A 57,671-nucleotide genomic window follows, 5' to 3' on the forward strand; every position below is an offset into this window, starting at 1 on the left:
GTTGTTAGCAGCTCCTTAGAAAGGAGGTGATCCAGCCGCACCTTCCGGTACGGCTACCTTGTTACGACTTAGTCCCAATCGCCGGTCCCACCTTCGACGGCTCCCCCCACAAGGGTTAGGCCACCGGCTTCGGGTGTTACCAACTTTCGTGACTTGACGGGCGGTGTGTACAAGGCCCGGGAACGTATTCACCGCAGCGTTGCTGATCTGCGATTACTAGCGACTCCGACTTCATGGGGTCGAGTTGCAGACCCCAATCCGAACTGAGACCGGCTTTTTGGGATTAGCTCCACCTCACAGTATCGCAACCCTTTGTACCGGCCATTGTAGCATGCGTGAAGCCCAAGACATAAGGGGCATGATGATTTGACGTCGTCCCCACCTTCCTCCGAGTTGACCCCGGCAGTCTCCTATGAGTCCCCGCCATCACGCGCTGGCAACATAGAACGAGGGTTGCGCTCGTTGCGGGACTTAACCCAACATCTCACGACACGAGCTGACGACAACCATGCACCACCTGTAAACCGACCGCAAGCGGGGCACCTGTTTCCAGGCATTACCGGTTCATGTCAAGCCTTGGTAAGGTTCTTCGCGTTGCATCGAATTAATCCGCATGCTCCGCCGCTTGTGCGGGCCCCCGTCAATTCCTTTGAGTTTTAGCCTTGCGGCCGTACTCCCCAGGCGGGGCACTTAATGCGTTAGCTACGGCGCGGAAAACGTGGAATGTCCCCCACACCTAGTGCCCAACGTTTACGGCATGGACTACCAGGGTATCTAATCCTGTTCGCTCCCCATGCTTTCGCTCCTCAGCGTCAGTTACAGCCCAGAGACCTGCCTTCGCCATCGGTGTTCCTCCTGATATCTGCGCATTTCACCGCTACACCAGGAATTCCAGTCTCCCCTACTGCACTCTAGTCTGCCCGTACCCACTGCAGAACCGGAGTTGAGCCCCGGTCTTTCACAGCAGACGCGACAAACCGCCTACGAGCTCTTTACGCCCAATAATTCCGGATAACGCTTGCGCCCTACGTATTACCGCGGCTGCTGGCACGTAGTTAGCCGGCGCTTCTTCTGCAGGTACCGTCACTTACGCTTCTTCCCTACTGAAAGAGGTTTACAACCCGAAGGCCGTCATCCCTCACGCGGCGTCGCTGCATCAGGCTTGCGCCCATTGTGCAATATTCCCCACTGCTGCCTCCCGTAGGAGTCTGGGCCGTGTCTCAGTCCCAGTGTGGCCGGTCACCCTCTCAGGCCGGCTACCCGTCGTCGCCTTGGTAGGCCATTACCCCACCAACAAGCTGATAGGCCGCGAGTCCATCCAAAACCACAAAAGCTTTCCACCCCCCACCATGCGATGAGGAGTCATATCCGGTATTAGACCCAGTTTCCCAGGCTTATCCCAGAGTCAAGGGCAGGTTACTCACGTGTTACTCACCCGTTCGCCACTAATCCCCCAGCAAGCTGGGATCATCGTTCGACTTGCATGTGTTAAGCACGCCGCCAGCGTTCATCCTGAGCCAGGATCAAACTCTCCGTTGAAAACAAAAAATCAAACAGACACAACCACACCCACCGGAAATAACGGCAAACACGGCTGCACAAAATTCGAAACCAGCTGAAAACCAGACCACCACACACAGGAGTGCGCAGGGCCCAGCCATAATTTCAACCAATCAAAAAACAATCGGCATCAACAAACTTGGCACACTATTGAGTTCTCAAACAACAGACACTAACCGGCACCACCCACACCCCAACAGGGTCCAGGATCGCTCCGGAGCAACTTTCCAAACTTACCTGATCAACTTGGTCTTGGCAACTCAGCGTTTCCGCGATTCCCAGCCCATCTGATCAGCCCCCACCCGTCACCGGCGCACTGGCAAGCGCGCCAATTTCAGGCTCATATTGAAGGGGGTTGGCCCCCGCGGTTACCAGCCCTAGGCTGCCTCACTCGCGGCGACTCAGAAGACATTACACGCTCCATGACCTCGGCACAAATCCGGCCCCGCACCGCCGTCGAACCGGGCCAAACCACGCGGGACGTTATGGCGGAAACGCCGGGTTAAAGGCGGAGAGGGCCAGCAACCGTAGCGGTTGCCGGCCCTCTCCGTGCAAGGACTTCTCCGGGCAGGGACTTCTCCGTGTTAGGACTCTAGGCCGACACTTCGATCGTGGCGAGGTTCTTCTTGCCACGGCGAAGGAGCAGGTACCGGCCGTGAAGCAAGTCATCCTGCGCAATGACGGCGTCAGGATCGGACACCTTGGTGTTGTTCACGTAGGCACCGCCCTCGCCGACAGTACGGCGGGCTGCAGATTTGCTGTCCGACAGTCCCGAGGCGACCAAGAGATCGATGATTCCCAGGCCGTCAGCGCCGACCTTCGCCGAAGGAAGTTCTGCAGTGGCTGCTTCCAACGTCTGTTCGTCCAGCACAGTCAGGTCTCCGTTGCCGAACAGCGCCGCCGAAGCGGTGATGACTTTCTCGGTCGCGTCGACTCCATGCACGAGTGAGGTGACCTCGAAGGCAAGCTTCTTCTGTCCCTCGCGGGCAAACGGGCGTTCGGCCACCGCTTGTCCGAGTTCCTCGATCTCAGCCCGTGAAAGGAAAGTGAACACCTTAAGGCGGTCCACCACATCGGCATCGGCGGTGTTGAGCCAGAACTGGTAGAACGCGTAGGGGCTGCACATGTCCGGATCAAGCCAGATGGCGTTGCCTTCGCTCTTGCCGAACTTGGTGCCATCGGAGTTGGTGATGAGGGGCGTGCCCAGGGCATGCACGCTCTTGCCTTCGACCTTGCGAATGAGCTCCGTGCCACTGGTGAGGTTGCCCCATTGGTCCGAGCCGCCCGTCTGCAGGGCGCAGCCATAGTCGCGGAAAAGCTGGAGGTAGTCCATTCCCTGCAGAATCTGGTAGCTGAATTCGGTGTAGCTGATGCCCTCGTCCGAGTTCAGTCGGGAGGCAACTGCATCCTTGCGGAGCATGGTGCCCACGCGGAAATGCTTCCCGATTTCACGGAGGAAATCGATGGCGCTCAGTGGCGCGGTCCAGTCAAGGTTGTTGACCATCCGGGCCGGGTTCTCGCCGTCGAAACTCAGGAAGCGGCGTACCTGCCCCTGAAGGTAACCGACCCACTCCGCCACGGTGTCTTTGGTGTTCAAGGTGCGTTCCGCCGTCGGACGCGGATCCCCGATGAGTCCGGTAGAGCCACCCACCAAGCCGAGTGGCTTGTGGCCGGCAAGTTGCAGGCGGCGCATCAAAAGCAACTGCACCAAGTTGCCTAAATGCAGCGAAGGCGCGGTGGGGTCGAAGCCACAGTAATAGGTGATCGGGTCCCCGGCGAGAAGCTTTTCCAGTTCCGTTTCGTCCGTGGAAACGTGCACAAGACCCCGCCATTTAAGCTCCTGCCAGATGTTGGCAAAAGCGGGATCGTTGTGTTGGGACTCAATGTTGTTTACGTGTGGCACGAGATCTAAGTTAGCAGGATTGACGCGCCATTTTCCTAGCGTTCGATGCCGGCAGGAAGCGGGGCGGCGGCGATGAGGCGAAGACGTTGCGTGGCCCGCGTCATGGCAACGTAAAGGTCGCCCACCTTTCCGTGCTCGTGATTCAGCATGGCTGCAGGCTCCAAAACCACCACGCCGTCGAACTCGAGGCCCTTGGCTTCCTTGGGACTCATCACCACGATGTCCTGCTCGTAACTGCCTGCACCACCACCGACACGCCGTCCGTACACCTTCCGGAGCGCGGCGGCGGCCTGCGGCAGCAGCGGTCCGTCGGCAATCACGGCGAGCAATCCGCTGTCGAGCGCTGTGATTTCCTCGGGCAGGACCTCAAGGAGGCGCGGCACGATCCCATCCGCGTCGACACGGTCCACGATTGGCGACCATTTGCCTTCCCGAACAGCCTTGGGGGCCGAGACCACCAAACCCGCGCGGTTGGCCATGCGGACCGCCGCCTCGGCGATTTGCGACGGCGTGCGGTAGTTCACCGTTAGTTCTTCCAACGACCACCGGTCACCGAACGACGGCGCCAGGGCGCTCTTCCACGAATTGGCACCGGCCGCTGCACTGGTCTGCGCGATATCCCCCACGATCGTGAAGGACTTCAGCGGGCAACGACGGACCAAGAGGCGCCACTGCATGGGCGAAAGTTCCTGGGCCTCGTCAACAATAATGTGTCCAAAAGCCCACGAGCGATCGCTGGTGGCTCTTTCGGCCGCGGTCAGGCGGGTTTCGCGTTCCTGATTCTGGTCTGCGAGTTCTTCGGCCGTGACCAGGACGTCGACGCCCATCGATTCCATGTTGGCCAAGGTCTGCTTGGCGTTGGCAAGATCCCGGGCACGGTCCGCTTCCTGCTGGGCCAATCCCCTGCCTGCGGCCGGATCGAGTTCACCGAGCAACTCGGCAGCCTCGTCCAGCAACGGCACATCTGCCTCAGTCCACGGCGCGTCGGCAGGACGCTCCAGCAAGGCGCGTTGCTCCGGCGTCAGGTGTGGCGTGCAGGCCTCGAGGATGGCGGGCTTGCTGAAGAGCTCGGAAATCAGCTTCTCCGGTGTCATCGGCATCCAGCAAAGGTTCAGTGCAATGCGAACATCCCGGGCGGACCGGACGTCCTCTGCCAGGTAGGCGCGATCCGCATTGTTGCCGATATTCGACTCCTCCACCAGATCGGTCAACTGCTCTGTGAGCTCACGCAGGAGGATCTTCACGAACGTCAAGCGCGCCTCATTGTGGGGTTTGCCGGTGGCCCGTGCCTTTTCGCGGGCACGGCGTACCTGCCTGACAGAAAGGGTCAGCTTGCGCGAGTCAACTTCGAGGACCAGGTCCTGGGCAGGGGTCCGTTGGCGGTTGGCGACGGCGTTGGCCACCACCTTCGCCATGTCGAGCTTGCCCTTGAGGGCCGCAACGTTGCTGTCCTCCTCCGGCACGGCATGGATTCCGGGCATAAGGCGGCCGAGGCTCGCCATGACCACGCCGGTCTCGCCGAGCGATGGAAGCACGCGTTCGATGTAGTGCATGAAGGAGGACGACGGTCCCACCAAGAGGACGCCGGCGCTCTTGAGCCGGTCCCGGTGGGTGTACAGCAAGTAGGCCGCCCGGTGCAGTGCCACGGCGGTCTTTCCCGTACCGGGACCACCTTGGACCACCAGGGCGCCGGAGATGGAGGAACGGATGATCCGGTCCTGCTCGGACTGGATGGTGCCCACGATGTCCGACATGCGGCCCGTGCGCTTGGAGTTAAGGGCAGCAAGCAGCGCGCCCTCTCCTTGGAGTGACTCGTTATCGGCCAACAAGCCAGCGTCCAGGACATCGTCCTCGATGGCTTTGACCTCACGTCCTTGGAGGATCAGGTGACGACGACGGCGGACACCTTGCCGGTCGAAGGCAGTCGCTTGGTAAAAGTGGCCGGCTTCGGGCGCCCGCCAGTCAACCATGAGCCGCTGGAGGTCAGCCGTGGTCAAGCCAATGCGGCCGATGTACTGCTCCTCACCGGAGTCGAGGTCCAGACGGCCGAACACCAGACGGTCATCGACGGCGTCGAGCTGGGCAAGGCGGTCCTCGTACAGCGCCGCGAAAGCGTCACGTTCGGACACATTCTGCATGGTTCCCACAGCACCGGCCCTGCGTACCTGCGCCAGCTGGGCACGCTTTTCTTCACGCAGCTCATCGAGCCGGGCATACAGCCCGGCCACATATTCCTGCTCGTGGACCAAATCAGCGTCGTGCATCGAACCGTACCCCTATCGCAAAAGACAGACCGTCCATTCTACAGTGATTTTGGTAAACGCGGTGGGGTGGCGGTCACATGCCGGACGGCGTCAGATCGTGACGGCGCGCTTCCGCGGACGTGCCGCTTTGTAGCGCGAGACGGTGGGATCGTTGTCGACCCAAAAGCGCCATGGGTATTCGCTCGTTCCACCCGGTCCTGCCACCCCGACTCTGGGTCCGCTGGACACCGCCTCCGCCGGCGAGCGCGGCAACCACAAGCTGAAGGGTTCTGCGAGCGCGTCACGGCCTGTGTCCGCCGTCGTAAGTCCCAGCGCGGACGCCAGCCTGGCAGGTCCGCTCGCCAGATCCTTTGGCGTTTTGGCGGCGGGGCGGCGGGCCGCGGCAAGGCCTTCGCCGTCGACGATCTCACCTGCCCGCAGCAAGAGGGCGGACGGTGCGTCCTCCGGACCGCAGACGATGTTGGCGCAGTAATGCATGCCGTAGGTGAAGTAGACGTAGAGGAATCCCGGCGCCCCGAACATCGGGGCGTTCCTGGCTGTGCGTCCGCCAAAGGTGTGGGAGCCGGGGTCGGGGTGCTGGGAATCACGTGGGCCCATGTACGCTTCCACCTCGGTGAGCCTGACGGACACCGGACCCGCGTCGGAGTGGTGGGTCAGCACCGCTCCGAGTATCAACGGGGCGATGACGCGGGGGTCGCCAGCGAGGAATGCACGGACGTCCGCTGGTTCTGTCATGAAGGCTTCCATGGACGGGCTCATGCCCAGACACTAGCAAAAAGACCTGCAAGGGCCATGTCCGATTCCCGCTAGAAGTGTCCCCCCGTGGCTGGCAGGATGGGGAGATGGACTTCTGGCAGCGCTACAGGGCAATCGATGCCCGCGACACCCGGTTCGATGGCCAATTCTTCACCGCTGTCAGCTCCACCGGCATTTACTGCCGCCCGTCATGCCCCGCCCGGACACCGAAGGCGGAGAACGTCACGTTTTACGAAACCTCCGCCGCGGCGCACGAGGCCGGGTACCGCGCTTGCAAACGCTGCCTCCCCGAGGCCGTTCCGGGAACTCCCGCGTGGAACGTCCGCTCCGACGTGGCGGGCCGCGCCATGCGACTCATCAACGACGGCGTCATCACTCGCGAAGGCGTCGAGGGCCTGGCGCAACGTTTGGGCTACTCCCCGCGGCAACTCAACCGGATCCTCAGCCAAGAACTCGGCGCGGGTCCTCTCTCCCTGGCGAGGGCGTGCCGGTCCCAAATAGCGAGGACACTGCTGGCCTCCACGGATATGCTCCTTGCCGATGTTGCGTTTGCATCAGGGTTCAACAGCGTGCGGCAGTTCAACGACACCATCGGTGAGGTCTTCGCGATGACGCCGACGGCGTTGCGGGCCACTGCTGCCAAGCCCCACCATGGCGGAGCTGCTGCAGCTTCCACCGCGGGCCCGGTGCCCTTGACGTTGAATTTGCCGTACCGGGAACCCTTCGATCCCGGCATATTCGACTTCCTGGCCGTCCGCGCTATTCCCGGGATCGAGGTGGCCAGCACCGGGCCGAACGGAACGGCAACGTACGCCCGCACCCTCCGCCTCCCACGCGGCAGCGCCTCCTTCTCCGTGACGTACACGCCGTCGAAGCCCGGCAGTTCGTTACAGCTAACGGCTACTGTGGCGGATCTTCATGACCTCCCCGCACTGTTGAGCCGCGTCCGGAGGTTGTTCGATCTAGACGCTGATCCACAGGCAATCGACGAAGCTTTGGCGGCGGACTCGAGGCTTGCAGACCGGGTCGCGGCCATTCCTGGAATGAGGCTGCCTGGTGCCGTCGATCCCCAGGAACTGTTGATCCGGGCCATGATCGGCCAGCAGATCACCGTGGCGGCTGCCAGAAAAGCCCTGACGCAGCTGTCAGTTGCCGGCTCCCCTGCCGGGCCGGGTGCCCCTGGCCTGGACCGCTTCTTCCCGACGGCGGCGGAACTCGCTGACCAAGGCCGCGCCCTGCTCCGGGGTCCCCAGCGCCGCATTGATTCCATCGTGGCGGCGGCCGAAGCGATGGCGAGCGGGGCGTTGGACTTCGGCTACGGGGATGACGTGCCGAGCCTGGAACGCAAACTGCTCCCGCTGCCCGGTGTTGGACCGTGGACAGTCGGATACGTCGCAATGCGCGTGCTTGGCGCCCCGGATATCTTCCTGGCCAACGATGCCGCCGTCCGCAACGGGTTGAAGTTACTGCCTCCCCGGGAGGGCTTGAGTGCCACATTCCAAGAGGTCAGCCCGTGGCGCTCCTACGCCACCATGCACCTGTGGCGGACGGCGGCAAAGAAGCGGGCGTGAGGGAGCAACTGGCTTAGCGGGTTGCCGGCAGCGCGGCAGGCCATGGAAGGAGCTCGGGTAGCTCGATTCCATCGGCAGCGGCTGTTGCGCGCAGGCTTCCTAAGGTCGGTTCCCGTCCGGCGAGCCACGCAGCGATGTCTGTCAGCATGCCGGTGATGGCAACGGACGTGCCACCGGTGCCGATAGCCAGTTGGGGAAGACCGGTGGGCTGCAGGATGAACTTATACTTCTCAGGCACACGTGCTGCCAGGAAGTCGATGAGATGTTCGCAGAAGGGGCGGCTCCACGTCTCGGGCCCGTAACCCAGGCCGAGGTCCGAGGCATGGATGGTGAGTTCGCGCCAAAGCGCCAAACCGCCGTCGAGCACTGTTCCGTCCCTGTACGCGATGCGGGCGTTCCAGCCGTCCCCCTTCATGTGGTCGAACGCGGCTGTTGCGGCTCCCAGAGCGGCAGAAACAGCTTCTGTGTGCTGCGCGAGGCTATGCCCGGCGGCCAGGTCGATCGCCTTGTTGCGGCCCTCCATGCCGCCGTCGTACAGTTCCACGGTCTCGCCGCGGAGGGCGTAGTCGAGTTGGCGGGCCATAGCCCGGCAAATCCCGCCGATGTGCGCAAGGACGTGTCCGCGTGTCCAGCCTGGAAGCTCCGACGGTTCAGCGACGGAGGAATCGTCCATGGTGGCTAGGAGGCGGGTGACGACGTCGGCGGCTTTGTGAAGCTCTGCGGGCAGCGTCTCAGGGGTGATCGGGGTCATAGCGCCATGCTAACGCACCAGTTAAACAGCTGTGGGACAGCACTTGACGTGCCGTCCCACAGCTTCTTTTGCGTCGTTAGCCCGCGTAGGAGCGGACTGCGCCCAGCTCCGCTTCGAGAGCCGCCAGTTGGCGTTCGACGGCGGCCGGCGCCGTTCCGCCCTGCGAGTTGCGGCTGTTCAGCGAACCCTTGGTGCTGAGGACAGAGCGGACTTCAGGAGTCAGGTGCTCCGAAATCGCCCCGTATTCCGCGTCCGTCAGGTCCCACAGCTCCACGCCACGGCTTTCGGCCTGCTTGACGGCGGCACCGGAGAGCTCGTGGGCCTCCCGGAAGGGTACGCCCTGGCGGACCAACCACTCGGCGATGTCCGTGGCCAACGCGAAGCCCTGCGGTGCAAGCGACTCCATACGCTCTGTGTTGAACGTGAGCGTGGCAATCATGCCCGAGACGGCCGGAAGCAATACTTCCAGTGTGTCGGCGGCGTCGAATACCGGTTCCTTGTCTTCCTGCAGATCGCGGTTGTAAGCGAGCGGCAGGCCCTTGAGAGTCGCCAGGAGACCCGTCAGGTTACCAATGAGGCGCCCTGCCTTGCCGCGGGCGAGCTCGGCAACGTCCGGGTTCTTCTTCTGCGGCATGATGGAAGATCCAGTGGAGTAGGAATCATGCAGCGTCACGAAGGAGAATTCCTTGGTTGCCCACAAGATGACTTCCTCGGAAATGCGGGACAGGTCCACACCGATCATGGAACACACCCAGGCGAACTCGGCGAAGACGTCGCGGGATGCGGTGCCATCGATCGAGTTGTGGACGGCCGAGAAGAAGCCCAAGTCCGCGGCAACAGCCTCAGGATCGAGCCCCAGCGAAGAACCTGCCAACGCACCGGAGCCGTAGGGCGAGACGCCGGCACGCTTATCCCAGTCCTGGAGGCGCTGCACATCACGAAGCAGTGCCCACGCATGGGCAAGCAAGTGATGGCTCAGCAGCACCGGCTGGGCGTGCTGAAGGTGCGTCCGGCCGGGCATAGCTACACCGTGGTGGGCCTTGGCCTGCTCGACCAGCGCATCGACGGTGGCGAGGACACCGCGGGCTATAATCCGGGCGTGGTCACGCAGGAACATCCGGCCAAGGGTTGCCACTTGGTCGTTCCGGGAACGCCCCGCGCGGAGCTTGCCACCCAATTGGGTTCCGGCACGCTCAATCAGCCCACGTTCCAGCGAACCGTGCACGTCCTCGTCACTCTCAGCCGGGACGTAGGCGCCGCTCGCAACGTCCTCGTCCAATTGCTGCAGTGCCGCGAGCATGCCTTCGAGCTCGGCATCGTCCAGCAAACCGGCCTTGGCCAGCACCCGCGCGTGCGCCTTGGAACCGGCGATGTCGTACCGGGCAAGCCGCCAGTCAAAGTGGGTGGACTTGCTCAAAGCGGCCAGCGCATCCGCGGGGCCGCCGGCGAACCGGCCGCCCCACAAGGCACCTTCATTCGTGGACGAGGTCATTACTGGCCTGCAACCCGGAGGTCGCGGCCGGAAGCAACCTTGGAGGACATGCCCCACAGCTCGATGAAGCCACGGGCCATGGACTGGTCAAAGGTGTCGCCGGTGTCGTAGGTGGCCAGATCGAAGTCGTAGAGCGAGGTCTCCGAGCGACGACCGTTGACGATTGCCTGGCCGCCGTGAAGGACCATGCGGATGTCGCCGGAGACGTACTGCTGGGTGTCCTCGATGAATGCGTCCAGGGAGCGCTTCAGCGGGGAGAACCACTGGCCGTCATACACAAGCTCGGACCAGCGCTGGCCAACTGTGGCCTTGAATCGGGCCTGCTCACGCTCGATGGTGATGTCCTCAAGGTGCTTGTGCGCAGTGATCAGAGCCATGGCACCGGGTGCTTCATAGATCTCGCGGGACTTGATACCCACCAAGCGGTCCTCGACGACGTCGATGCGGCCAACGCCTTGGGCGCCGGCACGGCGGTTCAGTTCCTGGATGGCCTGCAGTGGGGTGACCTTGACGCCGTCGATCGCTACCGGCACGCCGGCCTGGAAGGAAATGGTGACCTCATCCGGGGCCGGAGGGAATTCCGGGGTGGCGGTGTAGTCGTAGATGTCCTTGGTGGGAGCGTTCCAAATGTCCTCAAGGTAGCCGGTCTCGACGGCGCGTCCCCAGACGTTCTGGTCGATCGAGTACGGGTTCTTCTTGGTGGTCTCGATCGGGAGGCCCTTTTCCTCGGCGAAGGCAATGGCCTTGTCGCGGGTGAGCGCGAGGTCGCGGACCGGTGCGATGCACTTCAGGTCCGGGCCGAGGGTCTGGATGCCAACTTCGAAGCGGACCTGGTCGTTACCCTTACCGGTGCAACCGTGGGCAACGGTGGTGGCGCCGAACTCGCGGGCGGCCTTCACGAGGTGCTTCACGATGACGGGACGCGAAATGGCCGAAACCAACGGGTAGTGGCCTTGGTAGAGTGCGTTGGCCTTCAGCGTCGGCATGGCGTACTCGTTGGCGAATTCGTCACGGGCGTCAGCGACGTAGGCCTCGACGGCGCCGCAACCGAGTGCGCGCTGGCGGATGGTCTCCAGGGACTCGCCGCCCTGTCCGACGTCGACCGCCACGGCGATGACCTCGGCACCGGTGGCTTCACCGATCCAGCCGATGGCTACGGATGTATCAAGGCCACCGGAGTAGGCCAGAACAATGCGCTCAGTCACGAGAGTGCTCCTTTGTTGTTGCTTGGTTTCATTCATTCGAATCAATGCTGTGTGAAGCTTTTAGTTGCCGGGGCCGGCTTCCTCGGCCATGTGGAGGAAGCGCGCTGCGAGGTCCGCTCCGCCGTCGGGATCCCGGGCCACCAACAGCAACGTGTCATCGCCTGCGATCGTACCCAAAATGGACGGCATCACCGAGTGGTCGATGGCCAATGCCAAGAAGTTTGCAGCCCCCGGAGGTGTACGCAACACCACGATGTTGCCCGAAGCTTCCGCCGTCACCAGCAGTTCGCCGCAAAGCCTGCTCAGCCGGGCATCCAGGATTTCCTGCGTGACACCGCTCTTGGCGTTCCGGTCCCCGCCTTCGCCCGGAACGGCGTAGACCAAGACCCCCTCCTTGCCGCGGACCCTCACCGCGCCCAGTTCCACCAGGTCCCGGGACAGGGTCGCCTGGGTGACCTGGACGCCGTCGTCCGCCAGCAAAGCTGCAAGCTCGGCTTGCGAGCGCACGGACTCACCCGTCAGGATCGCGGTGATACGCGCCTGGCGGGCTGTCTTGGTGGCCGGGCTGACCGGTGGCACGGACGGGTTGGCGGACACTAGAACGTGCTCTCCCCGGTTCCCTCTACCGGAGCAAGCCCCTCGACGAAAGCAAGGCCCGAGCGGTGCATCAGCCAGGCCATGAGCGCCTTCTGGGCGTGGAGCCTGTTCTCTGCCTCATCCCACACAATGGACTGCGGACCGTCAATGACGCTGGCCGAGATCTCATAACCGCGGTAAGCCGGGAGGCAGTGAAGCACGACGGCGTCCGGCGCCGCTTGCGCCATGGCCGCCTCGTCCACGGAGTACTCGCGGAACAACTGCATCCGCGCTTCCTTTTCGGATTCCTGCCCCATGGAAACCCAGGTGTCCGTTGCCACCACGTCGGCACCCTTCAGGGCCTCCGCCGCATCGCTGGTGACCAGCACGGACCCGCCGGTCTGGGCAGCCCGTTCTTCTGCGGCAGCGACGATCTCTGCCGCTGGCAGGTAACCGTCAGGGCCGGAAATGCGGACGTGCATGCCGGCAGTGACCCCGGCCAAGAGGTAAGAGTTCGCCATGTTGTTCGCAGCATCGCCCAGGTAGGCCATGGTCAATCCGGCAAGTTCGCCCTTGTGTTCCTTGACGGTCAGGAGGTCGGCAAGGAGCTGGCAGGGGTGGTAGTCGTCGCACAGGGCGTTAATCACCGGGACCTTGGAGTTTTCCGCCATGGCCACCAAGCCTGCGTGGGCACCGGTCCGCCACACAATGGTGGAGACCATGCGCTCCAGGACCTTCGCTGTGTCCTCCACGGATTCCTTGTGGCCGATCTGCGCCTCGCCGGGGTTGATGATCAGGGCGTTGCCGCCCATGTCCGCGATGCCGGTGGCAAAGGAGACGCGCGTACGGGTTGAGGTCTTATCGAAGATCACCGCAACGGTCTTGCGTCCCTGGCCGTCGGCAGCGAACGGCTGCACGCTGTAGGGAGCCGCCTTCATCCGCGCCGCGAGTTCGAGGACCTCCCGCTGCTCGGCCGGGCTGAGGTCCGTGTCCTTGAGGAAGTGACGTGTGGTGGTGGAAGTAGTCACTGTGAGTCCTTTGCAGTCGTGTCTTTGGCCGTGGCAATCAGGTCCGGCAGTGCCGCCAAGAAGTGGTCGGCCTGCTCGGTGGTGACGATCAGTGGCGGGGCGAGGCGGATGGTTCGCGGGCCGGGGCTGTTGATGATGAACCCGGCGTCCAGGCCTGCGGTCACCATGGCAAGTGCGATGTCCGCATCGAGGTCGAAGCCAATCAGCAGGCCGTCACCGCGGACTTCGGTCACGCCCTCGACGCCGGCAATGCCTTGGCGTAGGTGGGCTCCGACAGCCTGCACCTTCTGCAGGACGCCCTGGCTTTCGATGGCGTGGAGCGTGGCAAGCGATGCCGCCGTAGCCACCGGGTTCCCCCCGAAAGTGGTGCCGTGCTGGCCTGCGGTGAGCAGGGCCGACGTCGTACTTCCGAAAGTGATCAAGGCACCCACCGGGAAGCCGCCGCCCAGTCCTTTGGCGAGCGTCACGGCGTCCGGGACGATGCCGGCGTCCTCGCTGGCGAGCCATTTTCCGGTGCGCCCGATACCCGTCTGGACCTCGTCCAGGATCAAGAGTGCACCGGCCTTGCTGGTGGCTTCGCGGGCCGCCTGCAAGTATTCGTCGCTGAGCGGCCGCACACCCGCTTCGCCCTGGATGGGTTCGAGGAAAACGGCCGCGGTGGCATCGTCGACGGCGGCACGCAAGGCTTCGATGTCACCGAACGGTATGTGGACCACGCCACCGGGCAGTGGCTCGAAGGGCGCCCTGTAGGCTTCCTTGGCCGTGAGCGCGAGGGCACCCATGGTGCGGCCATGGAAGGCGCCTTCGAGGGCGATGATCTTGGTGCGTTTAGCGTCTGGGTTGGTGTTGTTGCGGCGGGCCAGCTTAAAGGCGGCCTCATTCGCTTCAGTCCCGGAGTTGGCAAAAAATACCTTGGAGCCCTCCGGCGCGTTGCTGATGGCCAGCAGTTTTTCGGCGAGCGCGATCTGCGTGGGGCTGGTGAAGAAATTGGAGATGTGTCCCAGCGTGGCGAGCTGGCTGGAGATCACCGAGGTCACGAACGGGTGGGCGTGGCCCAGGGCGTTCACGGCGATGCCGCCGAGGAGGTCAAGGTATTCCTTGCCGTCGGCGTCCCACACCAAGCAGCCTGCACCCCGGACCAGGACGCGCTGCGGAGTGCCGAACACGCCCATCAGTGAGGACGAGTAGCGGGCCAGCCAGTCAGCGCCCGAGCTCTGGGTAACGAGCGTGGTTGCGGCGGCCTCCGCAGCGATGGGGGCGCCATCGCCGGTGGGATTGAGGCCAACAGTTTCGCTCATGCGTTCACTTCCTCGTCCGGTACTACTTGGGTGCCAATACCCGCCGTCGTGAATGTCTCCAACAGCATCGAGTGGGCGAGGCGGCCGTCCACGATGTGTGCCCGTTCCACGCCCTCGTCAATGGCTTTGAGGCATGCGGCCATTTTGGGAATCATGCCGGATTCGAGCGTGGGCAGCATGTCGCGCAGTTCCGATGCGGTCAGAGAAGAAATCAGCGACGACTTGTCCGGCCAGTCGGCGTAAAGACCTTCCACGTCCGTGAGGATGACCAGCTTTGTAGCGCCCAATGCCGAAGCGACAGCCGCAGCAGCGGTATCTGCGTTGACGTTGAGCACTTGGCCAGTGGTCTGGAAGCCGCGGGAGCCGTCAGCCCGGGGCTCGCCGTCGACAACCTCCGGGGCGACCGTCGAGATGACTGGAATGCGGCCGGCGTCAAGGATGTCCTTGATTCCGGCGGGATCAACGCCGACAACCTCGCCCACCAGGCCGAGGTCCACTTCTTCGCCGTCCACAACGGTGCCCGTTCGGACCGCGCGCAGCAGTCCGCCGTCCTCACCGGACATACCCACGGCGTAGGGTCCGTGGGAGTTGATCAATCCGACCAGCTCCCGGCCCACCTGTCCGGTCAGGACCATCCGGACCACGTCCATGGCCTCCGGAGTGGTGACGCGGAGGCCACCCTTGAACTCGGACTCGATACCCAAACGGCTCAGCATCGAGTTGATTTGCGGTCCTCCGCCGTGCACCACCACAGGGTGGATGCCCACATGGTGGAGGAACACGATGTCTTCGGCGAAGGCCCGGCGAAGGTCCTCGTTGACCATGGCGTTGCCGCCGTACTTGATCACCATGGTGGTGCCGGCAAAGCGCTGGATCCACGGCAGGGCTTCGATCAACGTGCCGGCCTTGTCCTGGGCGGTCTTTGCCGAATCCCCGCCGATGGATGCAGTGTCGCGGGTTTGCGCAGTCATTGTCATTCCGCTCAGCTCGAGTACGCGCTGTTCTCATGCACGTAATCGTGCGTGAGGTCATTGGTCCAGATCGTGGCCTCGGCGTCGCCGGCGTTAAGGTCGATTTCCACCAGCACTTCACGGGGTTCGAGGTCCACCAGGTTGCGATCATCTCCGATCGCGCCGTTGCGGCAGATCTGTACGCCGTTCATGGCGACGTTGAGTTGATCGGCTTCAAAGACGGCGTCCGTGGTGCCCACAGCCGAGAGAACGCGACCCCAGTTGGGATCCTTGCCGAAGATGGCTGCCTTGAAGAGGTTTGAACGGGCCACGGCCCGGCTGACGATTTCCGCGTCGCGTTCACTGGCCGCGTTGAAAGTGCGGATAGCGATATCGTGGCTGGCCCCTTCTGCGTCGCCGATGAGCTTGCGAGCCAGTTCGGCGCACACCTGCGTGATTCCTTCGCCCAGCTTTTCCGTGGACGGCAGTGCCTCGGACGCGCCCGAAGACAGGAGCACCACTGTGTCATTGGTGGACATGCAGCCATCGGAGTCAGCGCGATCGAACGTGACGCGCGTGGCGTCGCGGAGCACGACGTCGAGCTCGTCAGCCGGGACCTGCGCATCGGTGGTGAGCACCACCAGCATCGTTGCCAGGCCCGGCGCCAACATGCCGGCACCCTTGGCGATGCCACCAACGGTGAACTGCTTGCCTTCAGCATCGGTTCCCGTGAAGACGGCTTCCTTTGAGACGCTGTCCGTGGTCATGATCGCAGTCGCCGCAGCAGAACCGCCGTCGTCGGACAGCTCACCGAACGCGGCCTCGACGCCCGGAAGAATCTTGTCCATGGGAAGTTGCTCGCCGATCAGGCCGGTGGAGCACACCACGACGTCGGAAGCTGAGACTCCCAGCACCTCCGCCACCTTCTCGGCGGTGGCGTGGGTGTTCTGGAAACCCTGCGGACCGGTGCAGGCGTTGGCGCCGCCGGAGTTCAGGACCACAGCGTCCACCCGGCCATCGCTGACCACTTGCCTCGACCAATGCACGGGGGCGGCGGCTACGCGGTTGGACGTGAAGACCGCGGCAGCGGCCTTGGAGGGTCCGTCGTTGACCACCAGGGCCAGATCGGGGTTGCCGGAGGCTTTGATGCCGGCTTTGATGCCTGCGGCACGGAATCCTTTGGGGGCGGTAATGGTCACGGTGCAACTCCCTGCAGGTTCAGGCCGGCGGTTTCATCCAGGCCGAGGGCAATGTTCATGGACTGCACGGCGCCGCCGGCGGTCCCCTTGGTGAGATTATCGATAGCGCACGTGACGATCACGCGGCCGGTGTGCTGATCGAACGCCAACTGCATGACCGCATGGTTTGACCCCTGCACCGACTTGGTGGTGGGCCACTGACCCTCGGGCAAAAGGTGCACGAACGGCTCGTCATCGTAAGCATCTGCCCACGCTTGGCGAAGTTCGGCTTCGCTGACACTGCGTCCTGCCTGGGACCGCACTTTGGCCGTCGCCGTGGTGAGGATACCCCTGCTCATCGGAGCCAGTGTGGGGGTGAACGAGACAGTGACCTGCTCCCCTGCCGCATTGGAAAGGCCCTGTTCAATCTCCGGAGTGTGCCGGTGTCCCCCGCCCACTCCGTACGGGCTCATGGAACCCATGACTTCGGATCCGATCAGGTTGACTTTCGCGGCCTTGCCGGCACCTGAGGTACCCGAGGCGGAAACAATGACAACATCATCCGGTTGAAGGATCCCCGAGGCGAATCCCGGCGCCAAGGCCAGCAAGGCCGACGTCGGGTAGCAGCCCGGAACAGCGATGCGGTTGGCGCCCTTGAGCGCATCCCGCTGCCCGGGGAGCTCCGGCAAGCCATAGGGCCACGTGCCCGCGTGCGCGGAACCATAGAACTTTTCCCACGCTGCGGGATCCTGCAAGCGGTGGTCCGCGCCGGCGTCGATGACCAGGGTGCCTTCCGGCAACTGGGCCGCGATCTCCGCTGAGGTGCCGTGTGGGAGTGCAAGGAACACCACATCATGACCGGAAAGGTTCTCAACCGTGGTGTCTTCCAGGATCCGGCTCGACAAACCGTGGAGATGCGGCTGCAACTCACCTAGTCTGGAACCAGCGTTGCTGTGCGCTGTAATGGCACCGATGGTGACATCCGGGTGCCCGGCCAGCAGACGAAGCACTTCCCCACCGGCGTAGCCGCTGGCGCCGGAAACGGCAACAGAAATAGTCATGAGTTCACTATACAGCAAACATATTCATGCTGTCCGATATTTATGCATTCGCCTTGGGCTGCCTATATGACGGGATAGCACGTATGCTTAGTGAAGGGTGATCAAGACCGTGCAGTCCGAACGTCGGCTGCAACGTTGCCCGTTAGCGATACGGGGCAACTCTTGCCACCCACCTCCACTTCCGAGCGCACTCCACCCCGCGGCATTCAGCCAAATCCTGTGGTCAAAAGCTATTCCGAACTCCTCAAAAGCGTGAAATCAGCGGGCCTTCTTGAACGGCGAAGCGGATTCTACATCTGGGTATTCGCGGCGCTCGTCCTGCTCATGGCCGGTACCTGGCTTGGTTTCTCCCTCTTGGGGGAATCGTGGTACCAACTCCTCATAGCCGCCGCCGTCGGCATTCTTTGCACCCAACTCAGCTTCCTGGCACACGAGGCGGGGCACAAGCAGATCTTCGCTTCCCGCCGTGCCAACGATTGGTCCGCCAGGCTCCTGGCAACTGCCGTTGCGGGGATCAGCTACTCCTGGTGGGAACAAAAACACGGCGCCCACCATAACAACCCCAACGTGATCTCCAAAGATCCTGACATCAAGAACAACCTCTTGGTCTTCCATGCGGATGCTGCGGCCGAACGCAAAGGTCGGCTGGCGTTCCTCACCAAGAAGCAGGGTTGGTTCTTTTTCCCGCTGCTGACGCTGCTGGGGTTGAGTTTGCAGTTCGACTCCCTCCGCTTCGTCTTTGGAAAGCAAACCATGCGCTATCGCTGGGTGGAGTCTCCCATCTTGATTGCCCGGCTTGTGGCTTTGCCGCTGCTGGCCTTCTCATTCCTGCCCCTCGGCATGGCCTTCGCCTTCCTTGGCGTGCAGATCATGGTTTACGGCTTTTACATGGGCGCCTCGTTCGCGCCCAACCACAAAGGGATGCCGGTCCTGCCGAAGGACAGCCGCGTGGACTTCCTTAGCCGCCAAGTCCTCACCTCCCGCAACATCTCGGGCGGGCGGTTCATGGACTTCCTCCTGGGCGGGCTGAACCGGCAGGTGGAGCACCACCTTTTTCCGGATATGGCCAGGCCCCAACTTCATCGGGCGTCGGGAATCGTCCGCGAATTCTGCGCGGCGCACTCCATTCCGTACACCGAAACCACTTTGGTGAAGTCTTACGGGATCGTAGTCAGCTACCTCAACGAGGTCGGCTTGGCCGCGGGCCGCGGTTTCGACTGTCCGGTGGCCTCGACGCACGGACGCTTCTAGTTTTTCGACGCCGGGGCCGCCAACATCCCTAGGATGGATGGAGGAACCGGGAGGAGAGACCGCCCGGCCGGGAGGAGCCACTATGACGCACGCGATCGTTGCAGGCCAAGCCGGAGGACCTGACGTCCTCACCTACACAGAGGTGGAGCCCCCCGTTCCAGGGCCGGGCCAGCTGCTGATCAAAGTGGCAGCGGTGGGCGTGAACTTTATTGACACCTACCAGCGCAGCGGAATCTACAAGGTGGAGTACCCCTTCACCCCTGGGGCCGAGGCCGCCGGCACTGTGGACGCTGTGGGAGACGGCGTCGAAGAATTCTCCGTAGGTGACCGGGTGGCCACGGCCGAAGGCATCCGGACCTACGCTGAATACGCCCTCGTCGATGCCAGCAAGGCACTGCCTGTACCGGACGGCGTCGATGACCATACAGCGGCGGCGCTCCCCCTCCAGGGAATCACAGCCCATTACCTGATGAATTCCTCTTTCCGCGTGGAACCAGGGCACAACGTCCTTCTGCATGCCGGAGCCGGCGGAGTTGGCTTGCTGCTGACCCAGCTCTTGAAAGCGCGGGGAGCCCGCGTCATCACCACAGTGTCCTCGGATGAGAAGGCCGACCTTTCCAAGCTCGCCGGCGCCGACGACGTACTCCGCTACGAGGGATTCGCCGACAAAGTCCGTGAACTTACCGACGGCGAGGGCGTGCACGTGGTCTATGACGGCGTCGGCAAAGACACGTTCGACGACTCGTTGAAGAGCCTCCGCATCCGCGGAGCCATGGTGCTCTTCGGTGCCGCGTCAGGCCCAGTGCCCCCTGTGGACCCCCAGCGCCTGAACGCAGGCGGTTCCCTGACACTGACCAGGCCCACCATGGCCCACTTCGTGCAGAATTCCCAAGAGCGCCGGTGGCGCTCAGCTGATATTTTCGACGCCGCGGCCCATGGCACCCTCGCCGTGCGGGTTGGTGCAACCTATCCGCTCGCGGAAGCAGCCCAAGCGCATAAGGACTTGGAAGGACGCCTCACCACCGGAAAAGTCCTCTTGCTCCCCTGATGGGCATGGCAGGCGAAAACCTGCACGACACGGTGTGATGACCCATATCCGTCCGACACCTCCCGTTCACCTTCCTGGGGAAAGATGGGGCCGTGAGCACTGACCATCCGGTGGCGGCCGGGCCCGCCGCTGCCCTGACCACGTCACGTCCCCAACTGCCGGGAAGCGGCGCTGCCCCTGACGAACGTACGTTGGTGGACATCCTGGAGGAGACAGCTGCGTCTTTTCCGGAGTCTTCGGCCTTGGACGACGGCCAGGAATCGCTGAGCTATCACGAACTAATGCTGGCAGTGCGCACCTTCGCGGGCACGTTGAACTCCCTGGGCCTTGGCCGGGGAGACAAGATCGGCCTCAGGATCCCCTCCGGGACCAATGAGCTGTACATCGCTATCTTGGGGACTGTCACCGCGGGCGCCGCCTACGTTCCGGTCGACGCCGACGATCCCGAAGAGCGTGCGCGGTTGGTCTTCGGGGAAGCGAAGGTCGCGGCCGTGGTGGGCGCGGGACTTGATGTCCAGCTGCGCGCTGAACCGAGGGAACCCCGGCACGGCGTTCCGGCACCTGGCGCACCCGGGTTGGAGGACGACTCGTGGATCATCTTCACCTCCGGTTCCACCGGAACGCCCAAGGGCGTGGCCGTGAAACACCGCTCCGCGGCGGCGTTCGTCGACGCTGAAGCCCGCATCTTCCTCCAATCCGATCCCATAGGACCACAGGACCGGGTCCTTGCCGGCCTGTCGGTAGCCTTCGATGCTTCGTGCGAAGAAATGTGGCTGGCGTGGCGGCACGGTGCCTGCCTGGTCCCTGCCCCGCGTGCTTTGGTACGTACAGGCATGGATCTGGGGCCGTGGCTCATCAACCACGGCATCACCGTAGTGTCCACTGTTCCCACTCTTGCCGCCCTCTGGCCCATTGAGGCACTCGAGAACGTGCGGCTCCTCATTTTCGGTGGGGAAACGTGCCCTCCCGAACTTGCCCAGCGACTTGCAGTGGACGGCCGCGAAGTGTGGAACACGTACGGGCCCACGGAGGCGACGGTGGTGGCGTGCGCTGCGCCCTTGGGCGGACCGGGCCCCGTTCGGATCGGCCTGCCACTGGACGGATGGGACCTCGCCGTCGTAAATTCCGACGGCTTGCCGGTGGCCGAAGGTGAGGTTGGCGAGCTCATTATCGGCGGTGTCGGGCTGGCCCGGTACCTGGATCCGGCCAAAGACGCGGAAAAGTACGCGCCCATGCCCACCCTCGGTTGGGACCGGGCCTACCGTTCGGGCGACCTCGTGCGCTTCGAGGTTGACGGATTGATCTTCATGGGGCGGGCGGATGAGCAGGTCAAACTGGGCGGCCGGCGTATTGAACTCGGTGAGGTGGATGCAGCATTGCAGTCCCTCCCCGGCGTGGCCGGCGCTGCTGCCGCGGTCCAAACGACGGCGGCGGGGAACCAGATCCTGGTCGGCTACTTGGCTCCGGCCGAGGGAGTCGAGCTTGACTTGGATATTGCGCGGGCGCAGCTGGGCGGCAGCCTACCTGCAGCGCTGGTTCCCCTGCTCACCATCGTGGACTCGCTGCCCACCAAGACCAGCGGCAAAGTGGACCGCCGTGCATTGCCCTGGCCGCTGGCAGGCGCCGGTGCCGCGCAAGCCCGCGAAGCCCCGCTGAACCTTCCCCCCGATGCTGCCTGGGTAGTGGAGCAATGGGAATCCGTCCTAGGGAGTCCCGTGGGATCCTTGGATGCGGACTTCTTCGCCTACGGTGGCGGATCATTGGCCGCCGCCCAGCTGGTTTCTGCGCTCCGGCTCCGCTATCCCACCATCACAGTGGCAGACATTTACGCGACCCCGCGCATTGGGGCACTGATAGACACTGCCCGCCAATCACTTCCCGAGGGCGGCACGGCCGGTCCCGCGCCGGAACGCACCGTCCGGCCCACTGCTCTGAAATCGCAAATCTTCCAAGTCCTCATGGGCGTCCCGCTCCACATCCTGGTCGGGATGCGCTGGCTGACCTTCCTCATGGCCATCAACAAACTGCTGGCGGCCTACGCCGGCTTTACGGCGACGCCAACTGTTTCCTGGTGGTGGATCGCGGCCTCATGGCTCTTGTTTGTGAGTCCCTTGGGACGCATGGGCATCTCCGTCGTCGCTGCCAGGGCGTTGTTGGGCAACAGGGTAAAGCCCGGGACTTATCCGAGATCGGGCAGGATGCACTTGCGGCTATGGCTGGCGGAGCAGATCCAGGATCTCGCTGGTGCCATCGGATTGGCGAGCGCGCCGTTCGTCCCGTACTACGCCCGCGCACTCGGCGCGAAAATCGGCAAGGACGTGCATCTGCACTCCCTCCCACCGGTGACAGGCCTGCTATCCCTGGGAACCGGTGCCAACATCGAGCCGGAGGTGGACCTCTCCGGCTGGTGGGTGGACGGAGACTCTGTCCACATCGGCCAAATACATGTAGGTGCCGGTGCAGTTGTGGGTTCCAGGAGCACGCTGATGCCAGGGGCAACCATCGGCGCAGGTGCCCACGTTGAACCAGGCTCTGCGGTGCTGGGTAAGGTCAAGGCGGGTCACCTGGTGGCCGGCTCTCCTGCTGTCCGGCGCGGGAAAGCGAAACACGATTGGCCTGAGGCCACCTCGCACAGCAGCGCCGTGGACCGCCTTTGGCTAACCGCCTTCGCAGCCGCCTCGGCGCTCCTTGCCCTGATTCCCTACCTCTCAGCATTGCTCGCGGCTCTTTTGGTCTTGGCGTTTATCCGGAACCATGACTCGTTGGAATCAGCGATTCCCCAGATCATCATGTCCGTCCCCCTGGCCGCAGTGGTGTGGTTCTTGGGCAACTTGCTCCTGATCCTCGCCACCGCCAGGCTCCTCGGGCTTGGGCTAACGGAGGGTTACCACCGGGTCAGGAGCCGTATCGGTTGGCAGGTCTGGGCAACCGAACGGCTCTTGGACATGGCCCGGGACCTGCTCTTTCCGATCTACGCCAGCCTGTTCACGCCCTTATGGTTGCGCATGCTGGGCGCGAAGGTCGGAAAGAACGTCGAGGCCTCCACTGTGCTGCTGGTCCCCCGCATGACCACAATCGGCGACGGCGCGTTCCTCGCCGATGACACCATGGTGGCGTCCTATGAACTTGGTGGCGGCTGGATGAAAATCGCACCGGCGAAGATCGGGAAACGCTCATTCCTCGGCAATTCGGGGATGATCGCCGGCGGCCGCAATGTTCCCAAAAACTCCTTGGTGGCAGTGCTGTCCGCGACTCCTGCGAAGGCAAAGTCCGGCACCTCATGGCTGGGCAGCCCGCCGGTCAGGTTGCGCCGCACCGTCGTCGGCGCCGACCAGGCGCGCACCTTCCAACCGTCGCTGAAGCTCAAGTTGGCAAGGGCGCTTTGGGAACTGTGCCGTTTGGTGCCGGTGATCCTCACGGTGGGCATCGCCGTCGGCGTCATGCTCGTCCTCGACTGGATGGCCCGCGAGTGGGGGTACTGGGCGGCAGCGCTCTTGGGCGGGGTAGTGTTGCTCGCCGCCGGCGCCGTGGCGGCCCTGAGTTCCATCGTGGCCAAGTGGGTTTTGGTGGGCACTATCCGCGCCGGTGAACAGCCGCTGTGGAGCTCGTTCATTTGGCGCAACGAAGTCGTGGACACCTTCATCGAGATGGTCAGCGCCCCCTGGTTTGCCCGCTCCGCGGCAGGAACTCCGGCATTGGTGTGGTGGCTGCGTGGTCTCGGGGCCAAGATTGGACGCGGTACCTGGTGCGAGAGCTATTGGCTCCCTGAGGGTGACCTCGTTGAATTGGGTGAAAACTCCACCGTCAACAGGGGGTGCGTCGTCCAGACCCACCTGTTCCACGACCGCGTGATGAGCCTGGACTCCGTCACGCTCGGTAAGGGTGCCACGATGGGCCCGCATGGCGTGATCCTCCCTGCGGCCAGTATCGGCGACGGCGGCACCGTGGGTCCGGCGTCGTTGGTGATGCGAGGCGAAACGGTTCCCGCCGGAACCTACTGGATGGGGAATCCGGTGAGCCCTTGGGTGGGTCCGTCTGCACAGGCTCCCCGTCTCAAGTAGATTGGGCAGACCATGACCCACCCCACCAGCTCTCCCCCGAACCCAGCGGACCCCTACGCCTTGAACCATGGCAGTACCAGTTATCGCGTCGATCGGTACGAACTGGATCTCGATGTGAGGCTGGGCTCCAACAGGCTGATCGGCAAGGCGGTCATGCTGTGCACTGCCCTGGAGCCCCTGCGGCAGGTCGTCTTGGATCTGGTGGGATTGCGGGCCAGCAAAATTCAACTGGACGGCAAGAAGCTCCAGAAGTTCAACCACCGCGCCGAACACCTGGTACTCACCCCCGCCTCCACCTTGAAACCGGGCCAGCAGTTCACGCTCGAGATCCGCTATGAGGGTAACCCGAAACCGCGAAGGGGGCTGTGGGGAGATGTGGGCTGGGAAGAATTGACCGACGGCGTGCTGGTGGCCGGACAGCCCAACGGCGCCGCCTCGTGGTTTCCCTGCAACGACCATCCCCGCAGCAAGTCGAGCTACCTGATTTCGGTTACCACGGATGAGAACTACCGCCCCGTGTGCAATGGGCGGCTTGTGTCCAGGTCCCGCAAGTCCAGCCGCGAGACCTGGGTTTATGAGCACGCCGAGCCCATGGCCACCTACCTGGCAACAGTCCAAATCGGCCGCTATCTCATGGTTTCGCTCAACCGCGACGATCACCATCACCGTGTTCCCCAATTCGCGGCCGTCACGCCTGACCTTGCAGACGCCGCGCGCAGGGGCTTGGGCCGCCAGCCGGACATGATGCGGACGTTTGAGGACTGCTTTGGACCATACCCTTTCGCCGATTACACCTCTGTGGTGACCGAGGATGAGCTCGAAATTCCACTCGAAGCACAGACGCTGTCCATCTTTGGCCGCAACCACCTGAGTGAGGCGTGGGAGGCGCAGCGCCTGATCGCCCACGAACTCTCCCACCAATGGTTTGGAAACTCGCTGACTGTCACCACTTGGAAGGACATCTGGCTCCACGAGGGATTCGCCTGCTACGCGGAATGGTTGTGGTCCGAGGAATCCAGGACCATGACCGTCGCCGACCGCGCGTCGGCGGCGTGGAAGAAGCTCGACGCCGGACCCCAGGACCTTCTGGTCGGCGACCCCGGCCCGGAGCTGATGTTTGACGATCGCGTCTACAAACGCGGAGCCTTGGCTGTCCATGCCCTGCGGGTTGCTGCCGGCGATCTAGCCTTCTTCAGTTTCCTTCAGCACTGGACCGGCGCCAACCGCCATGGCTCGATTTCAAGCGAAATGCTGGTGGAAGCTGCGGATGCTTTTATCCCGGGATTCGATGCTGCTGCGGTGCTGCGGCCATGGCTTTACGAAGCCGCGCTGCCACCCCTGCGCTAAGTGCTCAACCCAGTGCGAATGCCGCCACCAGTCCGCCCGGTAGGTCCACGCCGCCGAGGTCGGACAGGCCTGGCAGGTCGGACAGGCCTGCCAGGTCCTGGACATCCACTTCTGCGGGGTTATGCCGCAGCCCTTCCCCCGTCATTTTCAGCCACGCCTCCTTGCGCGCCCACAAGCGTGCGCGCTCGACGGCCCGTTGCACGTCAGGCACCGTCAGCAGATACCGTTGCTCGTTTTCGGTCAGGGCAACGTTATCGAAGCCGTCGAAGTCAACCCTAGCTACCGTTTCAAGGTCCACTCCCAGGCGGAGGCCCTCGGGCGGATGCACGACGCCGGCGAGTAGCACCCAGCCCGACGCCCGGGAGGCGCTGAGCGCCAGAGGTGCGGGGCCGCCGTCGAGCGTGAAACCAGGGCGGCCGTGGTCTTGACCCGGACCGCACTGCGGACAGTCGTAAGCCGGGACCAGCCTTTCGGGTTCCACGTCGAGGAGCGACCCGGCAAATTGTTGAAGGGAGATCCGGCCGGCGACAAACCCATCCCGGTCCGCAGGGTCGGCGAACCGGGACGCACGCTGGTAAGCCGGCTCCCCCAGCGCCTTGAAGATGTCATCTGGAAGGGGCACGCCACCGAGGCGGCGCAGCGCAAACACCGGCACAACACCCTCCCTCAGATCCCCGGGACCAATGGCCCCGGGGATCTTTGCCCTACTCGAGAAATATCAGCGCTGAACAGCTCCAAAGCGCTCCGCGGCGACAGCCACTGCTGCCCCGCGGGCGTCGGAAGCCTCGTCAGCGGTCAGCGTGCGGTCCTCGGCACGGAAACGCAGCCCGAAAGCGAGCGATTTCTTCCCGTCCTCAATACCCGGTCCAACGTACACGTCGAACAGTGCAACGTCCTCGAGGAGCTCCCCAGCGCCTTCACGCAGCGCGGCCAACACCTCATCCGCGGGCACACCTTCGGCAACCACCAAGGCGACGTCCTGCGTCGCAACGGGGAACCCTGAGATGTGCTTGGCAACGATCACGTCAGCGGCCGCCTCGAACAGAGCCCCTGCATTGACCTCAAAAGCCACGGAGCGAGCCGGCATGTCATGGGATGCAAGGAGCTTCGGGTGAAGCTCGCCCGCGTAACCCACCACGTCACCGTTTCGCAGCGCAAGCTGGGCGGCACGACCCGGGTGGAAGGCTTGGTGACTGCCTTGGCTTACAACCAGCTCGACGCCCAGGACGTCAGCCATGATGCGGGCAACGTCAATGGCATCGGCCCAGTCCCAAGCACGAGGCTTGTGGGTCGCCGCCGCCGGGGAATCATGGCCGGTCAGGAGGGCGCCGATGTGAAGCGGCTGGGGGGGGACGCCGTCGTACAGTTCATCAAGAACCTCATCCGTGGGCTTGACGCCCAGCGGCGGGATGGACCCGGTACCGAGCTTCTCGCCGGGGAGAAAGACCGAACCGGCCTCATACAGCGCGAGGTCCCGGAATCCGCGCGAGTGGTTTCGGCGGGCAACCTCGATGAGCCCGGGCAGGATGGAGGTCCGAAGGTATCCGTGCTCCTCGCTGATCGGGTTGGCCAGCTTCAGGGCCGGACGGGCCTGGCCCTCCACGGCAACACCGAAGGTGTCGTTTGCCGCCTTCGTAACGAAGGGGTAGGACAGCACCTCGGTCAGGCCGGCGTCCGCGAGCGCCTGGACGACCCGCCGCTTTTGCTGCTGGGTGCGGCTGAGACCGCGCCCGGGAGGGGCCACCGGCAAGGTGGCCGGGATCATGTCGTAACCGACCAGGCGGGCGATCTCCTCGGAGAGGTCGTCCTTGGTCTCGAGGTCATTGCGCCAGCTCGGAGCCGTGACCAGGTAGCCGGGGCCGCCCTTCTCAACCACTGCACCCAAGTCCTGGAGCGAGGTGGTGATCTGCTCCTCGCTGAAGTCGATGCCGATCCGCGCGGACGGGTAACCAGCCGGCAGCTCAATGGTGACGGCATCCGGCGCGGTCCCGACGTCGGTCCCGTTCTCGTCTGCGGTGCCACCAGCGAGCTCCACCAAAAGGTCGACGACGCGCTGGGCCGCGATCCCGGCGATGTGCCAGTCCACGCCACGTTCGAAGCGCTTGGAGGCCTCTGAGGGGAGCTTGTGGCGCCGGCGGGAACGGGCAATGGATACCTCGTCGAAGTGTGCCGCTTCCACCAGGATGTTCGTGGTGGAGTCCGAGACTTCAGTGTGCGCGCCGCCCATGACGCCAGCGATGCCGATGGCTCCGGAGTCGTCCGTGATCAGCAGGTCCTCGGCGTCGAGCTTGCGTTCCTTGTCATCGAGTGTGGTGATCTTCTCACCCGCGACGGCGCGGCGGACCACGATGTCGCCGGTCAGCTTGTCGAGGTCGTAGCAGTGGTTCGGTTGTCCGAGCTCAAGCATGACGTAGTTGGAGATGTCCACGGGCAGCGAAATCGACCGCACGCCGGCAAGACGCAGCCGCGCGGCCATCCATGGCGGGGTGGGCCGTGAAGGGTCCACTCCACGGACGGTTCGCGCCACGAAGCGGTCACAACCTTGCTTGCCGTAGATCGGGGCGTCGTCGTTGAGCTTCACTCCGTAACCACCGTGCAGTGAAGCAGGTGCGGTGACCCGCGATGCGGGATCCACGAACGACGTTCCGGTGGCGTGGGCGTACTCACGCGCGACGCCGCGGATGGAGAACGCGTATCCCCGGTCAGGGGTGACGTTGATCTCTGCGGCTTGGTCATACAAGCCCAGGAGTTCCATCGCGTCGGTGCCCACCTCGGGATCGAGACCAATGCGGGAAAGCACCAAAATGCCATCATGGTCATCGCCGATACCGAGTTCACGGACGGAGGCGATCATGCCGGCGGACAGGTGCCCGTACGTCTTCCGAGCCGAGATCTGGAAGTTTCCAGGCAGGACTGCTCCGGGAAGGGTGACCACAACTTTGTCACCTTCAACGAAGTTGTGCGCACCGCAGATGATGCCCTGCACGCCGGAAGGATCGATGCCCTTACCGCTGAGCGTCTGCTCCTGTCCTTCAGGCACGACGCGGACTTGGCACCAGTTGATGGTCTTGCCATTGGACTGGGGTTCCTTAACCAAGCTCAACACCTGGCCGACGACGATCGGACCGCTGAGTTCGTTCGTGGGACGGTGGACGTCCTCCTCTTCGAAACCGACCCTTACCAGGTCCGCCATGACGTCTTCGGCCGTTGCATCTGCCGGAACCTGCGCGAATTCACGCAACCAGGAAAGTGGGATACGCACTGTTAGATCTCCATCCCGAAGTGCTCGCTGAAACGTACATCGCCTTCGATCATGTCGCGCATGTCGCCGACCTCATTGCGGAACATAAGCGTCCGCTCAATGCCCATGCCGAAGGCAAAACCTGAATAGATATCCGGATCAATACCTGCCGCCCGCAGGACGTTGGAGTTGACCATGCCGCAGCCACCCCACTCGATCCAGCGCGGCCCGCCCTTGGCGCCCGGGTGCCAGATGTCCAGCTCGGCGGAGGGTTCCGTGAACGGGAAGTAGTTGGGGCGAAGCCGAATAGAAGCTTCGTCACCGAACATCTGGCGTGCGAAGTGCTCCAGCGTGCCGCGTAGATCAGCCATGCTGAGGTTCTTGTCGATAGCGAGTCCCTCGAACTGGTGGAACACCGGCGTGTGGGTTGCATCGAGTTCATCGGTGCGGAACACCTTGCCTGGGCACAGCACGTAAATGGGCACGTCCCGCTCCAACATGGAGCGAACCTGCACCGGGGAGGTGTGCGTGCGCATCACCAGATGCGCCTCAGGCGGCTCCACGAAGAATGTGTCCTGCATTTCACGCGCCGGGTGATCAGGCTTGAAGTTCAGCGCGTCGAAGTTGAACCACTCGGATTCCACCTCGGGACCTTCGGCAATTTCCCAACCCATCCCGACGAAGATGTCCGAGACACGGTCCTGCAAGGTCGACAACGGGTGCCGGGCACCGGCACGACGACGACGAGGCGCTGCCGTGACGTCGACGGTTTCCTCCACCAGGATGCGGGCGTCATTCTCCGCTTCGAGCACCTGGGTCCGGGCTGCGAGCGCTTGGTTGACACGCCCACGGGAGGAGCCCATGAGCTTGCCTGCGGCTGCCTTGTGCTCCTTGGCCAGCGAGCCAATTTCACGGTTGGCCAGGCTGAGGGGCGACTTCTCACCCGTGTGCGCGAGGCGGACGGCCTTGAGTTCTTCAAGGGAGGACGCGGCGGCAATTGCTGCGACGGCATCCTCGACGGCGGCGGTGATGGCGGCTTCGTCCAGCGGATTGGGGCTGGCAGCGCCTGGCAAAGTGTCAGTCATCTACTGTTCTTAGCTACGAGTAGGGAGCGGCCGGCAAGCCAGCCTGCAAAACGAAAAGGTAGCGCTCACCGGGTACGGCGGGCACTACCCCACAGTCTAGTAGAACGCCACAGTGGTGATTCGCCCGGGACGCGACAGCGCCGCGGAGGCTGCTTGCCGGGCGCGGCGACGACAGGTGAATGCCTTGACATTCATTCGAACATACATTCGAATAGGGGTTATGAGATGGGACGCGCAAGCACTTTCACCCGCACGTGGAACGGCACGTGAAAACGGCGGCGGGCTTCCGGGCCCTGCCCCGGCTTTGGACGCCCTGCTACCGCTGTCCGGGCTTGTGCGTTCCATCTCAACACCTGAATTCTCCGGAGTCACCTTCCATGAGGTCACCGCAAAGTCAGTGCTCAACAAGGTGCCGCCCGGTTCCAACATGCCGTTTGAATGGACGGTGAACCCTTACCGCGGCTGCAGCCACGCCTGCGTCTACTGCTTCGCACGCAAGACCCATACCTATCTGGAGTTCGACGCCGGGCGTGATTTCGATTCCCAGGTGGTGGTCAAGATCAACGCCGCGGAGGTGCTGACCCGGGAACTCGCCAAGGCTTCCTGGGCCCGGCATCAGGTAGCGCTTGGAACCAACACTGATCCGTACCAGCGCGCCGAAGGCCGGTACGCGTTGATGCCCGGAATCATCAGGGCACTCGCGGATTCGGGCACACCGTTCTCCATCTTGACCAAAGGCACCCTCCTGGCTCGCGATATTCCGCTGCTCAAGCACGCGGCAACGCAGGTTCCAGTTGACCTTGGCATCTCCTTGGCCATGACCAACGAGGACCTCGCGGAACTCATCGAGCCCGGCACCCCCTCCCCCAGGGCGCGCCTCAAACTCATCGCCCGCCTTCGCGATGCCGGTTTGGGATGCGGAGTCATGGCAATGCCCATATTGCCGTGGCTCACCGATTCGGACGCGGCCCTTGAGTCCTTATTCAGCGAATTGGCCAAGGCCGGCGCTACGGGGGTCACTGCAGGAGCCCTGTACCTCAAGCCTGGAACACGCGATTGGTACATGAAATGGCTCGCGGAGCAGCACCCGGAGTTGGTGGGGAAATATCGTCGCCTCTACGGCCAAGGCTCATACGCGTCCAAGGAATACCGCACCTGGCTGTCCCACAGAGTCAATCACTTCAAGGCAAAGTACGGCTTCACGGCCACCCACGGCTTCAGCCATCGGAACGCCCGGGCTGCCGGTGGAACCCGGCAAGGTACTGATTCCATGCCCGGAACAACTCCGCTGGGGCCAGGAGCAGGGGCTCCCCTCAACGGTCAACAGCCGCTGTTCTGAGGCCCAACAGGGATACTGCTCCAAATCACCGGGCCCTAAGCCACCGCCCCCTAAGCTAATGCGCCCACGTGGTCCAGCAACTCCATGACGATCGGCAAGTCGGCAGGAATCCAGCTGAGCCCAAGCACCTGCTCGGGATCTCCCACGGTGACCCAGCGCAGTTCATCATGATCTTCCAAGGGCCGTGGTTCGCCGACAACGAGCTCAGCGAACCAGACACGCATCACGGCCCGATCATTCAGCCGCCAACCGTGCTCCTGTCCGGAGGCCAGTTCCGTCCCCAGCCGCACCTCAACGCCCAACTCTTCGGCCAGCTCACGGTGAAGTGCTGCTTCCGGCGACTCCCCGGCTTCCACTTTGCCGCCCGGAAACTCCCACATCCCCGCGAATTGCGGAGGCGCGGTACGGCGCGCGGCCAAGAGTCGGGTCGGAGCATCCAAGGAGTCGACGACGGCTGCGCCCACCACATGTATCAGTGCAGTCACCGCAACAGTCTAGGGCCACTGCGAACCATGGGCCTTGTCACAAAGCCGCCCTTTACTCCAACGACGGGACTAGACTAGTAATCGGATTTTCTCCGCTCTCCCAGCCGGTCCGGCGCCCTCCAGAAACAGGTCTATGACTACCACTGTGTCCCCCTCCACCGTCGCCACGCGGGCAAAACGCCACCTTGGCTTGGCCATCGTGGCCTTGGCCACCGGCGGGTTCGCCATTGGAACCACAGAGTTCGCCATGATGGGACTTTTGAAGGAGATAGAAGGCGGCCTGCACATCAGCACACCTGAAGCCGGCAACCTGATTTCCGCATATGCCCTCGGCGTAGTCATCGGCGCGCCGGTGTTCGCGGCCGTCGGGGCGAAACTTCCCCGGAAACACTTGGCGCTGGGCCTGATGCTCTTCCTTTCGCTGGCGAACCTGTCCTCGTTCATAGCCCCTGATTACGGCCTCATGCTGTTCTCACGCTTTGCCTCCGGCCTCCCACACGGGGCTTTCTTCGGCGTGGCAGCAGTGATAGCCGCCGGCTTGGTCGCCCCCACCAAACGGGGCTGGGCGATCTCCATGGTCATGGCAGGCCTGACGGTCTCCAACGTGATCGGCGTGCCAGTGGCTACCTGGGTTGGCCAGACCTTCGGCTGGCGGCTGCTGTTCATCATCGTTGGCGCGATCGGGCTCCTGACCGTCGTCCTGATCTGGAAGTTCGTTCCCTTTGAAGCCGCGCATCCCGAAGCCAGCATCCGGCGCGAGCTCGGCGCCCTCAAACGCCTCCAAGTGTGGCTGGCGCTCCTGATCGGCATCATTGGTTTCGGCGGCTTCTTCGCCGTTTACACCTACATAGCTCACACGATGACCTCCGTGGCCGGCATCCCGGAAAGCCTCCTTCCCTCCGTCGTTGCCCTTTATGGACTCGGAATGGTTGCAGGCAACATCATTGGCGGGCGGATCGCAGACAAATCCGTCATGGGCACCATCTACTGGGTGATGCCCGGAATCGCAGCAGCCCTTGTGGTCTACGCGATCTCCGCCCACTGGGCGCCGGCAGCTTTCTGCATGGCGTTCGTTGTTGGCGGCACCGGCTCGATGCTCACACCAGCACTGCAAACCAGGCTTTTGGACGCAGCCCCCGGCGCCGCGTCCTTGGCATCTTCGCTGAACCACTCGGCCCTGAACGTTGCCAACGCCTTGGGAGCGTTCCTGGGCGGGACAGTCATCGCGTGGGGCTGGGGGTACACCGCTCCGGCCCTCGTAGGCGCCGTACTGGCCATGCTCGGCCTCGCCGTTGCGGTGATCAGTGGCCTGCTTGAGCGCCGGAGACCACTGGTCAGCTGATGGGCTAAGCCTGTTCCAGCTTCGCCCGCTCAAGGTCGGGCTCCAGGTAGATCACCCGCGCGATCGGGACAGCCGTCCGGATCCGCCGTTCGGCGTCGTCTATTGCCTGGGCAATTTCCCGGCCGGTGTCGGCCGCGCCGATACTGATCTTTGCCGCTACCAGCAGCTCCTCCGGCCCCAGGTGCATGGTCTTGAGGTGGATGATGCCTGTTCCGTCGGCCTCCAGTGCGGCAGTAATCCGAAGAACATCTTCCCGCGTGGCCGACTCGCCAAGGAGCAGGGACTTGGTCTCGAGGGCCAAGATCACTGCGATACAGACCAACAGCAAGCCGATCATGCCTGTGCCAACAGCATCCCAAACGCCGTTTCCCGTGACCAGCGTCATGCCAACGCCGAACAGGGCAAACACCAAGCCAATAAGGGCCCCGAAGTCCTCAAGCAGGATGACGGGGAGCTCAGGCTGCTTGGCGTTGCGCACGAACTTGACCCAGGTTTGTTTACCGCGGGTCTGATTCGATTCCTTGATGGCGGTCCGGAACGAAAATCCCTCGGCGATGATGGCGCCCACCAAAACAACCAGCGGAACCCACCAAAAATCGCCCTCTATGCCGTGCGGGTGCAGGAATTTCTCGTACGCCTCGTACAGGGCAAACAAGCCGCCAACACTGAAGAGCACTATGGAAACGATGAACGCGTAGATGTAGCGTTCCCGGCCGTAGCCGAACGGGTGCTCGGGGCTGGCAGCCCGCTTGGACCGCTTGCCGCCAACGAGCAGCAGAACCTGGTTGCCCGAATCGGCCACGGAGTGGATAGCCTCAGCCAGCATGGACGAGGACGTCGTGAGGAAGAACGCGAGGAACTTCAGCACAGCGATGGCGAGGTTAGCCGCCAGTGCCGCCACGATTGCCTTGCTACCGCCACCTGCAGCCATGAAAGCCCCACCTTTTCACATACTGGAAAGTTCAAAACCGGAAAGAATCTGATGTGTCCAAGAAGAGTCGCCATTGGCTGTTCTTGCAAGCAATACCGTACCGGCCGGGGCACGGTTTACATATTTGGGACTCTGGCACCCTGCTGCGATCGGGCACTTGCATAGAGGCAAACAGTGGCAGCCGTTCCCACGTTCAAGCTTTCCGCGGCTCCATATACCGGCACCGCCACACGGTGGTCCGCCAGTGCCAATTCGGCCTCGGACAAACCTTGGGCTTCATTGCCGAAGAGCCACGCTGTGGGCCTTTCCAAAGCGTAAGGGGACTCAACGGAAGCTTGCCCGAGCCGGCGGGCAGCGTTCTCGTCCTGCAGCCGGTCCAGGTCCAGTGTTCCGTAGCCATCGGCTGCAAGGATCCCGATTCCGAGCCCTTTGCAGCGCGCCACCACGTCTTCGACGTCGGCGCCCAGGACCACCGGCAGGTGAAAAAGCGAACCGGCCGTTGAACGGACGGCTTTTGGATTGTAGATGTCCACGCTGGAGCCCGTCAGGACCACGGCATCCGCACCAGCGGCGTCAGCAGCACGCAGGACTGTCCCGGCGTTGCCGGGGTCGCGCACCTGGCACATCACAGCGATAAGCCGGGGCCCGGCGTCGAGCACTGAATCCAGGCTCACGTCCACAAAACTGCAGACGGCCACTATCCCCTGCGGATTGACGGTGTCCGCCATGGCGGCCAGAACCTCGTCGGTGGCGAGCCGCAGCAGTGTCCCCTCGGCAAGTTCGGCAAGTTCGGGCAGCCGGTCCAGGCACGCGGCACTTGCGAATACTTCATGCACGACGGCGGGACCACCACGGGCGGTGCGCTCACGGTGCAGGGTCAGCGCCTCGCGAACAGCCTGCGGCCCCTCAGCGAGGAAACGCCCGCGCTTTAAACGGGCCGGGCGCCCGGCAAGCTTGGCGACATCCCTCACCCGATCAGCTCGGGGGTTGGTCATCGGAAAGTCTTGCGGGCGCCCGGTTTGGTTCATATAAGAACTTTAGTGGCAGTTGCGACTAGTTCTTGATCTGCTGGCGGGCTTCGCCGCCGGCCGGCTCGAAGCCAGCAGCCTTTGCAGCCTCAACGGTGGAGAACCAGTACTCAGCAGCCGTGGTGTTGTACCAGGTGGAACCCGGAACGTGGTACTTCTTGGACTCGGCGTTGCCCTTGATGGCGTGGCCTTCCGGAGCTTCGTCGCCGTCAGCGGCAATAGCGCCATCGATGGCCGGCTTCTCGGTGACAACAGCCTTGACAGCAGTAGCCGTAGCGGCAGCCGGAGCAACCTTTGCAGCCTTGGGAGCTGCAACCTCAGCCTTGGCGGCAGGAGCAGACGTGTCAGACGGCAGGGCAGCCTTTGCAACGTTCACCAGAGCAGCAAACGCGTTGGCGTCAGAGACAGCCAACTCGGCCAGCATACGGCGGTCAACCTCAACCTCAGCGGCCTTCAGGCCCTGGATCAGGCGGTTGTAGGTGAGGCCGTTGGCGCGGGATGCAGCGTTGATGCGCTGGATCCAGAGGCGACGGAAGTCACCCTTCTTCTTACGGCGGTCGCCGTAGCTGTACACAAACGAGTGCAGCAGCTGCTCTTTGGCCTTACGGTACAAGCGCGAGCGCTGACCGCGGTAACCCTTTGCGCGTTCGAGGATAACCCGGCGCTTCTTGTGGGCGTTTACCGCCCGCTTCACACGTGCCACGTGCGTACTCCTTCAGAAATCTTTATCCCAAGCTGCTACTGCCGGGAATCCGGCCGGCCTGAGAACGCTTTTGGTGTAGTTGGTTGCTGCCGGTTGGCATCAACCAATGACTTGGAACTTAGACGCCGAGCATCTTCTTGATGACCTTGGCATCGCCCTTGAAGACGATCTTGTCGCCGGCGAGGCGACGGGTCAGCGTGGAGGACTTGTGCTCCAGGTAGTGACGGCGGTTGGCCTGCTGACGCTTCAGCTTGCCGGTACCGGTCAGCTTGAAGCGCTTCTTGGCACCGCTGTGGGTCTTCATCTTCGGCATGGGAACCGATCTCCTTACGTAATCCACGGACAAGTCCGCGATTCTTTTGTGCAGCCGGCCTCTAGGGGGCCTGCGTGCTGGTTGCTTGCCGGAGGAGGCCAGGCCTCCAAGGCGTCGAACTAGGTGGTCTTGCGTGATGCCGGCTTCGGGGCAGCTTTGGGAGCTGCCGGGCGTGCCGCCGGCTTCGGGGCAGCCGGCTTGGCGACCGGCTTCGGAGCCGCAGGAACTGCAGGCTTCGGAGTTGCCGGTACAGCCGGCTTTGCTGCAGCCGGAGCTGCCCTGGTGACCGGAGCTTCCTTGGCAGCCGGAGCTGCCTTGGCGACCGGGGCTTCCTTGGCAACAGCAGGAGCCTCTTGTGCAACAGGAGCCTCTTCAACTACCGGGGCTTCCTTGGCAGCAGGTGCTTCGGGCGTTGCCGGAACTTCCTCTGCCGGAACCTCTTCAGCTACGGCAACCGCTTCAACCTCGGGGGCTTCCTCTGCTGCCGCCTCGACTGCCGGAGCCTCGTCCGTTTCCGGGGTCAGCTCTTCGGTCGCGTCCACAGCATCCTGAGTCGACTCGTCGTCGCTGGTCAGGAAACCTGCCGGAAGAAGGTCACCGAGGGACTGCGTCAGCGGAGCCTGGTCACCGGTCGTGTCCACACGCCCAGCAGCCTTGGCTTCGTTCTCCGCCTTGGCTTCAGCGCGCTGCACAGCACGGCGGGCTTCAGCCTTGGCTTCTGCCTTGTTCTTCAGCGGGCCAACCACCATGACCATGTTGCGGCCATCGATGCGCGGGCTGGACTCTACGATCCCAACCTCTGCAACATCTTCAGCGAAGCGCTGCAGCAAGCGGATGCCCATCTCGGGACGCTGCTGTTCGCGGCCACGGAACTGGATCATGGCCTTGACCTTGTCACCGGCGCCGAGGAAGCGAAGGGCATGTCCACGCTTGGTTTCGTAGTCGTGCTTGTCGATCTTCAAGCGGAAACGGATTTCCTTAAGAACCGTGTTGGTCTGGTTCTTGCGGGCCTCACGGGCTTTCACAGCGGCTTCGTACTTGTACTTGCCGAAGTCCATCAACTTGCAAACAGGAGGTTTAGCCTGCGGGGCAACTTCAACGAGATCGAGATCGGATTCGGCAGCAAGACGCAAAGCATCTTCGATGCGGACAATTCCTACCTGTTCGCCGGCAGGGCCGACCAGCCGCACCTCGGGGACGCGGATACGCTCATTGATTCTTGGCTCGCTAATGTTAAAGCTCCTGTGGTTGTGGTGATTATCACCGGCAAATAGAGAAGGCCTCCAATTGCTGGTGCAATCGAAGGCCTCAAGGATCGGATGCGCTCCGCGGTGGGAGCACGCAGTTTGGGAGGTCAAACCACCCGAACTGCCCGACCAGTACCCGGCAACCTCTTGTCCCGTCAAAGGGATCTTGTCCCCGAGGGGAACGGCTGACGCGGGTGGGAGAGAACTCCGCTTGCAAACTGAAAGTCAATTCTACAGAAATAACCCGCCATGCGCACATTCCACGCGGCGGGAAGATTGACTGCTGGCCAACATCTGCAAATAACGACTTCCAGTTGGTCTGTGACAAGCTTACCAGTATGAGTACTGAAGACAGCAATTCCCGCAACTCCTTTGGCGGCGACGCCACCTCCGCCGCTGACGCCGGGGTAGCCCAGCAGATCCGCGACATCGCCGAGGTCCCGGCTGTGGAAGTCATTACCACCGGCGCGGTCCACCTCATGAGTGCCGCGGCCGTGAAGGTCGGCCTTGCTGACGATCCGAACGCTGAAGACCTCAAAGATCTCGACGAAGCACGTAAGTTGATCACTGCACTGGCCGGCCTGGTATCGGCCGCCGCCCCGGAAATTGGCTCGCAGCACGCCGGTCCGTTGCGTGACGGACTGCGCTCCCTGCAATTGGCCTTCCGCGAGGCGTCGATCATCCCCGATGCACCGGGCAAGGGCCCGGGCGAGAAGTTCACTGGACCGGTGAACTAGCCAGCCGAAAGAACAGATCGGCTCAGGCCACAGAACTGCCGACGGCGGTCAGCCCCACAGGGTGCTGGCCGCCGTCGTCGTTTTCCTGCTGTCAGAGGCGGGGCTGTCAGACGCGGGCCGTGCGGCGCCGCAGCGACATGAGGGCGAGTCCGGCAGCGCACAGCACAACGCCTGCCACGCCAACTGCCGCAAACCCGGCCGAGGGTCCAACCGCGTCGATGAAGACTCCTGCAAGGGGTGAGCCGAGGGCCACGCCGGCAGTCAGTGCTGACCCGTACCATCCCATGGCTTCGCCGCGGCGCTCCTCATCCACGAGGTCGGCCACTTTTTCGGAGGAAGCAGACAGGACCGGCGCGCACAGCAACCCCGGCAACAGGGATAGGAACGCCAAGGTCCAGGTGTCGTGCGCGAATCCCATGGGAATCGTCAGGGCGGCCATACCAAGGAGCAGGAGCATGGGTGAGATGGGACGCTTCATGGCTCCATAGATCAGCCCTCCCACCACGGAGGATGCGCACCAGAAGAAGAACACGATTCCGATTTGGTTTTGGTTTCCACCGCGCTGCAGCAGGCCGACAATGCTCACATCGGAACCACTCAGCACCATCCCGGAACCTGCCGCAACGGCAAACAACGCCGCCACGGCAACGGTAAACCAACTGAAATTCCTTGCCACACGGCCCCGCATGGCGGACGCCCTTGACCGGGAAGAAGCCATCTCGGATGCCGCTTCCTGAACATGGGAAGGTGCCGAAGCGACAACGGCGGCCTCGGCTGCGGCCAGATCGGCTGCCGCTTGTTCGAGCGTTTCCTGCGGCGTGCTCGCCTTATCGCTGCGGGTGGGCGGGTTGAACCACATCAGGAACAAACCTGCCGCGGAGACGGAAACCCCGACGGCGGTGAGGCCCACCGCAGCGAACCCGCTGGTCGCAACGATGGCGCCGACGGCCGGTCCGATCATGAACACGATCTCCGTGGCGATCGAATCGAGCGCGAAAGCTGACCTCCGCTGCTCACCGTCCACCAACACTCCCAAGGATTGGCGGACCACGCTGAATATCGGCAGTGTGAAGAGTCCCCCCACGAAAACCAAGGGAAGCAGCCATTCGTAAGGGACGTGCGGAACGATCGACCAGATAACGGTTTCCGAGACCACCGAAGGGATCAGCGCTTTCCGAAGCCCCACCGTGTCCACCCGCCGGCCGCGCCATGGAGCTCCCACCGCGATGCCGATGGTCATCACCGCGGCGGCCGCACCGGCGGCGGCGTAGCCCTCCCCCAGGGTCAGGACGATATGCAAAGTCAGCAGCACACCGGCTGCAGAGTGCGGTATGCGGGCCACCATGCCCACCACCAACAAACGCCGGACAGGTCGGATGGCCAACATCTCTTTGTAGAGAGCGAAGTTCACGCGTTGATTCCTCTGGTTCCCCCGGGGCAGTCCCGGGAAACCGGTACTGCCTTACTGACGCAACTGCGGCTCCTGCGCCGCGCGCTGCAATTTCACTTCTATGGAGTCCACGTTCTCAGCGAACAACTCCAACCCCGCCCACGCTTCGTTGAGACCGCCCACCAGGGCTTGAACCGCCGTGGCATCCAGCCCGTCATCGAGGAACAGGACTACCTGCAGTTCCGGCCCCGGACCGCCACCGGACACGGAACGGCCGTCTGCCGTCAAAGACGCGAGGCCTCCCCCGGGTCTGGTTTCCAGCCGCCGCACGGCAGGGAAATCGGAAGCAGCTGAAGCGAGAGCAGACTCCAGTTGATCATCCAGGTATGACGGCGTCCAGTCCCGCTGCTGCGCCAAGGCCCACATGGCTGGACGCCGCACCACGAAGGTGTATGCCGAACCGGGATCGACAACCAGAAGTTGAGCATTCTCAGACACCGCGGACAGCGCTGCACGAGCAGCATAAACGGCCACCGGACGCGCCTCGGCGTGCCAGTTCTCCAAGGCAGCGGAGGAGGTGAACACGGGCATGGCCCTGCGGCCATCCGGAGCCGTGAGGGTGACCAAGGCCATATCCGCTTGTTTATCGGCATGCAACCCGTCAACGGCCTCGGCTTCCTCAGCAAGCTGCGCCACAACAGGAACGAAGACCCTCGCTGTCGCCAGGGAGGCCACAACATCGGCCTCGCTGCCGGTGCCATCCAACAACGCTCCGACGGCGGCGAGGTACCCGGCGTCGGGCTGTCCGTCGTCGTTGTCGAAATTATGGATGACGGCGTGATCCCCGCTGAGGCTTCGACCGGCCCACGGCTGACCTGCTGAATCGGTTGCTCCGCCGGCACCGGCCAGTGCCGCCGCGATATGCCCCGGCAATTCCCGTCGTCGTGATTCCTCGGCCATCAGCGGCGGCCGGCAACATCCAGGGCCTCGGGCAAAGTGAACGCGCCTGCGTACAGCGCCTTGCCCACAATCGCACCCTCGACACCCATGGGAACCAGCTCACGCAACACCCGGAGGTCTTCCAGGCTCGATATTCCGCCAGAGGCCACCACGGGCTTGCCGGTCTTCTCGACCATTTGGCGCAGCAACTCAACGTTCGGGCCTTGCAGAGTACCATCCTTGGTGACATCGGTGACCACGTAGCGGGCGCATCCCGCGTCCTCAAGGCGGGCCAGGACGTCCCACAGGTCTCCGCCTTCTTTCGTCCAGCCGCGGCCAGCCAATGTGGTGCCGCGAACGTCCAGCCCGACGGCGATCCTGTCACCGAAGCGTTCGATGGCGCGGCGGGTCCATTCAGGATTTTCCAAAGCTGCAGTTCCCAAATTAACGCGGGCGACGCCGAGGCCAAGGGCGCGTTCCAGGGACTCGTCGTCCCTCAACCCACCGGACAATTCCACCTTGACGTCGAGTTGGGAGACCACCTCATTGATAAGGTCCGCGTTGTTACCGCGCCCGAAAGCGGCGTCGAGGTCTACCATGTGGACCCATTCGGCACCGGCTTCCTGCCAGTTCAGCGCAGCTTCCAAGGGCGTTCCGTAGCTGGTTTCCGAGCCCGCTTCACCTTGCAAAAGCCGGACTGCTTGGCCCTCAACGATGTCGACGGCGGGCAGGAGTTCCAGGATGGGCTGTGAGGTGGTCATGTAGGTCCTAGGAGAGTCAGGGGAACGCAGCGGTTCAGAGACAGAAGCGGAGTTGGGCGTAATCAGTGGATCCTGATCAATTGATCACGGTCACTTGCCCGGCAGCGTGAGCAGGTAGGCCGCCAGCAGGGACATCGCCGCCAACACGTAGAAGGAAATCGAGACCCATCGGGGCTTGTTCTGTTGATGGAAGGAGATTCCTCCGCCAACCATCAGGCCACCGAGTCCCATCAGGAGCACGGACCACATTTAGGCCACTCCCGTTCCAGGGTCAACGGGTGGCTGCTGCTTGCGCAGGCCATCCACCCAGTTGCGCAGGAGCCGCGCCCCGGCGTCGCCGGACTTTTCCGGGTGGAATTGCGTGGCGCAAAGGGGCCCGTTCTCGACGGCGGAAATAAAACGTGCGCCATGCTCGGACCACGTCACCAGGGGCGGAGCCATGCGAGGCTGGACGACGTCGAAATTCCATTCCTGCACACCGTACGAGTGCACGAAATAGAAGCGTTCCTGCTCGACACCGGCGAACAGTTTGGAGCCTTCCGGCACGTCAACGGTGTTCCAGCCCATGTGAGGGACCACTGCGGCGGGAAGGAGTTCCACCTTGCCGGGCCACTCGGCCATGCCCTCGGATTCGATGCCGTGCTCCACCCCGGCTTCGAAGAGAACCTGCAACCCGACACAGATGGCCAGCACGGGACGCCCGCCGGCGACGCGGCGCCCGATCATCCTGATGGCGTCAACGGCCTTGAGCTCCCGCATGACGGTCTCGAAAGCACCGACGCCTGGAACCACCAGGCCGTCGGCATTCAGGACGTCCTCGGGCTTGGCACTGAGAATGACATGCGCTCCGGCACGCTCGAGTGCCCGAACGGCTGACCGGACGTTGCCGGAACCGTAGTCCAGCACCGTCACCGTCGGCTTACCCTCGGGAGATTCCGGCTTCCGCGCGGCTATGGCATCCGTGACGGCACCAGCGGCCACAGACTGGCCGCTCACAGTGCGCCCTTGGTGGAGGGAATGCCTTCAACGCGGGGATCGGACTCTACTGCCGAGCGCAGGGCGCGTGCAAACGCCTTGAATTGGGCTTCGACGATGTGGTGCGGATCCCTGCCGGCGAGAACGTTCATGTGCAGGCAGATACCGGAGTGAAGGGTAATCGCCTCAAAGACATGCCGGGTCAAGGACCCGGTGAAGTGCCCGCCGATCAAGTGGTACTCCTGGCCGGCAGGTTCACCGCTGTGGACAAGGTACGGACGGCCCGAAACATCGACGACGGCCTGCGCCAAAGCCTCGTCCAAAGGAACCGTTGCCTCGCCGAAGCGACGGATGCCCGCCTTGTTCCCCAATGCGGTGCGCAGCACCTCGCCAAAGGTGATGGCCACGTCTTCCACCGTGTGATGCGCGTCAATGTGGGTGTCCCCGGTGGCTTTGACGGTCATGTCGATCAAAGAGTGCTTGGACAGGGCAGTCAGCATGTGGTCGTAGAAAGGAACCGACGTACTGATCTCGGAGACACCCGTGCCGTCCAGGTTGATCTCCACCAGGACGGAGGACTCGCTAGTGGTGCGCTCGAGCCGCGCGGTGCGGGCAGCGGTGGGCACTGAGCCGGTTTCGCTCATTGGGACGTCCTTATACACGAAGAATGGGTTGGGTCTATAGACAAGTTTAGGCGTGCGGGGCGGCTGGTCCGCGCCGCAGGGATTCCAGGGCCTCAAGGAAGACAGTGGTCTCCTTCTCGGTACCCGCTGTCACCCTCAGGTGGCCCGGGATACCGACGTCGCGAATCAGTACACCGGCGTCGAGAAGCCCCTGCCACACTTCATGCGGGTTGTCCAAGCCACCGAAGAAGACATAGTTAGAGTCAGACACCGACGGTTTTAGGCCCATCCGCAAGAGCTCAGTCACAATACGATCGCGCTGAATCTTGATGTCTTCAACGTCAGCCATCAGGGCCTCGCGGTGGTTCAGCGCGGCCAGCGCAGTCGCCTGGGTAATCGCGGACAAGTGGTACGGAAGCCGGACGAGCCGAATCGCGTCGGTGACCTCCGGCGCTGCTGCCATGTATCCGAGACGGGCCCCAGCCAAGGCGAACGCCTTGCTCATGGTTCGGGAAACGATCAACCGCTCGCGGCCTGGCAACAAGGTCAAGGCACTGGGCGTGTTGTCGTGCGCAAACTCGTGGTAGGCCTCGTCAACGATCACTATGGCCTGGCTCGCTTCGCCGGCGTCGTACACAGCCTCGACGACGTCGAGTGTCAGGCCGGTCCCCGTGGGGTTGTTGGGAGAGCAGAGAAAAACAATGTTCGCGGCGGTGTCGCGTACTTGCGCCGCGGCAGAGGCAGCATCCAAGCCGTAGTCGGCCGCGCGGAAACCGCGGACGTATTCGGTGTCGGTGCCGCTGGCCAGTAGCGGATACATGGAGTACGTCGGCGGGAAACCCAGAGCCTTGCGGCCAGGACCGCCGAACGCCTGGAGGATTTGTTGCAGTACTTCATTTGAGCCATTGGCCGCCCAGATGTTCTCCGGAGCGAGCCCGTGACCGAGATATTCCGCCAATGCCTGGCGCAACTCCGTGAACTCCCTGTCGGGGTAGCGGTTGAGTCCAGTGGCAGCGGCTGCGACCGCCTCCGTAATGGCTGCCTGGACATCCACCGGCACGCCATGGGTGTTCTCATTGACATTGAGTAGAACGGGCACATCCAGCTGCGGCGCCCCGTAAGGGCTCAGTCCACGCAGGTTGGTCCGGAGGGGAAGTCGGTCGAGTCGCTCAAGCTTGTCACTCACAGTTTCCAGTTTAAGGGCCTCCGTGGATGGGTGCGTAACTGTGACCCCTTGGACCGCGCGACGGGCATGCCCGGGCACTCGCCAGATTCCCTGGGCACGGCCCTCTAGCCGGCTGGAACGAACAACTTCTGGCCGGGATGGATGCTGCCGCCACTGAGGTCATTTAGCTGGATGATCTCGGCAATGACATCCCTGGGATCCCGGCCGGGCGCGGCCGCCCCCGCGATGCCCCACAGGGACTCCCCGGGCTGAACCGTGACGGAAATCGCAACCGGTGGACGCAGTTGAGCCTGGGTGTCTGAGGCTTTTGCCGGGGAAGTGACGAAGCCAAGAAGGGTGATCAACGCGGCCACCAGCAGCATCGCGGGGATGCCGAAGAAGACGATCCGCCCCCTGCGCGTCAGGCGAAGCCGCGTGGACTTCGATTTCACGTCCATGACTGGTGCCGGCTGCGCCACTGCAAGTGCAGGCGCTGGCCCTCCGAGAAGACCCTCAAGCGTTGATATTGCAGACATGAGCTTTGCCCTTCTGAGCGATTGCCGTGCCCCGGGTGTCCGATGCGCGGCGGTCAATTCCGTATGCTCTCCCGACGCCACCCGAACCGTTCGAACACTTTCTTCGAACATCGGCACGGTTTGCGGTGTTGTTAGAACACATATTCGAACCTTGCTAAGACCTTTTTAGCACTTATCAACGAACGGTGTCGAGACTCGCTAGAACAAATGTTTGATAAAGGTCTGCGCCTGCCCTACGTTTGATGGAAGAAGCAGCCACTGTTTCAGTGAATCAACAGGGTCTGACATTTTTAGGCCCGGCATCATCGGCGCGGTCCGTATCGCGCCCGGTCCGGACGGAAAGGCATTGGCAAACATGGCAGCGAAAGCCACAGGAGGTAGCGCTCCCCTGCGTAGCCAACAGCCTCAAAAGAGCCCCAAGAGCCTGACGGTCCGGCAGAAGAAGATCCTCGAGACCATTCAGCGCTCGGTCAATGACAATGGATACCCGCCCAGCATGCGTGAGATCGGGGATACGGTGGGCCTTGCGAGCCTTTCCAGCGTGACCCACCAGCTGACCCAGCTGGAGAAGCTGGGCTACCTTCGCAGGGACCCCAAGCGCCCTCGGGCAATGGAAGTCTTGATGCCCTTGACCCTCGACGGCGGCGGGCCCATTCCCGGGGTTGAGGAACCTGCCCGCCTTCGCAGTGCCGGTGGGCTCGCGGTCACCGAACTGGCCAGCGCCAGCGACACAGCCATGGTGCCGCTGGTAGGCCGCATCGCAGCCGGTGGGCCGATCCTGGCCGATCAGACAGTGGAAGATGTCCTTCCCCTGCCACGACAGCTCGTGGGACACGGCGAACTGTTCATGCTCAAGGTTGCCGGAGATTCAATGATCGACGCCGCCATCTGCGACGGTGACTGGGTGGTGGTGCGACGGCAAAACGACGCCATCAACGGCGACATCGTAGCTGCCCTCTTGGATGACGAAGCAACCGTGAAGACTTTCCGCCAACGGGACGGCCACACGTGGTTGCTGCCGCAAAACACCCAATATGAGCCCATCCTCGGTGATCAGGCCACCATTATGGGCAAGGTCGTCTCGGTGCTGCGTTCCCTCTAGGCGCAGTTCCCTCTAGGCGCAGTTCCCTCTAGGCGCAGTTCCCTTTAGGCGCTCTTCCTACTCAGGCGCTCCAGTACACCCCTTACCACCGTTCGGTCCACCGTGGGCCAGAACGGCGGCAGTGCCGCCCGCAGGAACGCGCCGTAGCGTTCTGTCGAAAGCCTGGGATCCAAAACCGCCACAACTCCCCGGTCTCCTGTGGAGCGGATGAGCCGGCCCGCGCCTTGCGCCAAACGGATGGCCGCGTGCGTCGCCGAAACTGCCATGAATCCGTTGCCGCCGGATTGTGCGACTGCCCTGGAACGCGCTGTCATCAGCGGGTCGTCCGGACGGGGGAAAGGAATACGGTCAATCACCACCAGGCGGCAGGAACCCCCCGGAACGTCCACCCCTTGCCACAGAGACATGGTTCCGAAAAGGCAAGTGTCTGGCTCGTCTGCGAATTGCTTGACCAGGGCCGCCATGGTGGACTCGCCTTGGCAGAGGATATCCACATCCAGCCGCAGCCGCATGGCATCAGCGGCTTCTTCCGCGGCCCGCCGGGAGGAGAAGAGGCACAAAGCTCCGCCGCCGGAGGCCCGAATCAGGTCCTCTAATTCATCCAAGGCCTCCAAGGAAGTACCGCGGCCTGGCTTCGGCAAGTGTTTCGCCACGTAGAGGACCCCCTGTTTGGGGTAGTCAAAGGGGGAACCGACGTCGATCCCGGTCCAGCTCGGCGCGCCGTCGCCCAAGAGGCCCAGCCCGCCGGCCGCAGGTTCGAACGCAGCCCCGATTGCCAACGTAGCCGACGTTAGTACCACTGTGTGGCCCGTGAACAGGCCCTCCCGCAGCCTTCCAGCGACGCTCAGGGGCGCGATATTAATGAGGGCCGGTGCGGTCTCGTCCGGCTGGGAGTACCCCTGCTGGGGGTCGAAGGTGCTGTTGCGCGAGAACCAGACCACCTCCCGATTCTCCTTGGCGGCGAGCAACCGTTCGCAGAGTTCCAGGATGAGCATGAGCCGCGAGCGCGCCAGCTGCCTCCCGCCGTCGGCAGAGTTTGATCCCGAGGAATCCGGCTTCGAATCCGAGAGCGCTGCGCGCGTTGCCTCACGCAACTGGTCCAGGCAATCGAGTTGTTCGTCATCAAGCCCGTTGGGCAGCAGCCCGTTCGGGGCTCCGGCGATCGCCATATCCAATCGATCAGCAGCGGCGTTGAGGGCGTCAACAGTGATGGCGGTGTGCTTTCGGGCGCTTGAAGCTGCGGCATGGACCATGGCGACTGAGAGCTGGCCCGAGACGGCGCCCGTGACGCGGTCCTGTAGCTCGTGGGCCTCATCCACCACAACGACGTCATACTCGGGCAGAACAGCGAGGCCCTCGAAGGCACTGACGGCCAGCATCGCGTGATTCGTCACCACGACGTCGGCCTCCCCGGCGCGGGATCGGGCCAGCTCACTGAAGCACTCCTCAGCCATCGGGCACTTCTGTGCCCCCAGGCACTCCATGGACGTGACTGACACCTGGCGCCACGCCCTGTCCGTCACGCCTGGCATGAGCTCATCCCGGTCCCCCGTGGTGGTCTTTTCCGCCCACTCCCGAAGCCGCACCACTTCCTTGCCAAGTTGGGACGAAGGTCCCCCCAAGGAAGCGGCGAAGTGCGGGACGCTGGTGTCCTCACCGAGTGAGAACAGTTGGCCCTCGGAGGGCTCCTCGCTGGGAAATCCGCCGTCGAGCTTCTGCAAGCAGACGTAGTTGGCCCGGCCTTTGACGAGCGCAACGTTGACCGGGCGTTCAAGGGCAGGGCTGATCGTTTCCAACAACCGCGGAAGGTCGCGGCCAACGATCTGCGTCTGCAACGCCAGGGTCGCGGTGGACACCAGTGTCGGTTTGTTGCTGACCATGGAATGGGCGATCAGGGGAATCAGGTAAGCCAAGGACTTACCTGTTCCCGTTCCGGCCTGGACCAGCAAATGCTCACCGGTTTCAATGGCCCGGGTGACGTGCCTGGCCATCTCGTGCTGGCCGGCACGGCTTTGACCGCCCATGCCGGAGACAGCGCGGTCCAGCAATTCCAGGGTGAACTTCTCCCCCACCGACTCGACGGCGTCCGCCGCGACATTCTCACCCATTACTGACGAATGACTCCAGTTCGGCAGCGAGGCCCTCCCGGACCATCGCCACGACGCGCGTCCCACTTTCTTCATGGTCCAGGCTCAGGATCTCAGCATCGGAACTGTGCAGCTTGCTGATCATCTCGCCGCGCTCGTAAGGAATGAGCATTTCAAGCCGAACACCAGGCCGCGGAATTGACCGACTGATCTCCTCCAAAAGCTCAGAGATTCCGAGTCCGGTCCGGGTGGACACCACCGCGTGCCGGGGTTCCTTCTGCTTGAGGCGCTCCACCACGAAGGGATCGGCCACATCGACCTTGTTCAGGACAATGATCTCGGGGACCTTGCGCGCATCCACCTCGCTGAACACTGAACGCACTGCGGCGATCTGCCCCTCGGGGTCCGGGTGCGAAGCATCCACGACGTGCAGGATCAAGTCGGCATCCGCCACTTCCTCCAGGGTGGAGCGGAATGCTTCAATCAGCTGCGTCGGCAACGAACGAACAAACCCGACGGTGTCCGCAAGTGTGTAACCGATGCCGTCCGGTGTCTGCGCCTTACGCACCGTGGGGTCCAAGGTGGCGAACAGCGCGTTTTCCACGAGCACGCCTGCGTCCGTCAGTCGGTTCAGCAGCGACGACTTGCCGGCGTTGGTGTACCCGGCAATCGCTACGGAAGGGACAGCATTACGACGGCGGTTGGCCCGCTTTGTCTCACGGGCCGGCTTCATTGCCGCGATTTCGCGACGAAGCTTAGCCATCCGGGTCCGGATACGACGGCGATCGAGTTCGATCTTTGTTTCACCCGGACCACGCGAGCCCATACCTGCACCGGCCCCACCAACTTGGCCACCGGCCTGCCGGGACATCGAGTCACCCCAACCACGCAAGCGCGGGAGAAGATACTCGAGCTGGGCGAGCTCCACCTGTGCCTTACCTTCGCGGCTCTTGGCGTGCTGGGCAAAAATATCCAGGATCAAGGTGGTCCTATCGACAACCTTCACCTTGACAATGTCCTCGAGGCCACGGCGCTGGGAAGGCGCGAGTTCGGTGTCGACCACCACGGTATCGGCACCTGTGGCGGACACAATGTCTTTGAGTTCCTGCGCTTTGCCCGAACCAAGGAACGTACCCGGGTCAGGCTTCGCCCGGCGCTGCACCAAACCGTCGAGAACCTCGGAACCAGCTGTTTCTGCCAAGGCCGCCAGCTCACGGAGTGAGTTCTCGGCGTCGGCCAGGGTACCTTCGGTCCACAGGCCGGCCAAGACCACGCGTTCAAGGCGCAACTGCCGGTATTCGACCTCAGTAACATCTTCGAGTTCGGTGGAGAGACCTGCGGTGCGGCGCAGGGCCCGCCGCTCGGCGAGGTCTTGCTGGTCGCCGTCGTAAATGCTGTGCTCTTGATCCAAGGCGGAAATTGCCTGCGCCTTGCCGAAGACGCCCTGGGGGTCTTCACGGCTTGCTGGCTGCTCAGGTGCATCCTTGGAAAGTATCCGGTCGATAACGGCCTGGATTTGTTCAGGACTCATGTCCTGGGCGTCGGAATCGGATCCGGAGTGCTTCTGGGTGGTCATGGTCTCCTTAGACTGTTCGGCTATTCCAGAATAGTGCTGATTGCTGTTCAACGGGGCGCTCTTCGCGCTGGGCTGACCTGGCTGGGCCAATGGGCCTCCTGTGTGTTGCGCCGCGGCGTGCCGAACACAGGGTTCGGGCGCGCGCCTGCTGGCGGATCAAGGTGTGAATAGTTCCGCAGGAAAGGGTGGCCGGCAGGTCAAAAACGGTTTCCCCGGTGGGATGCTGCACTACGGGCAAAATGCCGGGCATCAGGGGAGGTGATTTTCAGGGACTCCCGCATCCACAATCAGTGGTGTGCGGGAGGTTGCCGGACGGACCTTGGACTGCGGAAAGGCCCGGCGTCGGCGGACGTGCGCCGAGCGGGACCTGCATCGCTGTGGGACCGGTTGTTTGGGATCATCCGGCAATCGTTGCACCGGAAGCTCAAACGGCTACTGAAAATTCAAGATCATGGAGTTAATCTTACCATTCGCGTCGAATCGGGCCCCGGAGCCTGCAGTTTCCCAAGCGGCCCACAGCCAACTAGTCTGGCAAATTATGGAGTCTGCTCACTATTTCAGTGCCCAACCGGCCGGACCGTTCACCCGCAAGCCCCTCACCGTGGAACTCGTCGGAGAAACACGGCATCTGCAGACTTCCTCCGGGATCTTCAGCCCAGATGCGGTGGATAAGGGAACGCTGATACTGCTTTCCGAGGTCCCGTCCCCGTCCCCGCGTGGGAACCTCTTGGACATCGGCTGCGGCTGGGGTCCTATCGCGCTGACCATGGCATTGAAGGCGCCCCACGCCACAGTCCACGCGGTGGACGTGAACGAACGCTGCATCACCCTGACCAATGAGAACGCTGCCCTGCTCGGTCTGGGCAACATCACGGCGAGCCTGCCGGACGAAGTGGATCCTGGCATCGAGTTCGATACCATCTGGTCCAACCCACCGATCCGCATCGGCAAAGATGAACTCCATTCCCTCTTGCTTACGTGGCTGCCGCGACTCGCGCCGGGCGGAAACGCCTGGCTCGTGGTTCAGAAGAATCTGGGCGCCGACTCACTGCAACGGTGGCTCGCTTCGGAACTGGATGACCGTTTCACGGTTTCGCGTGAAAGTACGTCAAAATCTTTCAGGATCCTTCGGGTTAGGAAAGCGTCCCAGAAGCAACTATGACGGCGGGGCCGCTCAGTTCCACGTGCTCCCGACCGCCAGCACCGGGGAAGAACTTGACCCCCACCACCCCGCCGGGGACCTTCACATGCCAGTCGTTGGGCGCGGTAGGGCCAGCCCAATGCCGGATGGCAACAGCCGCGGCGCAGGCGCCCGTGCCACAGGATTGGGTCTCGCCCACTCCGCGTTCGTGAACGCGCATGGTGATGGTTCCGACGCCGGCCTCCACCAGAGGCTCAGCGGGCACCACAAATTCCACGTTCGTTCCGTTGACTGGCTTGGGCTCCACCACCGGAGCCTTGAAAAGTTGCGTTGCGGACAGTTCGGCCAACTCGGCCAGCGCCACGACGGTGTGGGGGTTGCCCATACTCACGGAAAGGCCCGGACGTGCCACTTCCAGCCCGTCGGCGCTGACAAGGGCGTCCATGGCTTTACTGGTGGCCTCACGGGGAAAGATGAACTCCCACGGGCCCATATCCACCGCATACCCGTTGGTTGTCCGCACCACTTTCTTCACGCCACCGCGCGTACCGATGGTCAGGGTTTGTCCCTGTGCCAAGTCCACCAAGCCTTCAGTGATGAGGAATTGCACAAAGACACGGACACCATTGCCGCACATCTCTGACAAGGAACCGTCTCCGTTGCGGTAATCCATAAACCACTCGGCGGCCGGATCCTGCTCCAGCAATGCCCTACCCTCAGGAAGGAAACGCGACGGAACGGCGCGGATGAGGCCGTCGCCACCAATTCCCACATGGCGATCGCACAACAATGCCACCTGCTCCGGCGTCACCTCGTGTGCGTCCCCCGCGTCCGCGATGAGGACAAAGTCGTTGCCAGTTCCATGCCCCTTTGAGAACGCCAGTCCCGCGAGGCCGGCGAGTGGCGTGGAGGCGCCCACAGCTGCTGGCTGCTGGGCGGGAAATGTGGTGGTTTCATCCATGGCACTAGGCTACCTGCCACGGTTGTTCGCCCCGAAATTACCGCCGCCGAAATTGAATCCGTGGAAGTTAGTCTTGTCCAGCCGCAGCCACGGTTTTGGAGACGAGGTCCGGATCCTGCCAATCAAACCATGCAATGCGGGGATCGGCCCGAAACCATGTCAGCTGGCGTCGTGCGAATTGCCTGGTGGCGACGATTGTCTCCGAGGCCGCTGCAGCGGCGTCCGCTTCGCCGTCGAGCACTTTCAGGAATTGTGCGTACCCCAAGGCACGCGATGCCGTCTTCCCCTGCCGCAGTCCCGCGTGGTCCAGCGTTCGCACTTCGTTGAGCAGGCCCGCGTCCACCATCGAGTGCACCCGCAACGCCAGGCGCTCCCTCAGCACCTCCCGGTCCACCGAGAGGCCGATCTGCAGGGCAGGCTGGAAGTACTGGCGCCGGGGCATGAACGAGCTGAACGGGCGGCCCGTCAGTGCATGCACCTCAAGGGCTCGGATCACGCGGCGGGCATCGCCGAGCCGGCCCGCGGACACCGGATCGACGTCCTCCAGACGGGTCCGTAGCGCCGCTAGGCCGAGAACCTCGCACTCCTCTTCCAGCTGCTTCCGTACCGAGGGGTCCGTGCCGGGGAACTCAAGGACGTCCAGGCCGGCGCGTATGTACAATCCGGACCCACCCACCAGGATGGCCCGCTTGCCCCGCGAATGAATCTCGGCGATGGCGGCCCGGCATTGTTCCTGGAAATCGGCCACGCTGGCTTCCTCAGTAACATCCATGATGTCCAAGAGGTGATGCGGGATGCCTTGCCGCTCTTCAACACTGATCTTTGCGGTACCGATGTCCATGCCGCGGTAGAACTGCAGCGCGTCTGCGTTGATGACCTCACCATCGAGGGCTTGGGCCAGGCTGACGCCGAGATCCGATTTTCCGGAGCCGGTTGGCCCCACGACCGCGACTACAGGCCCCGGGTTACGAAGGACGGGACTCGTCATGTGATCTTGAGTCCGTTGCTAGGCGCGACGAGGCGGCAAGGAGGGCATGCCCAGCGAAACACCCGCCGACGAGCCGGAAGCTGATCCGGGTGCCGGGACTCCGCAGGAGTCAGCCTGGGACCGGTCCCACGCGTCACCGGCGCGCGAACGGCGCAAGTGGTAGTCCGCAGCAGTCAAGGGATCCGCGACGAGGTGGAATGCTGCGGCCTCCGTAACGGTCACAGTGACGAAATCACCTGGACGCGGCGCTTCTGCCCCTTCCGGCACGGAAAAATGGACCAGCCTCTGGTCCTTGGAACGGCCGGATAAGCGGTGCGTTTCTTCGGCTTTACGTCCAGCCTGGGAGGTCACTAGGACTTCAACTTTTTGCCCAAGCTGCCTGGCGTTCTCTTCAGCGGCGATACGGTCCTGGAGCGCCGTCAGGCGCTCGTAACGCTCCTGAACCACGTCTTTGGGGAGTTGTTCCGGCAAATCAGCAGCGGGTGTGCCGGGCCGCTTGGAGTATTGGAAGGTAAATGCCGAAGCAAACCGCGACTTCTCCACAACGTCCAAGGTGGCCTGGAAGTCTTCCTCGGTTTCGCCCGGAAAGCCCACGATAATGTCGGTGGTGATCGCCGCACGTGGGATCCGCTCGCGCACTTTATCCAGAATCCCGAGGAACTTGCTGGAACGGTAAGACCGGCGCATATCCTTGAGGACCTTGTCGGATCCCGATTGCAGCGGCATGTGCAACTGCGGCATGACATTAGGTGTCTCAGCCATGGCGTCGATGACGTCGTCCGTGAACGCTGCAGGATGAGGACTGGTGAATCGGACCCGTTCGAGGCCATCGATCTCACCGCAGGCCCGCAGAAGCTTCGAGAACGCCAGGCGGTCTCCGAATTCAACACCGTACGAGTTCACATTTTGACCCAGCAAGGTCACTTCCACTGCTCCGTCATCGACGAGTGCCTGAACCTCGGCCAGGATCTCTCCCGGACGTCGATCCTTCTCCTTGCCCCGCAGCGAAGGAACTATGCAGAACGTGCAGGTGTTGTTGCAGCCCACGGAGATCGAGACCCAACCGGAGTAGACAGAGTCCCGCTTGGTAGGCAGCGTGGACGGGAAGACGTCCAGGGATTCGAGAATCTCCAACTGGGCTTCGTTGTTGTGGCGGGCACGGTTGAGCAAGGCTGGAAGGGCCCCGACGTTGTGGGTACCGAACACGGCGTCCACCCACGGTGCCTTTTTGACGATGGTCTCCCGGTCCTTCTGGGCCAGGCAACCGCCAACAGCGATCAGCATCCCGGGATTGGCGGCTTTGACCGGCCGCAGCTGGCCCAGGTTTCCGTAGAGCTTGTTGTCCGCGTTCTCGCGCACAGCGCACGTATTGAAGACCACGACGTCGGCGACGTCGGCCTCTGCCGGTACGTAACCCGCCTCCTCGAGAAGTCCCGCCATGCGCTCAGAATCATGGACGTTCATCTGGCAGCCAAAGGTCCGGACCTGATAAGTCCTGGGGTGGGCCAAAGGAGCAGGGGCAGCTGTTGGGGAGGGAATGGTCAAACTCACTACTCAAGGGTACCGGCTTCCGCCAGTACCTCACCGACGATCCTGAATGCCAACGAAGGTGCATAACCCTTACGGGCGAGCATGGACGCCAGCCTGCGAGTGTATCTGTCCCTTTCGGCACGGTCCGACAAATCAACACCGGACCGCAGTTTTCGCTGGACGAGCTCCCGGGCGGCCGATTCCTCATCTTCATCGCTGAGCTGCGACAAAGCTTCCTCTGCCGCCTCCAGGTCGATGCCCTTCTCGGTCAGTTCACGCCGGAGTGCGCCCTTGGCCAACTTCTTGGTCTGCGCACGACTCCGAACCCACATCCGCGCGAACTCGGCGTCGTCGATGAGCTGTACTTCCGCGAATCGGTCCAAGACCGTCTCAGCGACGTCCTCGGGAACATGACGCTCGGCAAGTTTTCGCGCGAGCTGCAGCCTGCTCCGTGGCGCCATTGTCAACTGCCTCAGGACAATGGCACGCGCCACGGATTCAGGATCAGGTTCGCGTTCCGGATCGGTTTCGGCATCAACGGGCACGGGCGAACGCCGGGTTCTATTAACCGTCAACGGCCTTGAGCTTCGGGGAGTCCGCTTCCGGCTTGACACCCACGCCGAGCTTTTCCTTGATCAATCGTTCGAGCTCCTGGGCCAATTCGGGATTGTCCCGCAGGAAGCGCCGCGAGTTCTCCATGCCCTGCCCGAGCTGGTCTCCGTCGTAGGTGAACCACGAACCGGACTTCTTGATGATGCCGTGCTCGACACCCATGTCGATAATGCCGCCCTCGCGGGAGATGCCCTGCCCGTAAATGATGTCGAACTCGGCGATCTTGAAGGGCGGAGCCATCTTGTTCTTGACGATCTTTGCCTTGGTGCGGTTACCAACGGAATCCGCACCCTCTTTCAGTGTCTGAATCCGACGGACATCGATGCGGATTGAAGCGTAGAACTTCAGGGCCTTACCACCGGTGGTGGTTTCAGGGGATCCGAAGAAGACGCCGATCTTTTCACGGAGCTGGTTAATGAAGATGGCGGTGGTCTTGGTTTGGCTCAAGCGGCCGGTGATCTTACGCAACGCCTGGCTCATGAGGCGTGCCTGCAGGCCCACGTGGGAGTCGCCCATTTCGCCTTCAATTTCAGCGCGGGGTACCAACGCTGCCACGGAGTCGATGACGATGACGTCCAGTGAGCCCGAACCGACCAGCATGTCCATGATTTCCAGGGCCTGCTCTCCGGTGTCCGGCTGGGAAACCAAGAGTGCGTCCGTGTCCACGCCAAGCTTTGCTGCGTAGTCTGGATCCAGTGCGTGCTCGGCGTCGATGAAGGCTGCAATGCCACCGGCGCGCTGTGCGTTCGCCACCGCGTGCAGGGCCACAGTGGTTTTACCCGAGGATTCCGGGCCGTAGATTTCCACGACGCGTCCCCGCGGCAGGCCGCCAATGCCAAGGGCGACGTCCAGGGCTATGGAGCCGGTGGGAATGACCTCGATAGGAGCGCGGGTGTCATCACCCAGGCGCATGATAGAGCCTTTGCCGAACTGCTTATCGATCTGGGCAAGCGCTGCTTCGAGCGCCTTTTCACGATCCGGGGCTGCCGCCATGGTTCACACCTCTGATGCTTTCTCGCTGTGGAGTGGCCCGAAGGGCCGCTTTCCTGTCATGTCAGACGCTATTACGGTGCCCTGACATTTTTTCAAGCCGATCCCTGCTATGTGGATAAACGGGGCTGCCGGATGCTCTGGAACGCGTCTTTCAGGATCAATTTTCCTCTTTCAGGAGCATATCCCCATCCGAACAGATATTCGAACAAATGAACGCGGTGTGTCTCCGGCGGGTCGAACGTCAGCGCCAAGTGGGTAGGGCCTCAGTTGGCTGCGGGCTTGATATCCCGGCCAAGCCTTCGCTCCGGCGGGACATCCTGGACCTCGCACATCGCCAGCCAGACATCGCGGGGCTGAAAGCCCGAGGCCAGGGCGTCCACGGCCGTTCGTCCGCCTACGCCGGCCAGGACCAGGGAACTGGCAAGGACCCGGGAGTAACCGGACCCGAACTCGTCGTCCATCAGCCGCCAAAAGTCACTTGCCCTCACGGATAGAGTCTCTCACAGCGACGGACTCTAGAATGGTTGCCATGAGCAATCCTTTCCCGAACGCGCCGTTGTCGGCCGTCGGAGGCGACGCCGAAGATGATGCCCTTCGGCAAGTGGAACACCAACTGAGCCTGCTCCTGCGGCGGGCGCGTTCGCTGTCCCAGCAACTGTCCCGCCAGGTTCATCCCGACATGGAGCCTGCGGCTTACGGGCTACTGACCGTCATTCGTAAAGATGGTCCGATCCGGCTGACGGAGCTTGCAACCTGCATTGGCGTCGGAAAACCATCAGTCAGCCGGCAGATTGCCTTCCTTGAGAGCATCGGGCTCGTCTACAAGGAAGCCGACCCGCAGGACGGCAGGGCCCAGTCAATCCGATTGACGGACAAGGGCGAAGAAAAGATGCATCAGGTCCAGGACGCTCGGAAGCAGGTTTTTCGCGAACGCCTGGGCGAATGGCCGGCGGAAGATGTCCAAGCGTTGGCAGACTACATGGGCCGGCTCAACGCCGTATACGGAGACGGACTCCTGAGGGAACCCTCTTCCAAGGAGCTGGCCCCCAAGGAACCGGCCCCCACCAACTCAGGTTCCAGCCAACAGGCACGCTGATCCTCTCCGTACAACAAAGGGTCCCCAAGCCGACAGGCATGGGGACCCTTTGTGCTCCTCGTGGAGGACTCTTAGCGAGCGCCGGACAGCATCCCCTGGGGGAAGTCGTCGGTGAGGTCCATATCGCGACCATAGCGCTGGGAAAATTCTTGTGGAACGGTGTCCGGGACTGCAACACCTTCGGCTACTGCCACACGGTCGCTGACTTCACGAAGCATCAGGGACAACGGGACGTCCAAGGCGGTGCAAATGGAGGACAAGAGTTCCGAGGAGGCCTCTTTCTGGCCACGCTCAACTTCGCTCAGGTAACCAAGCGATACACGGGCACTGTGCGAGACCTCGCGAAGGGTACGGCCCTGGCGCTGGCGGACATCGCGCAATACATCACCAATTTCGTGGCGTAGTACAACCATTTTGCGCTCCTTCTGTTCGCTCTGTGCCTGACTAGCCAAGCCCACATCCCTCCAGCGGACAACGCCGTTTACGGATACGGGCTGCTTTACCATCTGGATCGCCTTACTCCCTCGTTCATCCGGATCGCTGGCTTGCGGACCCGGTTAATGTCTTCATCCTAGGCGCCCCGGCTCATCCGAGGCGACACAATGACACAACTATTGGGAATGACTTTTTGTTCCCGGCTACTTTACGAACGGTAACCAACCTCACCAAGGGCGGCAAGAAGACGCGCCAAAGCGGCTTCGCATGACTGCTCCCTGATACTTTGCCTGTCCCCGGAAAAACGGTATTCAAACGATGTTTGTCCCGTTTGTGTGGCAACACCGATGAAAACCGTGCCCACGGCTTTGCCGTCGTGCGGCTCAGGACCGGCCACGCCCGTGGTCGAGATTCCGACGTCGGCGCCGCAGACTCGCCGGGCGCCGCTGGCCATTTCCGCAGCCACCCCGCCGTCGACGGATCCGACGTCGGCCAGCAGTTCCGTAGGGACGCCGAGGACACCGGCCTTGACTGCATTGTGGTACGCGACAACGCCGCCCTGCAGCATGCCTGAGGCGCCCGGCGTATTGGCAAGTGCCGCAGCGACCATCCCGGCAGTGAGCGACTCCGCAGTCGCGACGGTGAGGTGCTGCTCGATGGCGCGGGCAACCACTGCGGCCGCGGACTGTGCCGAGCCCGAGGCCACTACCGGCATGCTCACGCGCGCCGTCCGGCCGCGCGGAGTTTCATCGCCTGGATCACGTACTCCACACCGGTCCACAGCGTGATCGCCAGTGCAACCATCATGACTCCGAACGCCACGTACACCAGCCAAGGGGCCATCGCCCCCAGCGGCAGGATGTAGAGGAAGATGGCCGCGGTTTGCACCACGGTCTTCAGCTTGCCGCCCCGGGAAGCGGGCATGACCCCGTAACGGATCACGAAGAACCGAAGGGCAGTGATCCCCCACTCCCGGACGAGGATGAGGATGGTGGCCCACCACGGGAGCT

General features: G+C 63.0%; 51 protein-coding genes and 1 rRNA gene (1 of these 52 running past the window's edge). 11 read left to right on the plus strand and 41 right to left on the minus strand.

All coding sequences use genetic code 11. From position 1 onward, the window contains the following. Window positions 1–19: 19 nt before the first annotated feature. From SB659_RS15840 to SB659_RS15855, 4 genes are all read right to left on the minus strand, one after another. A 16S ribosomal RNA gene (locus SB659_RS15840) occupies window positions 20–1,539 on the minus strand. A 613-nt stretch (window positions 1,540–2,152) separates the two neighbouring features. Next, window positions 2,153–3,463, minus strand: coding sequence for a tyrosine--tRNA ligase (tyrS, locus tag SB659_RS15845; RefSeq protein ID WP_410551024.1), 1,311 nt, complete (start codon window positions 3,461–3,463; stop codon window positions 2,153–2,155). Window positions 3,464–3,498: 35 nt separating this feature from the next. Next, window positions 3,499–5,727 carry a HelD family protein gene (locus tag SB659_RS15850; RefSeq protein ID WP_410551025.1) on the minus strand — a complete coding sequence of 743 codons (2,229 nt, stop codon included), beginning with the start codon at window positions 5,725–5,727 and terminating at the stop codon, window positions 3,499–3,501. Window positions 5,728–5,817: 90 nt separating this feature from the next. Beyond that, entirely contained in the window at window positions 5,818–6,462 is a 645-nt protein-coding gene (locus tag SB659_RS15855) for a DNA-3-methyladenine glycosylase (RefSeq protein ID WP_410551026.1), read from the minus strand. Window positions 6,463–6,569: 107 nt separating this feature from the next. Between SB659_RS15855 and SB659_RS15860 the strand changes: the two genes are divergently transcribed. Continuing rightward, window positions 6,570–8,054 (plus strand): AlkA N-terminal domain-containing protein, encoded by a 1,485-nt coding sequence (locus SB659_RS15860; protein ID WP_284980054.1) that lies wholly within the window; start codon window positions 6,570–6,572, stop codon window positions 8,052–8,054. A 13-nt stretch (window positions 8,055–8,067) separates the two neighbouring features. On the opposite strand, the gene SB659_RS15865 is transcribed toward SB659_RS15860, so the two are convergent. The 9 genes from SB659_RS15865 to argC all read right to left on the minus strand — a co-directional run bounded on the left by SB659_RS15865 (window position 8,068) and on the right by argC (window position 17,593). Beyond that, a complete protein-coding gene (locus SB659_RS15865; RefSeq protein WP_410551027.1) occupies window positions 8,068–8,805 on the minus strand; it encodes a maleylpyruvate isomerase family mycothiol-dependent enzyme in 738 nt (245 codons plus the stop codon). 76 nt (window positions 8,806–8,881) lie between these two features. Beyond that, complete coding sequence (gene argH / locus SB659_RS15870) at window positions 8,882–10,297, minus strand: argininosuccinate lyase (protein WP_410551028.1); 1,416 nt, start codon at window positions 10,295–10,297, stop codon at window positions 8,882–8,884. Continuing rightward, window positions 10,297–11,502 (minus strand): argininosuccinate synthase, encoded by a 1,206-nt coding sequence (locus SB659_RS15875; RefSeq protein WP_026541618.1) that lies wholly within the window; start codon window positions 11,500–11,502, stop codon window positions 10,297–10,299. The genes argH and SB659_RS15875 overlap by 1 nt, the downstream gene beginning before the upstream one ends. A 60-nt stretch (window positions 11,503–11,562) precedes the next feature. Beyond that, complete coding sequence (locus tag SB659_RS15880; protein ID WP_284976648.1) at window positions 11,563–12,099, minus strand: arginine repressor; 537 nt, start codon at window positions 12,097–12,099, stop codon at window positions 11,563–11,565. After that, window positions 12,099–13,106 carry an ornithine carbamoyltransferase gene (gene argF, locus SB659_RS15885; protein ID WP_284980050.1) on the minus strand — a complete coding sequence of 336 codons (1,008 nt, stop codon included), beginning with the start codon at window positions 13,104–13,106 and terminating at the stop codon, window positions 12,099–12,101. Before argF ends, SB659_RS15880 begins: the two co-directional genes overlap by 1 nt. Next, window positions 13,103–14,404 carry an acetylornithine transaminase gene (locus SB659_RS15890; RefSeq protein ID WP_284980049.1) on the minus strand — a complete coding sequence of 434 codons (1,302 nt, stop codon included), beginning with the start codon at window positions 14,402–14,404 and terminating at the stop codon, window positions 13,103–13,105. The genes argF and SB659_RS15890 overlap by 4 nt, the downstream gene beginning before the upstream one ends. After that, window positions 14,401–15,375 (minus strand): acetylglutamate kinase, encoded by a 975-nt coding sequence (gene argB / locus SB659_RS15895; RefSeq protein WP_284980048.1) that lies wholly within the window; start codon window positions 15,373–15,375, stop codon window positions 14,401–14,403. The genes SB659_RS15890 and argB overlap by 4 nt, the downstream gene beginning before the upstream one ends. Window positions 15,376–15,386: 11 nt before the next feature. Beyond that, complete coding sequence (gene argJ / locus SB659_RS15900) at window positions 15,387–16,553, minus strand: bifunctional glutamate N-acetyltransferase/amino-acid acetyltransferase ArgJ (RefSeq protein ID WP_284980047.1); 1,167 nt, start codon at window positions 16,551–16,553, stop codon at window positions 15,387–15,389. Continuing rightward, window positions 16,550–17,593, minus strand: a complete 1,044-nt coding sequence (gene argC, locus SB659_RS15905) for an N-acetyl-gamma-glutamyl-phosphate reductase (protein ID WP_284980046.1) — start codon at window positions 17,591–17,593, stop codon at window positions 16,550–16,552. Before argC ends, argJ begins: the two co-directional genes overlap by 4 nt. A 162-nt stretch (window positions 17,594–17,755) precedes the next feature. Here argC and SB659_RS15910 point away from each other — a divergent pair, with 162 nt between their 5' ends. The 4 genes from SB659_RS15910 (at window position 17,756) to SB659_RS15925 (ending at window position 25,300) form a co-directional block, all read left to right on the plus strand. Continuing rightward, on the plus strand, window positions 17,756–18,844 hold the full coding sequence (locus tag SB659_RS15910; RefSeq protein ID WP_410551124.1) for a fatty acid desaturase family protein: 1,089 nt from the start codon (window positions 17,756–17,758) through the stop codon (window positions 18,842–18,844). A gap of 82 nt (window positions 18,845–18,926) precedes the next feature. Beyond that, window positions 18,927–19,892 (plus strand): quinone oxidoreductase family protein, encoded by a 966-nt coding sequence (locus tag SB659_RS15915; protein WP_410551029.1) that lies wholly within the window; start codon window positions 18,927–18,929, stop codon window positions 19,890–19,892. A gap of 92 nt (window positions 19,893–19,984) precedes the next feature. Then, the gene (locus SB659_RS15920; RefSeq protein WP_410551030.1) at window positions 19,985–23,953 is read left to right on the plus strand and encodes a Pls/PosA family non-ribosomal peptide synthetase; all 3,969 of its coding nucleotides are present in this window, start codon (window positions 19,985–19,987) and stop codon (window positions 23,951–23,953) included. 12 nt (window positions 23,954–23,965) lie between these two features. Then, complete coding sequence (locus tag SB659_RS15925; RefSeq protein ID WP_410551031.1) at window positions 23,966–25,300, plus strand: M1 family metallopeptidase; 1,335 nt, start codon at window positions 23,966–23,968, stop codon at window positions 25,298–25,300. A gap of 4 nt (window positions 25,301–25,304) precedes the next feature. Here SB659_RS15925 and SB659_RS15930 read toward each other — a convergent pair whose 3' ends face one another. From SB659_RS15930 to pheS, 3 genes are all read right to left on the minus strand, one after another. After that, window positions 25,305–25,955: a 4'-phosphopantetheinyl transferase family protein gene (locus SB659_RS15930; protein ID WP_410551032.1), complete on the minus strand. Its 651-nt coding sequence runs from the start codon at window positions 25,953–25,955 to the stop codon at window positions 25,305–25,307. Between the two features lie 63 nt (window positions 25,956–26,018). Continuing rightward, on the minus strand, window positions 26,019–28,562 hold the full coding sequence (gene pheT / locus SB659_RS15935) for a phenylalanine--tRNA ligase subunit beta (RefSeq protein ID WP_410551033.1): 2,544 nt from the start codon (window positions 28,560–28,562) through the stop codon (window positions 26,019–26,021). A gap of 2 nt (window positions 28,563–28,564) precedes the next feature. Further along, window positions 28,565–29,626 (minus strand): phenylalanine--tRNA ligase subunit alpha, encoded by a 1,062-nt coding sequence (gene pheS / locus SB659_RS15940; protein WP_284980039.1) that lies wholly within the window; start codon window positions 29,624–29,626, stop codon window positions 28,565–28,567. A gap of 220 nt (window positions 29,627–29,846) precedes the next feature. Here pheS and SB659_RS15945 point away from each other — a divergent pair, with 220 nt between their 5' ends. Further along, window positions 29,847–30,965, plus strand: a complete 1,119-nt coding sequence (locus SB659_RS15945) for an Rv2578c family radical SAM protein (RefSeq protein WP_410551034.1) — start codon at window positions 29,847–29,849, stop codon at window positions 30,963–30,965. A 50-nt stretch (window positions 30,966–31,015) separates the two neighbouring features. Here the strand turns inward: SB659_RS15945 and SB659_RS15950 are convergent, their stop codons facing one another. Continuing rightward, a complete protein-coding gene (locus tag SB659_RS15950; RefSeq protein ID WP_410551035.1) occupies window positions 31,016–31,450 on the minus strand; it encodes a (deoxy)nucleoside triphosphate pyrophosphohydrolase in 435 nt (144 codons plus the stop codon). 133 nt (window positions 31,451–31,583) lie between these two features. Between SB659_RS15950 and SB659_RS15955 the strand changes: the two genes are divergently transcribed. After that, a complete protein-coding gene (locus SB659_RS15955; RefSeq protein ID WP_410551036.1) occupies window positions 31,584–32,792 on the plus strand; it encodes an MFS transporter in 1,209 nt (402 codons plus the stop codon). A 4-nt stretch (window positions 32,793–32,796) separates the two neighbouring features. Here the strand turns inward: SB659_RS15955 and SB659_RS15960 are convergent, their stop codons facing one another. The 5 genes from SB659_RS15960 to infC all read right to left on the minus strand — a co-directional run bounded on the left by SB659_RS15960 (window position 32,797) and on the right by infC (window position 36,957). Next, a complete protein-coding gene (locus SB659_RS15960; protein ID WP_284980034.1) occupies window positions 32,797–33,723 on the minus strand; it encodes a cation diffusion facilitator family transporter in 927 nt (308 codons plus the stop codon). A 116-nt stretch (window positions 33,724–33,839) separates the two neighbouring features. Then, complete coding sequence (locus tag SB659_RS15965; RefSeq protein WP_410551037.1) at window positions 33,840–34,751, minus strand: TrmH family RNA methyltransferase; 912 nt, start codon at window positions 34,749–34,751, stop codon at window positions 33,840–33,842. A gap of 25 nt (window positions 34,752–34,776) precedes the next feature. Continuing rightward, complete coding sequence (gene rplT, locus SB659_RS15970) at window positions 34,777–35,454, minus strand: 50S ribosomal protein L20 (RefSeq protein ID WP_284976630.1); 678 nt, start codon at window positions 35,452–35,454, stop codon at window positions 34,777–34,779. Window positions 35,455–35,572: 118 nt separating this feature from the next. After that, complete coding sequence (gene rpmI, locus SB659_RS15975; RefSeq protein ID WP_059387794.1) at window positions 35,573–35,767, minus strand: 50S ribosomal protein L35; 195 nt, start codon at window positions 35,765–35,767, stop codon at window positions 35,573–35,575. A gap of 119 nt (window positions 35,768–35,886) precedes the next feature. Then, complete coding sequence (gene infC, locus SB659_RS15980; protein ID WP_410551038.1) at window positions 35,887–36,957, minus strand: translation initiation factor IF-3; 1,071 nt, start codon at window positions 36,955–36,957, stop codon at window positions 35,887–35,889. A 395-nt stretch (window positions 36,958–37,352) separates the two neighbouring features. Here infC and SB659_RS15985 point away from each other — a divergent pair, with 395 nt between their 5' ends. Beyond that, window positions 37,353–37,751 carry a DUF1844 domain-containing protein gene (locus SB659_RS15985; protein ID WP_284980032.1) on the plus strand — a complete coding sequence of 133 codons (399 nt, stop codon included), beginning with the start codon at window positions 37,353–37,355 and terminating at the stop codon, window positions 37,749–37,751. A gap of 106 nt (window positions 37,752–37,857) precedes the next feature. Here the strand turns inward: SB659_RS15985 and SB659_RS15990 are convergent, their stop codons facing one another. From SB659_RS15990 to SB659_RS16025, 8 genes are all read right to left on the minus strand, one after another. Continuing rightward, window positions 37,858–39,162, minus strand: coding sequence for an MFS transporter (locus tag SB659_RS15990; RefSeq protein WP_410551039.1), 1,305 nt, complete (start codon window positions 39,160–39,162; stop codon window positions 37,858–37,860). A gap of 51 nt (window positions 39,163–39,213) precedes the next feature. Continuing rightward, entirely contained in the window at window positions 39,214–40,101 is an 888-nt protein-coding gene (locus tag SB659_RS15995; protein WP_410551040.1) for an SseB family protein, read from the minus strand. Continuing rightward, window positions 40,101–40,841, minus strand: a complete 741-nt coding sequence (priA, locus tag SB659_RS16000; protein ID WP_284976626.1) for a bifunctional 1-(5-phosphoribosyl)-5-((5-phosphoribosylamino)methylideneamino)imidazole-4-carboxamide isomerase/phosphoribosylanthranilate isomerase PriA — start codon at window positions 40,839–40,841, stop codon at window positions 40,101–40,103. Before priA ends, SB659_RS15995 begins: the two co-directional genes overlap by 1 nt. Before the next feature lie 90 nt (window positions 40,842–40,931). Beyond that, entirely contained in the window at window positions 40,932–41,090 is a 159-nt protein-coding gene (locus SB659_RS16005) for a hypothetical protein (RefSeq protein WP_410551041.1), read from the minus strand. Continuing rightward, window positions 41,091–41,837, minus strand: coding sequence for an imidazole glycerol phosphate synthase subunit HisH (hisH, locus tag SB659_RS16010; RefSeq protein ID WP_410551042.1), 747 nt, complete (start codon window positions 41,835–41,837; stop codon window positions 41,091–41,093). Beyond that, window positions 41,834–42,460, minus strand: a complete 627-nt coding sequence (gene hisB, locus SB659_RS16015; RefSeq protein ID WP_410551043.1) for an imidazoleglycerol-phosphate dehydratase HisB — start codon at window positions 42,458–42,460, stop codon at window positions 41,834–41,836. Before hisB ends, hisH begins: the two co-directional genes overlap by 4 nt. Before the next feature lie 46 nt (window positions 42,461–42,506). Next, a complete protein-coding gene (locus tag SB659_RS16020) occupies window positions 42,507–43,625 on the minus strand; it encodes a histidinol-phosphate transaminase (RefSeq protein ID WP_410551044.1) in 1,119 nt (372 codons plus the stop codon). 104 nt (window positions 43,626–43,729) lie between these two features. After that, window positions 43,730–44,062 carry a LysM peptidoglycan-binding domain-containing protein gene (locus tag SB659_RS16025; RefSeq protein ID WP_284976622.1) on the minus strand — a complete coding sequence of 111 codons (333 nt, stop codon included), beginning with the start codon at window positions 44,060–44,062 and terminating at the stop codon, window positions 43,730–43,732. A gap of 433 nt (window positions 44,063–44,495) precedes the next feature. Between SB659_RS16025 and lexA the strand changes: the two genes are divergently transcribed. Continuing rightward, window positions 44,496–45,242 (plus strand): transcriptional repressor LexA, encoded by a 747-nt coding sequence (lexA, locus tag SB659_RS16030; RefSeq protein WP_284976658.1) that lies wholly within the window; start codon window positions 44,496–44,498, stop codon window positions 45,240–45,242. Window positions 45,243–45,286: 44 nt separating this feature from the next. On the opposite strand, the gene SB659_RS16035 is transcribed toward lexA, so the two are convergent. Together SB659_RS16035 and hflX are read right to left on the minus strand one after the other, a co-directional pair. Continuing rightward, window positions 45,287–47,350 carry an ATP-dependent DNA helicase gene (locus SB659_RS16035; RefSeq protein ID WP_410551045.1) on the minus strand — a complete coding sequence of 688 codons (2,064 nt, stop codon included), beginning with the start codon at window positions 47,348–47,350 and terminating at the stop codon, window positions 45,287–45,289. Then, the gene (gene hflX, locus SB659_RS16040; RefSeq protein WP_284976620.1) at window positions 47,343–48,905 is read right to left on the minus strand and encodes a GTPase HflX; all 1,563 of its coding nucleotides are present in this window, start codon (window positions 48,903–48,905) and stop codon (window positions 47,343–47,345) included. Before hflX ends, SB659_RS16035 begins: the two co-directional genes overlap by 8 nt. A gap of 538 nt (window positions 48,906–49,443) precedes the next feature. On the opposite strand from hflX, the gene SB659_RS16045 reads away from it, so the two are divergent. After that, window positions 49,444–50,067, plus strand: a complete 624-nt coding sequence (locus tag SB659_RS16045; protein ID WP_410551046.1) for a class I SAM-dependent methyltransferase — start codon at window positions 49,444–49,446, stop codon at window positions 50,065–50,067. Here SB659_RS16045 and dapF read toward each other — a convergent pair. The 6 genes from dapF to SB659_RS16075 form a co-directional block, all read right to left on the minus strand. Next, the gene (gene dapF / locus SB659_RS16050) at window positions 50,039–51,007 is read right to left on the minus strand and encodes a diaminopimelate epimerase (RefSeq protein ID WP_410551047.1); all 969 of its coding nucleotides are present in this window, start codon (window positions 51,005–51,007) and stop codon (window positions 50,039–50,041) included. The genes SB659_RS16045 and dapF overlap by 29 nt on opposite strands. Window positions 51,008–51,074: 67 nt before the next feature. Continuing rightward, window positions 51,075–51,995 carry a tRNA (adenosine(37)-N6)-dimethylallyltransferase MiaA gene (miaA, locus tag SB659_RS16055; RefSeq protein ID WP_410551048.1) on the minus strand — a complete coding sequence of 307 codons (921 nt, stop codon included), beginning with the start codon at window positions 51,993–51,995 and terminating at the stop codon, window positions 51,075–51,077. A gap of 18 nt (window positions 51,996–52,013) precedes the next feature. Then, window positions 52,014–53,546: a tRNA (N6-isopentenyl adenosine(37)-C2)-methylthiotransferase MiaB gene (gene miaB / locus SB659_RS16060; RefSeq protein WP_410551049.1), complete on the minus strand. Its 1,533-nt coding sequence runs from the start codon at window positions 53,544–53,546 to the stop codon at window positions 52,014–52,016. Then, window positions 53,546–54,070 carry a regulatory protein RecX gene (locus SB659_RS16065; RefSeq protein ID WP_410551050.1) on the minus strand — a complete coding sequence of 175 codons (525 nt, stop codon included), beginning with the start codon at window positions 54,068–54,070 and terminating at the stop codon, window positions 53,546–53,548. The genes miaB and SB659_RS16065 overlap by 1 nt, the downstream gene beginning before the upstream one ends. Window positions 54,071–54,089: 19 nt before the next feature. Continuing rightward, entirely contained in the window at window positions 54,090–55,130 is a 1,041-nt protein-coding gene (gene recA / locus SB659_RS16070; RefSeq protein WP_284976615.1) for a recombinase RecA, read from the minus strand. 263 nt (window positions 55,131–55,393) lie between these two features. Beyond that, window positions 55,394–55,618, minus strand: a complete 225-nt coding sequence (locus tag SB659_RS16075; RefSeq protein WP_410551051.1) for a DUF3046 domain-containing protein — start codon at window positions 55,616–55,618, stop codon at window positions 55,394–55,396. A 41-nt stretch (window positions 55,619–55,659) separates the two neighbouring features. On the opposite strand from SB659_RS16075, the gene SB659_RS16080 reads away from it, so the two are divergent. Continuing rightward, complete coding sequence (locus tag SB659_RS16080; RefSeq protein ID WP_284980014.1) at window positions 55,660–56,226, plus strand: MarR family winged helix-turn-helix transcriptional regulator; 567 nt, start codon at window positions 55,660–55,662, stop codon at window positions 56,224–56,226. A 71-nt stretch (window positions 56,227–56,297) separates the two neighbouring features. Here the strand turns inward: SB659_RS16080 and SB659_RS16085 are convergent, their stop codons facing one another. From SB659_RS16085 to pgsA, 3 genes are all read right to left on the minus strand, one after another. Further along, the gene (locus SB659_RS16085; protein ID WP_284976613.1) at window positions 56,298–56,732 is read right to left on the minus strand and encodes a helix-turn-helix domain-containing protein; all 435 of its coding nucleotides are present in this window, start codon (window positions 56,730–56,732) and stop codon (window positions 56,298–56,300) included. A gap of 137 nt (window positions 56,733–56,869) precedes the next feature. Next, on the minus strand, window positions 56,870–57,376 hold the full coding sequence (locus SB659_RS16090; protein ID WP_410551125.1) for a CinA family protein: 507 nt from the start codon (window positions 57,374–57,376) through the stop codon (window positions 56,870–56,872). A gap of 2 nt (window positions 57,377–57,378) precedes the next feature. Next, window positions 57,379–57,671, minus strand: partial view of a CDP-diacylglycerol--glycerol-3-phosphate 3-phosphatidyltransferase gene (pgsA, locus tag SB659_RS16095; RefSeq protein ID WP_284980013.1) — the 3' portion only. It continues 310 nt past the right edge of the window; the window shows 293 of its 603 coding nt (coding positions 311–603); its start codon lies off the right edge, out of view; the stop codon is at window positions 57,379–57,381.

This window comes from Arthrobacter sp. SIMBA_036 (assembly GCF_046535135.1).
Taxonomy (GTDB): Bacteria; Actinomycetota; Actinomycetes; order Actinomycetales; family Micrococcaceae; genus Arthrobacter.

What these genes read in the sequence shown, in the direction of transcription:
- hisB (WP_410551043.1), bottom strand. Translation starts at nt 42,460, where the DNA reads ATGAGCGAAACCGGCTCAGTGCCCACCGCTGCCCGCACCGCGCGGCTC.
- SB659_RS15865 (WP_410551027.1), bottom strand. Translation starts at nt 8,805, where the DNA reads ATGACCCCGATCACCCCTGAGACGCTGCCCGCAGAGCTTCACAAAGCC.
- SB659_RS16025 (WP_284976622.1), bottom strand. Translation starts at nt 44,062, where the DNA reads ATGGACGTGAAATCGAAGTCCACGCGGCTTCGCCTGACGCGCAGGGGG.
- priA (WP_284976626.1), bottom strand. Translation starts at nt 40,841, where the DNA reads ATGACCACCTCACAGCCCATCCTGGAACTCCTGCCCGCCGTCGACATC.
- SB659_RS15890 (WP_284980049.1), bottom strand. Translation starts at nt 14,404, where the DNA reads ATGAGCGAAACTGTTGGCCTCAATCCCACCGGCGATGGCGCCCCCATC.
- SB659_RS15945 (WP_410551034.1), top strand. Translation starts at nt 29,847, where the DNA reads ATGAGATGGGACGCGCAAGCACTTTCACCCGCACGTGGAACGGCACGT.
- recA (WP_284976615.1), bottom strand. Translation starts at nt 55,130, where the DNA reads ATGGCGGCAGCCCCGGATCGTGAAAAGGCGCTCGAAGCAGCGCTTGCC.
- lexA (WP_284976658.1), top strand. Translation starts at nt 44,496, where the DNA reads ATGGCAGCGAAAGCCACAGGAGGTAGCGCTCCCCTGCGTAGCCAACAG.
- SB659_RS16035 (WP_410551045.1), bottom strand. Translation starts at nt 47,350, where the DNA reads ATGGGTGAGAATGTCGCGGCGGACGCCGTCGAGTCGGTGGGGGAGAAG.
- SB659_RS15985 (WP_284980032.1), top strand. Translation starts at nt 37,353, where the DNA reads ATGAGTACTGAAGACAGCAATTCCCGCAACTCCTTTGGCGGCGACGCC.
- dapF (WP_410551047.1), bottom strand. Translation starts at nt 51,007, where the DNA reads ATGGATGAAACCACCACATTTCCCGCCCAGCAGCCAGCAGCTGTGGGC.
- SB659_RS15925 (WP_410551031.1), top strand. Translation starts at nt 23,966, where the DNA reads ATGACCCACCCCACCAGCTCTCCCCCGAACCCAGCGGACCCCTACGCC.
- SB659_RS15850 (WP_410551025.1), bottom strand. Translation starts at nt 5,727, where the DNA reads ATGCACGACGCTGATTTGGTCCACGAGCAGGAATATGTGGCCGGGCTG.
- pheS (WP_284980039.1), bottom strand. Translation starts at nt 29,626, where the DNA reads ATGACTGACACTTTGCCAGGCGCTGCCAGCCCCAATCCGCTGGACGAA.
- argH (WP_410551028.1), bottom strand. Translation starts at nt 10,297, where the DNA reads ATGACCTCGTCCACGAATGAAGGTGCCTTGTGGGGCGGCCGGTTCGCC.
- SB659_RS16045 (WP_410551046.1), top strand. Translation starts at nt 49,444, where the DNA reads ATGGAGTCTGCTCACTATTTCAGTGCCCAACCGGCCGGACCGTTCACC.
- rpmI (WP_059387794.1), bottom strand. Translation starts at nt 35,767, where the DNA reads ATGCCGAAGATGAAGACCCACAGCGGTGCCAAGAAGCGCTTCAAGCTG.
- SB659_RS16005 (WP_410551041.1), bottom strand. Translation starts at nt 41,090, where the DNA reads ATGTGGTCCGTGCTCCTGATGGGACTCGGTGGCCTGATGGTTGGCGGA.
- argC (WP_284980046.1), bottom strand. Translation starts at nt 17,593, where the DNA reads ATGACTATTTCTGTTGCCGTTTCCGGCGCCAGCGGCTACGCCGGTGGG.
- miaA (WP_410551048.1), bottom strand. Translation starts at nt 51,995, where the DNA reads ATGACGAGTCCCGTCCTTCGTAACCCGGGGCCTGTAGTCGCGGTCGTG.
- SB659_RS15995 (WP_410551040.1), bottom strand. Translation starts at nt 40,101, where the DNA reads ATGGCCGAGGAATCACGACGACGGGAATTGCCGGGGCATATCGCGGCG.
- SB659_RS15960 (WP_284980034.1), bottom strand. Translation starts at nt 33,723, where the DNA reads ATGGCTGCAGGTGGCGGTAGCAAGGCAATCGTGGCGGCACTGGCGGCT.
- SB659_RS16090 (WP_410551125.1), bottom strand. Translation starts at nt 57,376, where the DNA reads ATGCCGGTAGTGGCCTCGGGCTCGGCACAGTCCGCGGCCGCAGTGGTT.
- argB (WP_284980048.1), bottom strand. Translation starts at nt 15,375, where the DNA reads ATGACTGCGCAAACCCGCGACACTGCATCCATCGGCGGGGATTCGGCA.
- SB659_RS15855 (WP_410551026.1), bottom strand. Translation starts at nt 6,462, where the DNA reads ATGACAGAACCAGCGGACGTCCGTGCATTCCTCGCTGGCGACCCCCGC.
- SB659_RS16085 (WP_284976613.1), bottom strand. Translation starts at nt 56,732, where the DNA reads ATGGTAAAGCAGCCCGTATCCGTAAACGGCGTTGTCCGCTGGAGGGAT.
- SB659_RS15965 (WP_410551037.1), bottom strand. Translation starts at nt 34,751, where the DNA reads ATGAACCAAACCGGGCGCCCGCAAGACTTTCCGATGACCAACCCCCGA.
- hflX (WP_284976620.1), bottom strand. Translation starts at nt 48,905, where the DNA reads ATGACCACCCAGAAGCACTCCGGATCCGATTCCGACGCCCAGGACATG.
- SB659_RS16080 (WP_284980014.1), top strand. Translation starts at nt 55,660, where the DNA reads ATGAGCAATCCTTTCCCGAACGCGCCGTTGTCGGCCGTCGGAGGCGAC.
- SB659_RS15955 (WP_410551036.1), top strand. Translation starts at nt 31,584, where the DNA reads ATGACTACCACTGTGTCCCCCTCCACCGTCGCCACGCGGGCAAAACGC.
- SB659_RS15860 (WP_284980054.1), top strand. Translation starts at nt 6,570, where the DNA reads ATGGACTTCTGGCAGCGCTACAGGGCAATCGATGCCCGCGACACCCGG.
- SB659_RS15915 (WP_410551029.1), top strand. Translation starts at nt 18,927, where the DNA reads ATGACGCACGCGATCGTTGCAGGCCAAGCCGGAGGACCTGACGTCCTC.